General features: G+C 69.8%; 55 protein-coding genes and 2 pseudogenes (2 of these 57 running past the window's edge). 26 read left to right on the top strand and 31 right to left on the bottom strand.

The features are described from left to right. A protein-coding gene (locus AB0O76_RS12310; RefSeq protein WP_365488521.1) for a BTAD domain-containing putative transcriptional regulator crosses the window boundary here: on the top strand, positions 1–770 show its 3' end. Its footprint begins 2,221 nt before the window's first position; the window shows 770 of its 2,991 coding nt (coding positions 2,222–2,991); the start codon falls outside the window, past its left edge; its stop codon occupies positions 768–770. 341 nt (positions 771–1,111) lie between these two features. On the opposite strand, the gene AB0O76_RS12315 is transcribed toward AB0O76_RS12310, so the two are convergent. Beyond that, positions 1,112–2,125, bottom strand: coding sequence for a kinase (locus AB0O76_RS12315; protein ID WP_365488524.1), 1,014 nt, complete (start codon positions 2,123–2,125; stop codon positions 1,112–1,114). An 89-nt stretch (positions 2,126–2,214) separates the two neighbouring features. On the opposite strand from AB0O76_RS12315, the gene AB0O76_RS12320 reads away from it, so the two are divergent. The 6 genes from AB0O76_RS12320 to AB0O76_RS12345 all read left to right on the top strand — a co-directional run bounded on the left by AB0O76_RS12320 (position 2,215) and on the right by AB0O76_RS12345 (position 8,694). Further along, entirely contained in the window at positions 2,215–3,204 is a 990-nt protein-coding gene (locus AB0O76_RS12320) for a pyridoxal-phosphate dependent enzyme (RefSeq protein WP_365488527.1), read from the top strand. Between the two features lie 34 nt (positions 3,205–3,238). After that, positions 3,239–4,066: a DUF364 domain-containing protein gene (locus AB0O76_RS12325; RefSeq protein WP_365488949.1), complete on the top strand. Its 828-nt coding sequence runs from the start codon at positions 3,239–3,241 to the stop codon at positions 4,064–4,066. Then, positions 4,063–5,382 carry an MFS transporter gene (locus tag AB0O76_RS12330; protein ID WP_365488530.1) on the top strand — a complete coding sequence of 440 codons (1,320 nt, stop codon included), beginning with the start codon at positions 4,063–4,065 and terminating at the stop codon, positions 5,380–5,382. Before AB0O76_RS12325 ends, AB0O76_RS12330 begins: the two co-directional genes overlap by 4 nt. 310 nt (positions 5,383–5,692) lie before the next feature. After that, positions 5,693–6,832 (top strand): iron ABC transporter permease, encoded by a 1,140-nt coding sequence (locus AB0O76_RS12335; protein ID WP_365488533.1) that lies wholly within the window; start codon positions 5,693–5,695, stop codon positions 6,830–6,832. A gap of 25 nt (positions 6,833–6,857) precedes the next feature. Continuing rightward, positions 6,858–7,631, top strand: coding sequence for an ABC transporter ATP-binding protein (locus AB0O76_RS12340; protein ID WP_365488952.1), 774 nt, complete (start codon positions 6,858–6,860; stop codon positions 7,629–7,631). Positions 7,632–7,683: 52 nt separating this feature from the next. Beyond that, the gene (locus tag AB0O76_RS12345) at positions 7,684–8,694 is read left to right on the top strand and encodes an ABC transporter substrate-binding protein (RefSeq protein ID WP_365488536.1); all 1,011 of its coding nucleotides are present in this window, start codon (positions 7,684–7,686) and stop codon (positions 8,692–8,694) included. Positions 8,695–8,698: 4 nt separating this feature from the next. Here the strand turns inward: AB0O76_RS12345 and AB0O76_RS12350 are convergent, their stop codons facing one another. Beyond that, positions 8,699–9,169, bottom strand: coding sequence for a MarR family transcriptional regulator (locus AB0O76_RS12350; protein WP_365488539.1), 471 nt, complete (start codon positions 9,167–9,169; stop codon positions 8,699–8,701). Positions 9,170–9,272: 103 nt separating this feature from the next. Between AB0O76_RS12350 and AB0O76_RS12355 the strand changes: the two genes are divergently transcribed. Together AB0O76_RS12355 and AB0O76_RS12360 are read left to right on the top strand one after the other, a co-directional pair. Continuing rightward, on the top strand, positions 9,273–9,683 hold the full coding sequence (locus AB0O76_RS12355; RefSeq protein ID WP_266871568.1) for an organic hydroperoxide resistance protein: 411 nt from the start codon (positions 9,273–9,275) through the stop codon (positions 9,681–9,683). Between the two features lie 105 nt (positions 9,684–9,788). Next, on the top strand, positions 9,789–10,250 hold the full coding sequence (locus tag AB0O76_RS12360; protein ID WP_365488542.1) for a hypothetical protein: 462 nt from the start codon (positions 9,789–9,791) through the stop codon (positions 10,248–10,250). 22 nt (positions 10,251–10,272) lie between these two features. Here AB0O76_RS12360 and AB0O76_RS12365 read toward each other — a convergent pair whose 3' ends face one another. The 5 genes from AB0O76_RS12365 to AB0O76_RS12385 all read right to left on the bottom strand — a co-directional run bounded on the left by AB0O76_RS12365 (position 10,273) and on the right by AB0O76_RS12385 (position 18,235). Further along, on the bottom strand, positions 10,273–13,665 hold the full coding sequence (locus tag AB0O76_RS12365) for an SAV_2336 N-terminal domain-related protein (protein ID WP_365488545.1): 3,393 nt from the start codon (positions 13,663–13,665) through the stop codon (positions 10,273–10,275). A 2-nt stretch (positions 13,666–13,667) separates the two neighbouring features. Further along, positions 13,668–14,618, bottom strand: coding sequence for a MoxR family ATPase (locus tag AB0O76_RS12370; protein WP_365488548.1), 951 nt, complete (start codon positions 14,616–14,618; stop codon positions 13,668–13,670). 31 nt (positions 14,619–14,649) lie between these two features. Continuing rightward, a complete protein-coding gene (locus AB0O76_RS12375) occupies positions 14,650–16,806 on the bottom strand; it encodes a trypsin-like peptidase domain-containing protein (RefSeq protein WP_365488551.1) in 2,157 nt (718 codons plus the stop codon). 3 nt (positions 16,807–16,809) lie between these two features. Continuing rightward, a complete protein-coding gene (locus AB0O76_RS12380; protein WP_365488554.1) occupies positions 16,810–17,196 on the bottom strand; it encodes a CU044_2847 family protein in 387 nt (128 codons plus the stop codon). 91 nt (positions 17,197–17,287) lie between these two features. Beyond that, positions 17,288–18,235 carry a LysR family transcriptional regulator gene (locus AB0O76_RS12385; protein ID WP_365488557.1) on the bottom strand — a complete coding sequence of 316 codons (948 nt, stop codon included), beginning with the start codon at positions 18,233–18,235 and terminating at the stop codon, positions 17,288–17,290. Positions 18,236–18,359: 124 nt separating this feature from the next. On the opposite strand from AB0O76_RS12385, the gene AB0O76_RS12390 reads away from it, so the two are divergent. The 3 genes from AB0O76_RS12390 (at position 18,360) to AB0O76_RS12400 (ending at position 22,510) form a co-directional block, all read left to right on the top strand. Continuing rightward, the gene (locus AB0O76_RS12390; protein WP_365488560.1) at positions 18,360–19,616 is read left to right on the top strand and encodes an MFS transporter; all 1,257 of its coding nucleotides are present in this window, start codon (positions 18,360–18,362) and stop codon (positions 19,614–19,616) included. Continuing rightward, complete coding sequence (locus AB0O76_RS12395; RefSeq protein WP_365488563.1) at positions 19,609–20,961, top strand: hypothetical protein; 1,353 nt, start codon at positions 19,609–19,611, stop codon at positions 20,959–20,961. The genes AB0O76_RS12390 and AB0O76_RS12395 overlap by 8 nt, the downstream gene beginning before the upstream one ends. Positions 20,962–21,169: 208 nt before the next feature. Further along, positions 21,170–22,510, top strand: a complete 1,341-nt coding sequence (locus tag AB0O76_RS12400; RefSeq protein ID WP_365488566.1) for a M28 family metallopeptidase — start codon at positions 21,170–21,172, stop codon at positions 22,508–22,510. 53 nt (positions 22,511–22,563) lie between these two features. Here the strand turns inward: AB0O76_RS12400 and AB0O76_RS12405 are convergent, their stop codons facing one another. The 4 genes and pseudogenes from AB0O76_RS12405 to AB0O76_RS12420 all read right to left on the bottom strand — a co-directional run bounded on the left by AB0O76_RS12405 (position 22,564) and on the right by AB0O76_RS12420 (position 24,312). Next, positions 22,564–23,169 (bottom strand): rhomboid family intramembrane serine protease, encoded by a 606-nt coding sequence (locus AB0O76_RS12405; RefSeq protein WP_365488569.1) that lies wholly within the window; start codon positions 23,167–23,169, stop codon positions 22,564–22,566. 66 nt (positions 23,170–23,235) lie between these two features. Beyond that, a pseudogene (locus AB0O76_RS12410) lies at positions 23,236–23,445 on the bottom strand (peptide-methionine (R)-S-oxide reductase); the annotation flags it as partial. A gap of 58 nt (positions 23,446–23,503) precedes the next feature. Further along, positions 23,504–23,989 carry a hypothetical protein gene (locus AB0O76_RS12415; RefSeq protein ID WP_365488572.1) on the bottom strand — a complete coding sequence of 162 codons (486 nt, stop codon included), beginning with the start codon at positions 23,987–23,989 and terminating at the stop codon, positions 23,504–23,506. Next, positions 23,986–24,312: a hypothetical protein gene (locus AB0O76_RS12420; RefSeq protein ID WP_365488574.1), complete on the bottom strand. Its 327-nt coding sequence runs from the start codon at positions 24,310–24,312 to the stop codon at positions 23,986–23,988. The genes AB0O76_RS12415 and AB0O76_RS12420 overlap by 4 nt, the downstream gene beginning before the upstream one ends. Positions 24,313–24,606: 294 nt before the next feature. Here AB0O76_RS12420 and AB0O76_RS12425 point away from each other — a divergent pair, with 294 nt between their 5' ends. After that, on the top strand, positions 24,607–25,641 hold the full coding sequence (locus AB0O76_RS12425) for a hypothetical protein (protein WP_365488577.1): 1,035 nt from the start codon (positions 24,607–24,609) through the stop codon (positions 25,639–25,641). Between the two features lie 74 nt (positions 25,642–25,715). Here the strand turns inward: AB0O76_RS12425 and msrB are convergent, their stop codons facing one another. The 4 genes from msrB to AB0O76_RS12445 form a co-directional block, all read right to left on the bottom strand. Continuing rightward, positions 25,716–26,123 (bottom strand): peptide-methionine (R)-S-oxide reductase MsrB, encoded by a 408-nt coding sequence (msrB, locus tag AB0O76_RS12430; protein WP_365488580.1) that lies wholly within the window; start codon positions 26,121–26,123, stop codon positions 25,716–25,718. A gap of 22 nt (positions 26,124–26,145) precedes the next feature. Beyond that, positions 26,146–27,543 (bottom strand): UDP-N-acetylmuramate--L-alanine ligase, encoded by a 1,398-nt coding sequence (gene murC, locus AB0O76_RS12435; RefSeq protein WP_365488583.1) that lies wholly within the window; start codon positions 27,541–27,543, stop codon positions 26,146–26,148. A gap of 107 nt (positions 27,544–27,650) precedes the next feature. After that, positions 27,651–28,124, bottom strand: a complete 474-nt coding sequence (locus AB0O76_RS12440; protein WP_365488586.1) for an indole-3-glycerol phosphate synthase — start codon at positions 28,122–28,124, stop codon at positions 27,651–27,653. A gap of 145 nt (positions 28,125–28,269) precedes the next feature. Then, positions 28,270–29,034, bottom strand: coding sequence for a pyrimidine reductase family protein (locus AB0O76_RS12445; RefSeq protein WP_365488588.1), 765 nt, complete (start codon positions 29,032–29,034; stop codon positions 28,270–28,272). Positions 29,035–29,070: 36 nt separating this feature from the next. Here AB0O76_RS12445 and zapE point away from each other — a divergent pair, with 36 nt between their 5' ends. Both zapE and AB0O76_RS12455 read left to right on the top strand, forming a co-directional pair. Beyond that, positions 29,071–30,162: a cell division protein ZapE gene (gene zapE / locus AB0O76_RS12450; RefSeq protein ID WP_365488591.1), complete on the top strand. Its 1,092-nt coding sequence runs from the start codon at positions 29,071–29,073 to the stop codon at positions 30,160–30,162. Positions 30,163–30,264: 102 nt separating this feature from the next. Continuing rightward, the gene (locus AB0O76_RS12455) at positions 30,265–31,623 is read left to right on the top strand and encodes an alkaline phosphatase PhoX (RefSeq protein WP_365488594.1); all 1,359 of its coding nucleotides are present in this window, start codon (positions 30,265–30,267) and stop codon (positions 31,621–31,623) included. Positions 31,624–31,684: 61 nt separating this feature from the next. Here AB0O76_RS12455 and sph read toward each other — a convergent pair whose 3' ends face one another. The 9 genes from sph to AB0O76_RS12500 all read right to left on the bottom strand — a co-directional run bounded on the left by sph (position 31,685) and on the right by AB0O76_RS12500 (position 40,358). Further along, entirely contained in the window at positions 31,685–32,674 is a 990-nt protein-coding gene (gene sph, locus AB0O76_RS12460; RefSeq protein WP_365488597.1) for a sphingomyelin phosphodiesterase, read from the bottom strand. 176 nt (positions 32,675–32,850) lie between these two features. Further along, positions 32,851–33,429: a TetR/AcrR family transcriptional regulator gene (locus AB0O76_RS12465; protein ID WP_365488600.1), complete on the bottom strand. Its 579-nt coding sequence runs from the start codon at positions 33,427–33,429 to the stop codon at positions 32,851–32,853. Between the two features lie 42 nt (positions 33,430–33,471). Further along, on the bottom strand, positions 33,472–33,876 hold the full coding sequence (locus AB0O76_RS12470) for a RidA family protein (RefSeq protein ID WP_365488603.1): 405 nt from the start codon (positions 33,874–33,876) through the stop codon (positions 33,472–33,474). A gap of 26 nt (positions 33,877–33,902) precedes the next feature. Next, entirely contained in the window at positions 33,903–35,090 is a 1,188-nt protein-coding gene (locus AB0O76_RS12475) for a Cmx/CmrA family chloramphenicol efflux MFS transporter (RefSeq protein WP_365488606.1), read from the bottom strand. A gap of 154 nt (positions 35,091–35,244) precedes the next feature. Beyond that, positions 35,245–36,789: an ATP-binding cassette domain-containing protein gene (locus AB0O76_RS12480; RefSeq protein WP_365488609.1), complete on the bottom strand. Its 1,545-nt coding sequence runs from the start codon at positions 36,787–36,789 to the stop codon at positions 35,245–35,247. Continuing rightward, positions 36,786–37,634: an ABC transporter permease subunit gene (locus AB0O76_RS12485; RefSeq protein WP_365488612.1), complete on the bottom strand. Its 849-nt coding sequence runs from the start codon at positions 37,632–37,634 to the stop codon at positions 36,786–36,788. Before AB0O76_RS12485 ends, AB0O76_RS12480 begins: the two co-directional genes overlap by 4 nt. After that, complete coding sequence (locus AB0O76_RS12490) at positions 37,631–37,753, bottom strand: hypothetical protein (RefSeq protein WP_365488615.1); 123 nt, start codon at positions 37,751–37,753, stop codon at positions 37,631–37,633. Before AB0O76_RS12490 ends, AB0O76_RS12485 begins: the two co-directional genes overlap by 4 nt. Next, a complete protein-coding gene (locus AB0O76_RS12495; RefSeq protein WP_365488955.1) occupies positions 37,750–38,688 on the bottom strand; it encodes an ABC transporter permease in 939 nt (312 codons plus the stop codon). The genes AB0O76_RS12490 and AB0O76_RS12495 overlap by 4 nt, the downstream gene beginning before the upstream one ends. Positions 38,689–38,807: 119 nt before the next feature. Then, on the bottom strand, positions 38,808–40,358 hold the full coding sequence (locus AB0O76_RS12500) for an ABC transporter substrate-binding protein (RefSeq protein WP_365488618.1): 1,551 nt from the start codon (positions 40,356–40,358) through the stop codon (positions 38,808–38,810). Between the two features lie 269 nt (positions 40,359–40,627). Between AB0O76_RS12500 and AB0O76_RS12505 the strand changes: the two genes are divergently transcribed. The 6 genes from AB0O76_RS12505 to AB0O76_RS12530 all read left to right on the top strand — a co-directional run bounded on the left by AB0O76_RS12505 (position 40,628) and on the right by AB0O76_RS12530 (position 47,265). Further along, on the top strand, positions 40,628–41,623 hold the full coding sequence (locus AB0O76_RS12505; protein WP_365488621.1) for a TauD/TfdA family dioxygenase: 996 nt from the start codon (positions 40,628–40,630) through the stop codon (positions 41,621–41,623). A 74-nt stretch (positions 41,624–41,697) separates the two neighbouring features. Next, on the top strand, positions 41,698–42,744 hold the full coding sequence (locus tag AB0O76_RS12510) for an ornithine cyclodeaminase family protein (RefSeq protein WP_365488624.1): 1,047 nt from the start codon (positions 41,698–41,700) through the stop codon (positions 42,742–42,744). After that, positions 42,735–44,183, top strand: a complete 1,449-nt coding sequence (locus tag AB0O76_RS12515) for a Y4yA family PLP-dependent enzyme (RefSeq protein ID WP_365488627.1) — start codon at positions 42,735–42,737, stop codon at positions 44,181–44,183. The genes AB0O76_RS12510 and AB0O76_RS12515 overlap by 10 nt, the downstream gene beginning before the upstream one ends. A 38-nt stretch (positions 44,184–44,221) precedes the next feature. Then, entirely contained in the window at positions 44,222–45,250 is a 1,029-nt protein-coding gene (locus AB0O76_RS12520; protein WP_365488630.1) for a cysteine synthase family protein, read from the top strand. Positions 45,251–45,255: 5 nt separating this feature from the next. Beyond that, complete coding sequence (locus AB0O76_RS12525; RefSeq protein ID WP_365488633.1) at positions 45,256–46,695, top strand: MATE family efflux transporter; 1,440 nt, start codon at positions 45,256–45,258, stop codon at positions 46,693–46,695. Positions 46,696–47,049: 354 nt separating this feature from the next. Beyond that, positions 47,050–47,265 carry an HNH endonuclease signature motif containing protein gene (locus AB0O76_RS12530; RefSeq protein WP_365488636.1) on the top strand — a complete coding sequence of 72 codons (216 nt, stop codon included), beginning with the start codon at positions 47,050–47,052 and terminating at the stop codon, positions 47,263–47,265. A gap of 17 nt (positions 47,266–47,282) precedes the next feature. Here AB0O76_RS12530 and AB0O76_RS12535 read toward each other — a convergent pair whose 3' ends face one another. The 3 genes from AB0O76_RS12535 to AB0O76_RS12545 form a co-directional block, all read right to left on the bottom strand. Then, a complete protein-coding gene (locus tag AB0O76_RS12535; RefSeq protein WP_365488639.1) occupies positions 47,283–48,056 on the bottom strand; it encodes a hypothetical protein in 774 nt (257 codons plus the stop codon). Positions 48,057–48,692: 636 nt separating this feature from the next. Further along, positions 48,693–49,163, bottom strand: coding sequence for an NUDIX domain-containing protein (locus tag AB0O76_RS12540; protein WP_365488642.1), 471 nt, complete (start codon positions 49,161–49,163; stop codon positions 48,693–48,695). 3 nt (positions 49,164–49,166) lie between these two features. Beyond that, a complete protein-coding gene (locus AB0O76_RS12545) occupies positions 49,167–49,910 on the bottom strand; it encodes a helix-turn-helix transcriptional regulator (protein ID WP_365488645.1) in 744 nt (247 codons plus the stop codon). 346 nt (positions 49,911–50,256) lie between these two features. Between AB0O76_RS12545 and AB0O76_RS12550 the strand changes: the two genes are divergently transcribed. From AB0O76_RS12550 to AB0O76_RS12560, 3 genes are all read left to right on the top strand, one after another. Then, positions 50,257–50,511 carry a hypothetical protein gene (locus AB0O76_RS12550; protein ID WP_365488647.1) on the top strand — a complete coding sequence of 85 codons (255 nt, stop codon included), beginning with the start codon at positions 50,257–50,259 and terminating at the stop codon, positions 50,509–50,511. 153 nt (positions 50,512–50,664) lie between these two features. Next, positions 50,665–50,808 carry a hypothetical protein gene (locus AB0O76_RS12555; RefSeq protein ID WP_365488650.1) on the top strand — a complete coding sequence of 48 codons (144 nt, stop codon included), beginning with the start codon at positions 50,665–50,667 and terminating at the stop codon, positions 50,806–50,808. 200 nt (positions 50,809–51,008) lie between these two features. Continuing rightward, positions 51,009–52,262 carry an IS256 family transposase gene (locus AB0O76_RS12560; protein ID WP_365488653.1) on the top strand — a complete coding sequence of 418 codons (1,254 nt, stop codon included), beginning with the start codon at positions 51,009–51,011 and terminating at the stop codon, positions 52,260–52,262. A gap of 20 nt (positions 52,263–52,282) precedes the next feature. On the opposite strand, the gene AB0O76_RS12565 is transcribed toward AB0O76_RS12560, so the two are convergent. Next, the gene (locus AB0O76_RS12565; RefSeq protein WP_365488656.1) at positions 52,283–52,984 is read right to left on the bottom strand and encodes an SDR family NAD(P)-dependent oxidoreductase; all 702 of its coding nucleotides are present in this window, start codon (positions 52,982–52,984) and stop codon (positions 52,283–52,285) included. A gap of 153 nt (positions 52,985–53,137) precedes the next feature. Between AB0O76_RS12565 and AB0O76_RS12570 the strand changes: the two genes are divergently transcribed. Then, positions 53,138–53,545, top strand: coding sequence for a helix-turn-helix domain-containing protein (locus AB0O76_RS12570; RefSeq protein WP_365488659.1), 408 nt, complete (start codon positions 53,138–53,140; stop codon positions 53,543–53,545). Positions 53,546–53,588: 43 nt separating this feature from the next. On the opposite strand, the gene AB0O76_RS12575 is transcribed toward AB0O76_RS12570, so the two are convergent. Both AB0O76_RS12575 and AB0O76_RS12580 read right to left on the bottom strand, forming a co-directional pair. After that, positions 53,589–54,533 carry a pentapeptide repeat-containing protein gene (locus AB0O76_RS12575; RefSeq protein WP_365488662.1) on the bottom strand — a complete coding sequence of 315 codons (945 nt, stop codon included), beginning with the start codon at positions 54,531–54,533 and terminating at the stop codon, positions 53,589–53,591. Between the two features lie 119 nt (positions 54,534–54,652). Continuing rightward, positions 54,653–55,064: pseudogene (locus tag AB0O76_RS12580) on the bottom strand (VOC family protein). 114 nt (positions 55,065–55,178) lie between these two features. Between AB0O76_RS12580 and AB0O76_RS12585 the strand changes: the two are divergent. Then, complete coding sequence (locus tag AB0O76_RS12585) at positions 55,179–55,640, top strand: hypothetical protein (RefSeq protein WP_365488665.1); 462 nt, start codon at positions 55,179–55,181, stop codon at positions 55,638–55,640. 52 nt (positions 55,641–55,692) lie between these two features. On the opposite strand, the gene AB0O76_RS12590 is transcribed toward AB0O76_RS12585, so the two are convergent. Beyond that, positions 55,693–56,391, bottom strand: partial view of a LacI family DNA-binding transcriptional regulator gene (locus tag AB0O76_RS12590; RefSeq protein ID WP_365488668.1) — the 3' portion only. Its footprint extends 402 nt past the window's final position; 699 of the gene's 1,101 nt are visible here — the last part of the coding sequence; its start codon lies off the right edge, out of view; its stop codon occupies positions 55,693–55,695.

The raw sequence follows: 56,391 nt of genomic DNA on the forward strand, positions 1-56,391 counted from the left end.
TGCATCTGCTCGGCGTACTGCACTGGAACCTGGGCGACCTCGCCGAGGCACTCGCCCACCAGAACGAGACCCTCGGCCTGCGCCTCGGTTCCGGTGACCTGTGGCAGATCGCCCGGTCCCAGAACAATCTGGGCATCACCCATCTCTATCTCGGGAATTCCGGGAGCGCCGACGAGAACTTCAACGCCGCGCTGATGGGATTCCGTGCGACGAGAGACGCTCGCGAAGAAGCCCGGGTACTGAACAATCTCTCCGATCTGCGTTCCAGGAACGGCGACCTCGAATCGGCACGGAACCATCTGCATGAGGCTCTCGCCATCCTCAGTGAATCCGGCAGCCAAGCAGAGCGGGCCATCACTCAGGTGAATATGGCGAACACCATGAATTCGCCGGACGAGTTGACCGCGATGCTGGATCTCTACCGGGATTCACTCACCACGTTCCGCCGGCTCGGGGACCGCCGCAACGCCTCGAACACCCTGCAGGTGATGGGCAGCGCCCTGCACGCGGCGGGCAGGTTCCGCGAGGCCGGCACCCATCACCGGCGGGCCCTGGACCTGGCAAGGAGCATCGGTTCGGCCCACGAGGAGACCCAGGCGCTGCACGGCCTCGGCCTCGCCGAGCACGGGCTCGGACATGCCTCGGCCGCGGCCGAACATCTCAACTCCGCGATCGCGACCGCCGACCGGATCGGGGCGGCGGAGGAGGCGGCGCGAGCGCGGGAGAGCCTGGCGGCTGTCGCCGGGACTACAGCGGAACGTTTCTCTTGACGCTTTATCCAACGCCGGATCTCCAGTACCAGATCAGCGGCAAGCCGTGCGGATGTTTGCGCGATTTGATCTACGTGCGATACAACTCGCGCCGGGGCAGCGATTACGCTTCCCGCATCCCTCGATATCTCCTGGAGAAATCGCAACGATGAAAGATGGCACCATCAAGCGAGCCGTCAGAAACGGACTGCTCGTCGCCGCGGCAGTGGGGATGGCTATCTGCATCCCTTCAATGGTTCCGTCCTCAACGGAATCAATGGCCCTGAATGACCACTCTCCCACGGTGACTCATTCGACCACGACCGCCCGTACCTGACACGCACCTCCGGCCGGCGGCGGGATCAACCCGCCGTCGCCGACTCCTCCGGCACTCCCGTCCGGGGGAACTTTCGGGGAAAGCTCAACGTCCGGTACACCGAGACCCCACCCCCCAACTCCCCGCACGCCCGCGCGGCCTCGCTGACCCGCTGGGTGTAGGACGGGTCCCGGGTGTCCAGCAGGATGCCCAGTGTCGTACCGCTGTGGCCGACGGCCACGCCCAGGCCGCCGACCTCCCGGCAGATCTCCCGCATCGGCTCCAACGACCACTTGTGGCGCAGAAGTTGGTTCATCTGGGCGCTGCGCGTGGCAATTCTGCCGACCTCCGCGAGGTCGCGGCGGCGGACCGCGCAGGCCAGACGGTCGAGGAGACGGGCGTACTCGTGGCGGTCGGCCAGGGTGAACGGCTTGGGGATGCGGTTGAAGTCCACCGTGTCGACCGAGCCGCCCTCGTCGATGCCCACCACGGTCATGACGGGGAGCGAGCCCAGGATCGCACGCAGCCGGACGCTGCGGTGATGGAAGGCCACGATCGCCGGGTAGAGCACCCCGTCCGTGGGCTCGATGCGCGCCAGGAGCCGTTCGATGCGGGACGGCGGCATGTCCACCTTCAGCGCCTGACCCACCGCCCGCGCCGTCGCGACCAGGTCGGCCGATGAACTGGCCAGGCCCTTGCCCTCCGGGATCACGCTGTTGATGGTCAGGGTGCCACCGACGGGGGCACCGGTTCGGTCCGCCGCCAACTCGCTGATGGTGCGGGCCAGTTGGAGTGCCTTCGTCTTGCGGGGCGGCCAGACCGTCAGCTCGGCCGACCTGCCGGACTCCTGGCGGAACGTCGCCATCGTCCAGCGCGCCACCGGCAGCGTCACCAGGAAGTCCCCGTCCGCTTCCGGCAGCACGCCCTGAAGCAGCTCGCCGAAGGTGCCGAACGCGGTGCCGACTCCGATTCCGGCCGCGCCCCCGCCCGACGAGCGAGGCCGCGGCGCGATCTTCAGGGACGGATTCACAGGCTCCCTCTCGACTTCACGGGTCTCCACGCCCACAGGCTGCCACAGCCCTAACCGTCTTGACAATCATTTTCATCTAGTGTGATGCTCTCGGCTCGACGACCGACAGGGGGCAGGCCTTGCACGACCACATAGCCGAAGCCGTGAAGAAGCCCGATCTCATATCCCTGCGACCGGACTTGGTCTGCCTCCGGTTCGAGACGATGAAGATCTATTCGGCGCTCGGAGCGGTCCGGCACCTTCTTGATTCGGGTGCCGTGAAACCCGGCGACACCCTCATCGACAGTTCCAGCGGAATCTACGCACAAGCCCTTGCACTCGCCTGCCACCGCTATGGAATGAAGTGCCACATCGTCGGTTCCACCACCGTGGACCGCACCATGCGGGTGCAGCTCGAAATACTCGGCGCCACCCTGGAACAGGTGAAGCCGTCCCAGAATCTCCGGCTCGACCAGGAGTTGCGGGTACGGCGCATCGCCGAGATCCTCGAGGCGAATCCGACGTACCACTGGATGCGGCAGTACCACGACGACATCCATTACTACGGCTACCGCGACGTGGCCGAGACCATCGACGCCGAGGTCCCCGCAGGGCCGCTCGCCCTGGTGGGCGGCGTCGGCTCGGGGGCCTCCACCGGCGCCATCGCCGGCTATCTGCGCGAAGCGGGCCGGGACGTCTCGCTCGTCGGAGTGCAGCCCTTCGGCAGTGTCACCTTCGGCTCGGAGCAGGTGTCCGACCCGGACATGATCATTGCCGGTATCGGCAGTGCCATCGAATTCAAGAACGTCCGGCACGACGCGTACGACCGCATTCACTGGGTGAACTTCGACAGCGCCCTGTCCGGTGCCGTATCGCTGCTCAGAAACAGCGGGATCTTCGCCGGCCTTTCCACCGGTGCCGCCTATCTGTCCACCCTCTGGGAACAGCGCCGCGACGGCTCCCGTACGTACGTGTTCATCGCCGCGGACACCGGCCACCGCTATGTCGACAGCGCGTACGCGAAACACGCGGACGCCCAGGACATCGACACCCTGAAACCCCATGAGATCACCTCACTCGACGAGTTGAGGCACCCCTGGTCGACCACTTCCTGGCGCGATCTCTCCTGACCGTATCCACCATCTGAAATTGAGAGAACCCCCTATGTCACGCCCCGAGCCGCGCACCCCCCGCAGCGTCGCGGAACTCACCGAAGCCGTCCTGGCCGGCGCCTACGGACCCGACCCCGAGGACCTCTCCGTCACCAGCGCGTTCTGGCTGTACAACACCACCCGCCTCGCGGGCGGCGACGTCACGTACCACAACCACTATCTGCTGCTCCGGGTCGGCACCGCCTTCGGCGCCTGTTCCTTCGAGGCCGGTGAACTCGCCCCGGACTTCTGCGAGAACGCCTCGGGGCACACGCTCGGCAAGCTGCTGCGCGCCGAGTCCGCGCCCGTCCGCATCGCCGCGCTCGACGCCTATCTCGCGCAGGTGAACCCGCACCGGGACGACGCACGCGCCGAGCGCGTCATGCTGCCCACCGGCACCCCGGAAGTCCGGGCGAAGGCGCGGGACGCGTCCATCGCCGGGCTCCTCGACATCACGCCGGGCGCGAAGGTCGCACTGATCGGCGTGGTCAATCCGCTGGTGGCGGCGATACGGGAACGGGGCGGCGTGTGCCTCCCCTGCGATCTGAATCTCCGTACGACCCAATGGGGCGACGAGATCACGGACGACATGACGGAGGTGCTCAAGGAGGCCGACGCCGTGGTCGCCACCGGCATGACGCTGAGCAACGGCACCTTCGACCTGATCCTCGCGCACTGCCGCGAGCACGAGGTGCCGCTGGTGGTGTACGCGCAGAGCGGCAGCGCCGTGGCCCGCGCGTTCCTGCCCGGCGGGGTCACCGGGCTCAACGCAGAGCCCTTCACGTTCTCGCAGTTCAGCGCCGACGAGACGCCCATGTACCGCTACCGGGAGTCGGCGTGAGTGTCGACTCGGTCAACTCCAAGGGCTCCGCGGTCAATTCCCGGACCGACAAGGCCGACAAGGCCGATGCGGCCGATGAGGCGCTGCCCGGCGATCTGCGGATGGCCCGCACGCTGTGGCCCGTCCTGGTCGCGTCCGCGGTCGGACTGCTGCCGTTCACCGTCTTCAGTACGTATCTGGTTCCGATGGCCGAGGACGCCGAAAGCAGCGTCGCCACCCTCGGCGGTCTTCGCGGACTCGGCGGTCTCGCGGCCCTGTTGGTGGGCACCGCGCTCGCGCCGCTGATCGACCGGGTGCGCAAGGAGTGGGCCGCCGCGGGCGGGCTCGCCGCGCTCGGCCTGTCGGCGGCGCTCGGCGCGAGCGGGGACTTCATCCTGCTCGCCGTGTTCTGCCTGCTCGTCGGCGCCAGTACGTCGGTGCTCAACCCGGCGCTGACAGCCGCGGCCGCGGACCGGTTCGGTTCCGGAAAGGCGGCGGGGCGCGCGGCGACGCTCGTCACGGCGACGCAGTCGATGACGGCCATGCTGGCGGCGCCCGTCATCGCGCTGCCCGCGGTGTTCTGGGGCTGGCAGGGCGACCTGTTCGCCGTGACAGGTGTGTCGCTGCTGCTCGCCGCGGTCTTCTTCGTACGCGGCAGGAACAAGCCGGTCGAGGAGCGGGGGGATGCCCAACGCATGGGCTATATCGCCTCGTTCAAGGCGCTCGGGGCGATCCCCGGTGTCGTACCGCTCCTCCTCATCGCTCTCCTGCGCACGGCCGTCTTCATGGGCTACCTCTCCTATCTGGCGGCCTACTACGACGACCGCTTCGAACTCGACCCCGGGCTCTTCGCGTTCGTCTGGACGCTCAGCGGCGCGTCGTTCTTCGTGAGCAACCTCCTCACGGGGCGGCTCACGAACTCCGCCGAGCCGCGCATCGGCACCGAGCGTCTCCTCGCCGTCGGCCTGGTCGCCGCGCTCGTCTCGGTCGTGGGCTTCTACTTCACGCACTGGCTGCCGCTGGCGCTCGCGATGACGTCCGTGCACGCGGCCAGCCACGCCGTCGTGGCAGCGTGCGTGGTCAGCCTGCTCGTCCGCCGCTGCGGCACGCAACGCGGCGCCGCCCTGAGCGTCAACTCCGCGGGTATGAGCCTCGGCGTCTTCGTGGGCGCTGCCCTGGGCGGCCTCGGCCTTGGTCTCGCCGGCTATCCGGGTATCGCGGCGGCGTTCGGGGCGCTGGTCGTCGTGGCACTGGGCGCCGCGGCCTTGGTGCTGCGGGCGGGCCCCGCGGAGGAGGGGGAGCCGGAGGAGACGGAGGAGACGGAAGCCGCCACTTAGCTCCGCGCCCGGGCCGTCCATCCCTCCTCTCCGCTGCCGGGGTCCGTCCACCCTGGCCGCGGGTGGACGGCCCGGACGCGGTCCCACCGCCCGGACACCACCCGACTCCCCCACCCCGGGGACCCGTCCGCACCGCCGCGGGCGGGCGGCAAGAAGGGCGATCCCGCCGCCGAACACCACCCGACTCACTCCCGCACCCCAGAACCCATCCACGCCACCCACAGGCCGACGCCCCCGGCACAGTCCACCGCTCGGACATCGATCGCCCAACTCCCCTGTATCCGCACCCACCTGAGAGGCCCGACCGCCCATGTCACCGCCCGCTACCTCTCCTACGGCAGCCGCCGTCCCGGCGGACGGAGTGCCGCCTCCCGAGCCGTCGGGCAGGGGCGGTGTCAAAGCCCGGCTCGCGACCCGCGCGGGTCTGGCGGTGGCCTGTGTCGTGCTCTTCGGCGTTCTCCTGGTCTCTGTCGTCGTAGCCATCGGCATGGGCTCTGCCGTGGTCTCGCCGGGGGACACCGCCCGGCTGCTGTGGGCCGCGCTGAGCGGTGGCGAGATCGATGCCGGGGAGGTGACGACGTATCAGATCATCTGGCAGATCCGCACACCCCGCGTACTCCTGGCGGCACTTGTGGGCGCCGGGCTGAGCGCGGTCGGCGTCGCCATCCAGGCGCTGGTGCGCAACGCCCTCGCCGATCCCTTCGTGCTCGGCGTCTCCTCCGGGGCCTCGGTGGGCGCCGTCGCCGTGACTGTCACGGGCGGGCTCGCCGCGCTCGGCATCTACGCCGTGTCCGTGGGGGCGTTCATCGGCGCGCTCGTCGCATCGCTTCTGGTGTACGCCGCCTCCGCGACCCGCGGCGGCGGGCTCGCCCCGCTGCGTCTCGTACTGACCGGCGTCGCCATGGCGCTCGGCTTCCAGGCCGTGATGAGCGTGATCATCTACTTCGCGCCGGACAGCGAGGCGACCAGCATGGTCCTGTACTGGACGATGGGCAGCTTCGGCGCCGCCACCTGGGGTGCGCTGCCCGTCGTGGCCGTCGCCGTGCTGCTCGGCACGGCCGCGCTGCACCGGTACAGCCGGGCGCTCGACGTCCTTGCGCTCGGCGACGAGACCGCGACGAGCCTCGGCGTCAGCCCCGACCGGCACCGCAAAGGCCTGCTCGTGCTCGCCTCGCTGATCACCGGCGTGATGGTCGCCGTGAGCGGTGCGATCAGCTTCGTCGGCCTGGTCATGCCGCATCTCGTACGCATGGTGGTCGGCGCCACGCATGCGCGGGTGCTCGCCGTCGCACCGCTGGTCGGTGCGGTGTTCATGGTCTGGGTCGACCTCGTGTCGCGGACCCTGGTGGCGCCGCGCGAGCTGCCGCTCGGCGTCATCACGGCACTGGTCGGCGTACCCGTGTTCATCGCACTGATGCGGCGCAAGGGCTATGTCTTCGGGGGGCGTTGAGATGGAACCAGCAATGGAACCCGTAATGGGACTCGCGCTCGACGGACTTTCGGTGACCATCGACGGGAAGCGACTCGTCCGGGAGCTCTCCCTGGACGTCGGCGCCGGCCGGATCGTGGGCCTGGTCGGCCCGAACGGCAGCGGCAAGTCCACGGCGCTCAAATGCGTCTACCGCGCGCTGCGCCCGACCTCCGGCGTGGTCCGGGTCGGCGACGACGACCTCTCCCGCCTGTCCCTGCGCCACAGCGCGCGGATCGTCGCCGCGATGGCCCAGGACAGCGCGGTGGACCTCGACTTCACGGTGGAGGAGGTCGTCGCCCTGGGCCGCGCCCCCCATCTGCGCGGCAACCAGGCACTCAGCGGCCGCGAACTGGAGCTGTGCGCACGGACGATGGACCGCCTCGACCTCACACGGCTTGCCCAGCGCGGCGTACTCACTCTGTCCGGCGGCGAACGTCAACGCGTGCTCCTTGCAAGGGCGTTGGTCCAGGAGCCACAGATCCTGGTCCTCGACGAACCGACCAATCACCTCGACGTACGCCACCAGATCGAGCTGCTCTCGCTCCTGCGCGGCTCGGGCCTGACGGTCCTGGTCGTGCTGCACGACCTCAACCTCGCGGCGGCCGCGTGCGACCGCATCGGGGTGCTGTCCCAGGGCGAGTTGGTGGCCACGGGCACGCCGGATGAAGTGCTCACCACGGAGCTGATCGACGAGGTCTTCGGAGTGAAGGCGACGGTCGTCAGCCACCCCCTCACGGGCGATCCGCAACTCCTGTACGCACTCACGCCCACGTTCTGAACTCCCCCCTCCCCCCTCCCCTCTCCCTTCCCCCCTGAAAGGCATCACACCCATGCGCAGAAGCACCCGGCAGCGCGCCGCACTCGGATCCGCGCTGGCAGCCACCCTGCTGCTCAGCGCCTGCGGAGCCGAGGTCGACTCGGACTCCAAGGCTTCGGATGCGTCGGCGTCCAAGAAGGTCACCGTCAAGCGTTGCGCCGAACCGGTGGAGTACACGACGCCGAAGCGCGCGGTGGCGTACGAAGGCGGCAGCGCGGACAAGATGTTCAGCCTCGGCCTGACGAAGCACGTCCACGGATACGTGATGCCTCCGGCCAACCCGCCGGTGAGCGAGTCCCCTTGGGCGTCGGAGTACGCCAAGGTGAAGATGCTCAGCGACGACCTCCTCAACAAGGAACTCGTCGTGGAGGCCAAGTCCGACTTCGTCGTTGCGGGCTGGAACTCCGGCTTCAGCGACCAGCGCGGCATCACACCCGCGATCCTGGACAAGCTCGGCATCCAGAGCTTCATGCACACGGAGAGCTGCTTCAACTACCCCAAGTACCCGGAGAAAGTGACGCCGTTCAAGGCCCTTTACTCGGACCTGGAGCGCCTCGGCAAGATCTTCAAGGTCGAGAAGAAGGCCGACGACGTCGTGGCCGGGCTCAAGAAGCGCGTCACCGCGGTGGAGTCCAAGGCTCCCAAGGGCGACCGGGTCCCGGTCTTCCTCTACGACTCCGGCACGGACCAGCCCTTCACGGCCGGCAGCCAGGTCCCGCCCAACGACATCATCAAGAGCGCGGGCGGCAAGAACATCTTCGACGGCCTGGACGAGCGGTGGACCCAGGTGAACTGGGAGGCCGTCACCAAGGCCGAGCCCGAGGTCGTCATCATCTTCGACTACGGCGACATGCCCGCCAAGAAGAAGATCGACTTCCTGAAGAAGTCCCCGCACACCAAGGAACTCCCGGCCGTGAAGAAGAACAACTTCTTCGTCCTCGACTACAACGAGGGCATCAGCGGGCCGCGCAACATCGACGGCCTGGAGAAGTTCGGAAAGTACCTGCGGGAACTGAAGCGGTGAGGCGTCACTGAGCCTCGTCCAGCGAACCCGTCAGACGGCCGAGGAGTCCCTGCAGCGCAAGGACCTCCTCGACCGTCAGACCGGTCGAGGCGAGGATCCGGCGCGGGACGGGCAGAGCCCGCTCGCGCAGCTCGGCTCCGGCATCGGTCAGCTGGACGGTCACGGAGCGCTCGTCGGCGGCGCTGCGCTCGCGCCGGACAAGACCTGACGTCTCCAGCCGCTTGAGGAGCGGCGAGAGCGTGCCGGAGTCGAGGCGCAGCCGCTCGCCGATCGCCTTGACGGGCTGCGGGCCGTGTTCCCAGAGCACCAGCATGACCAGGTACTGGGGATAGGTGAGGCCCAGGTCCTTGAGGGCATCGCGGTAGACGCCGCCGAAGGCGCGCGAGGCGGCGTGCAGCGAGAAGCAGACCTGGTGGTCGAGGCGGAGCAGCTCGGCGTCGGGCACGTTGAGCGCGTCGGGCAGCGATGACGTCATGGGTCCAGGGTACCTGGCATGCGCCATTCAGTTGTGCACAATTAAATTGTGTGCAATCATTAGATCGGAGCCACCGAGCGACAACCAACGGAAGAGGACACTCATGAACGCGCTGTACACCGCCGTCGCCACCGCCAACGGCCGCGAGGGCCGCGCCGTCAGCACCGACGGCCAGATCGACCTCGCGCTCGCGATGCCTCCGGCCCTGGGCGGCAATGGACAGGGCACCAACCCCGAGCAGCTCTTCGCCGCCGGGTACGCGGCCTGCTTCGCCAGTGCGATGGGCGCGGTCGGCCGCGAGATGAAGGTCGACACCAAGGACGTCTCGGTGACCGCCGAGGTCTCCATCGGCAAGGACGACGCGGGCTTCGGCCTCGCGGTCGTGATGCGCGTGGAGCTGCCGGAGGCGCTGGCGGGCGAGACGGGTCAGCAGCTGGTCGAGGCGACGCACGCGTACTGCCCGTACTCCAAGGCGACCCGCGGCAACATCGAGGTCGAGCTCGTCATCGAGTAGCGGACAGGGACGACGAGGGAGCGGGACCCGGCGGGCAGGTACCGTAGAGGGACCGATCTCATGGGCCTCCTGGTGGGCTGCGTGAACCCCAGGAGGACCGAGAAGATGACGACGAACCGCGGACGCAAGGACGTGATCCGGGACCGGATGACGGCGACCGGCGAGTCGTACAACGTGGCAGCCCGCAACCTGAAGTCGATGAAGGACATGGGCGCCACGGCCGAGGCCGTCCGCACCCAGCGCTGGCGCCCCGCGGCCACCCTGGACGTCCCGTGCCCCTGCGGCGGCACGTGCGAGCCCGGCGAGAAGTGCGACCACTGCCACGCCCGCCACCGCCACGTGGCCCGCTTCCCCGGCAGCCGCACCGAGGTCGAGACCTGGGCCGACCGCTACGACTGCATGGGCTGCGCGTCCTCGTACACCATCCCCGTCGTCCTGCGCGGACGCCCCTGGGGCATCGCCGAAACGGTGGTCCAGGGCGCGTCCGCGGAGCCGGTGGTCCGGGCCCGGGTGTTCCCCGGGGTGAAGCATCCGCTGCTGCGGCCGGAGACACCGGAAGCGGCCTAGGGCCCGACCCGTCGGACAGGCCCTAGGCCCCCGCCTCCCGCGGATCCACGACCACTCGCGCCGCCAGATCCAGGAACGCCTCCGCCGTCCGTGCCCTGAGGCGCCCGAGTTCCTTCGCCCGGTGTTCGGAGAGGTGCAGGTCGAACGGGACGAGTACGGTGCCGGCGCAGTCGGCGGCGAAACGGTCCTCGATCTCGGAGTCCTGGAGGGGCTTGTCGATGCCGCCGAGGCGGGACGCGACGATCACCGCCCGGCTCGCCGCCTCCTGCCGGCCGCGCACGCGCAGGTCGGCCAGGAGCTCGGTGGCGGCGGCCACGGAGAAGGTCGATGTCGTGCAGCAGATGATCAGGCGGTCGGCCGTGTCCAGGGCCACGTCGAGCGCGGGGTCCCGGGTGGGGGCCGCCCAGTCCGTCAGCGTCACCGGGTAGTGGCGGGCCGTCATCGTGAGGATGCGGCGGTACTCCTCCGCGTAGGCCGGGCTGCGTGTGGCGTAGCTGGCACGGTGCGCGAGGATCTCAAGGCCCGTGGGAGCGAGGCTGGTCAGACGGCGGATGTCCGCGTATCCGGCGTCCAGCGGCAGCCTTGTGAGGTCGCGTGGAGTCGCGGCCTTCTGGTGGACCAGATAGTCGTTCAGGTCACCGCTGGCCGGTGCGCCGTCCATGGCGAGGACCGGCTCCCCGCGCACCGCCACGAAGAGCGAGCCCAGCATGAAGGTGGTGGTCGAGCGGCCGCAGCTCGGGTGGGCGCCGACCACAGTGATGCGTCTGTTGTACGTGAGCGGGCGCCGGACCAGCTCAAGACGGCGCTCGCGCGCGGCGCGGGCGCCGCCCAGGCCCAGGTCGATGCGGAGACTGCGACGGCCGATACGGGAAGGGGTCGGTGTGCCGCCCCCGTCCGGCCGTGCCGCCAGGAGCGGGCGCTCGGCCGGTCGGCCGGGAGAAGCCGGAACCTGTCCGGAGGACGGCTGCCGGTCGCCTCGCATGGCCTGGGCGATCGCGACGTAGCGGGCCAGCTGGTCGGCGACCGACCCCGCGGTCGGCCGCCGCCGCGGATCCGGGTCGAGGCACTGCTTGACCATGTCACGCAGGGGCTCCCAGGTGGTTCCCTGCCAGAGGTGCATGCCGTCCGGCAGGCCGGGCAACGAGGCCTGCCGTTTGCTGCTGATCAGCCGCAGCAGTTCGCCCAGTGACCTGATGTTGTCCTCGCGTGTCGGCGCGGCGCCCGCGCCGGAGTACTCACCGTCCACGACGCAGTCCGACAGGCCGACGAGCACCACGGACCGCTCAAGGACGATCACCGAGTCGGGAGAGAGACCGGCCGGCACAAGACTGTTGAGATGGCAGATGCTCACCGCGCTGGCCAGATGCCAGGCCAGCAGCAGGCTGGTGAGAATGTCGAACGCGGCGGTGCCCTCCGGGGTTTCGTACGCCAGGAGTTCATTGAGCCGGGGCGGCTGCAGATCCGTGTTCCCCGGCGCCGAGAGCAGCCGCATGGCGAGCCAGGGAGGGCGTCCTTCGAGACCGGAGGCGAGGAGTTCAGGGGCGTACCGTCCGTTCATCCGGCGCAGCGCCTCGGCCTCGGTGATCAGCAACTGCTCGGTGGCCACGGGCAGTTCGGGGCGGGCCACCCGCAGTGCCGCCTCGGCGCCGCCGTCGTTCCTGCCCAGGTAGACAAGGGTGCGGGTGCCCGCGCGGCGGCCCAGCAGCCGGTAGGGGCCCAGGCGTTGGGGGTCCTGCGGCGTCAGGGGCGACCACGGCTCCGCGCGAGCCCTGGTCGGCGCATCGAAGGCGGGGACGCGAGGCTGCATCGCCACACCGAACCGCGCGAGCAGCCTGCGCTCGACGGCGGTGAACGAATGGAAGGCGGCGGGCACGGTGTCCGCACCCTCCGGGTGGGTGAGCCAGACGGGGAAGTCGGGTGAGCGGCCCGCGAGTTGCTCCAGGCGGCGACCGATCGCGCGGCCGGTGCGCATCAGTTCGGAGCTTGGCACCGCGTCGAGCAGCGCCGTCTTGCTCTCCTCGGTGAAGTCGAAGATGCGGTGCTTGGCGGGGAGCGGTCCGGGCACGGGGGCCGGGAACGGATGCATGAGGCCGCCGAGGAAGACCTCCGCCAGCTGTGCGACCGGGGCCCGCCAGGGGACGGCGGACTGCACGAGCCGCATCACGGGCACGGAGAGCGGGGAGACGGCGGCCAGATGCGCGGCAAGGCGGTACGCCTCCGGGGAGGCCGCGTCACGGAAGTGCTGGATGCCACGTACCTCACGCCCCGGAGTGATCGGTGCGTGCCGCTGAGGCCGGGCGAGGAGCGGCAGTTCGACGGTGGTACCCGGCGATGTGAGCAGCAGCGACCAGTCCCGCAGCGAATCCGCCGCCGGTTCGAGTACGGGGATGGGTACGCCGGAGAAGTCGGCCACACCCGCGGGCAGTACGCGGTCGGTGATCTCCCACGAGGTGTTGGCGCCGCCCGGTCTGCGGGTGGTGGCCTGCCAGCGGTCGGCCTGGATCCCGGAACCGTCCCAGAGCGCGGGCGGCAGGGTGTGCAGGACCGCCACGGGACCGCTGGTGGCCAAGCCGAGCAGGACGTCGTGCATGGTGCCGCGCCGCCAGGCGCTGCCGAGGCCGTCGCTGACGACCAGGACCAGTGTCTGCCCGGTCGGGTCGAGCAGCACGGTCGGCGACATGGTGGAGGCACCGGTCTCGAAGGGCCGCCCGTGCAGCACCGGGGCGTCGGGGCCACGGGTGTCGAGACCGAGGACACGGATCGAGCGGAAGGCGGCGAGGCGTTGCAGCGCCGTGCGCAGGTCGGCGGCGAGCCGGTGCCACAGCAGCATCGAAAGGCCGCCGTCGACGACGAGCGCCAGATGCAGCCAGCGTTCGCGCGCCGGGCGCATGACCACATCGGGCAGCCGCGTCTCGGCAAGGGCCGCCGCGGTCGCCGCCTCGTCCAGTTCCTGACGCCATCTGCTGGGCCGTTTCCGCTTCAGCGGGCGCAGGGCACGCCCGATGAGCAGTTCCTGGCGGAGCGCCTTGTCCTCGGGAACGCGCAGCGGAAGCGCAGGCTGCTCGTCGTCCGGGGGCAGGGGCACCGGGCGGTCGGGGATGAGTGGGGGCAGGGACGCGGCGTGCAGTTCCGGCGTGGTGAGATCGGGCAGATCGGCGTCGGGCGTGCCGGGTTCGGGGGCGTCGCCGTCGTCCTCGCCGGGCGGGGCGGGCTCGGCGGCGGACACGTCCGGACGCCCTTGCCCGTGGCGGCCCGCCCGTGCCAGGGGCAGCTCTTCGGGACCGTCGGCGAGGCGCTTGGCCAGCCACAGCACATCCAGGACCTCTTGCGCGTCGAGGTCCTGCCCCGCCGCCTTGAGGACCTGCAGGGCGGCGCCCAGGCTGTCGTCCCGGCGGCTGTCGTCCCGGCGGTCCACGGTCAGAGGCTTCCGGTCAGCTGGTGGAGCACGGCGTCAAGGAGGCCTTCGGCGTCCAGGTCCACTCCCCCTGCCCTCAGGAACACCGCGTTGAGCAGCTGGTCCGTGGCGAGTTCGCCGGGCGCCCTGCGGCGCAGGAACGCCTGCAGCAGATCGTCGACCTCCAGGAGCGCGCCGTCCCCGAGGTGTGCCGAGACGATGGCCCGCAGCCGGTCCTCGTCCGGCACCGGCAGATCGAGCCGGATGCAGCGGCGCAGGAAGGCGGGCGGGAAGTCCCGCTCCCCGTTGCTGGTGATGACGACGACGGGGAACTCGACGCACTGCACCCGGCCCTGTGCCACGGCGACCGAGCCGTGATGGTCGGCCGTCAGGACGTCTACCGTCGCCATCTCCTCCGGCAGCCGGGCCAGTTCGGGTATCTCGAAGACGCCCTCCTCGAAGACGGTAAGGAGATCGTTGGGCAGATCGACGTCGCCCTTGTCCATCTCGTCGACGAGCAGCGCCCGGGGCGTACCGGTCGGCGCCAGGGCCGTACCGAGCGGGCCGAGACGGATGAAGGTGCCGATGGAGGGCTCGGTGTCACCGCGGTCGCGGCTGAGGGTGGTCTCCCGGAGGCGTCCGATGGCGTCGTACTGATAGAGCGCGTCCTGCACGCTGGAGCGGCTGTTGACGGGCCAGCGCAGCAGCTCGCCGAGGCTCAGTTCATGGGCGACGGCCCGCGCGAGCGAGGACTTGCCGGTGCCCGCGGGCCCGGTCACCAGGAGCGGCCTGCGCAGATGCAGCGCCGCGTTGACCACGTCGGCGTGCTCCTGGGCGATCAGATAGGGCAGCGGTGCCGCGGCACCGTCCTGTGGGGTGAACCGGCGCCAGGGCGGTGCGGGCGGCATGGTGACGGGACGTACGACACCGTCGCCGCGGAAGATCCGCCAGCTGCCGTTCGATGCCGTGCTCATATCCCCTCCCGGCTGCCGTTCATGGCCGTGCTCATATCCCCTCCTGGGGCTCGGACAGATGCAGTTGCGGAACCGTGCGGTCGGGGTCGGCCCAGGCGAGGACCGGGCGTCCGGGGAAGGCGCGGGGCTGGTGCACGGTCTTGGCGCGGTACGACCGCACACCTTCGGGAAGTTCACGGGTGGTCACACCGCTCATCCGCTCCACGGCATGCGACTCGCGCCCGAGCCCCCGGTCCCACACCACGACCGGGACGCCGACCGCCAGACACACCTGTACGACCTCGTCGCGCAGCCGCGGTGGCACGTCCACGGCCACCCGCACGGCGTCCACGCGGTCCATCAGCGTGCCGTAGATCTCGCGCAGCCCCAGCGCCTCGTCGGCGAACAGGAGTGAGATGCCCGTGTCGAGCTGACGCCACCGGCGGCGCCAGTCAGGAAGGAAACGCTCGTTGCGGCGCAGGAGTTCCGGACAGTTGACGACCAGCGGGTACTCGGCGCCGAGCACGCCCGGCACCAGGTCGTCGGGCCCGGAGCTCTCCCACTCGTCTATGGGGAGATTCAGCCCCGCCCGGTCGACCAGCGCCTCGACGAGCGGTCTTCGGTCGCTCGGGGACGCCTGGTGCAGCGATTCGAGGACCCGAAGCAGCTCCCGCGCGGCCTTCGCGGCACTGAAGGTGACCTCGCCGTCCGTCGACACCTGGCGGGGCCCGGCGCCCTCGTCGCACCAGACGCGCAGCCGGTAGCGGTCCTCGCCGCTGCGGCTCACCTGCACCAACACCCGCAGTGGCGCGTCCTGTTCGGCTTGTGTCCTGGCCCAGTCCACCGCGTCGGAGCGGCGCTCGGCGAGGGCCGAGCGCGGGATGCCGAGCCGCTTGGCGACCCCGTCCGACCACAGCCGCAGCCGTGCGCACTGCGCGGGCAGGCAGAGGGCCGCCATGTACTCCATCACCCGCACCAGCGCCGGCACCCGCGGTCCTTCCCCCTCCGTACGGCTGTCGCCGCCGAGCCGCTCGAGGTGATCGAGGTAGCCGTCGGGCGATTCCTCGCCGGGGAAGGCGGCGGCCAGCGGCAGCGCGGCCCGCACCGCTTCCGGCAGCCGGGCCAGGGTCGCCGCGGGGATCGCCTTCAGCGTCTGGTGGAGCCTGCGGTGCTCGTCGGGCGAGAGCAGGCGCGGCACCGGGGAGAACTGACCGGCGTTCAGCAACGGGCGGACGGCCGCGGGCTCCGGGCGCCGCAGCACCTCGGTGAGCGCCGCGAGCGCACGCGGATCGGTGACCAGGAGCCGGGCGAACTCCTCGGGCGTGGGGGCCGATTCGCCGCCCGGGTGCCCGTGTCCGCACCGGCGCGCGACGGCCCTCGCGTGATCCCCGCGCAGCACGGGAGAGGGCATGATGCCCTCGATGAGTTCGGTGAGCACGGGCAGCGCGGGATCGTCCGGATCGGCCTCGGGGCTCTCCAGAAGCTCCCCCGCGCCGGCACCGCGCAGCTCGGCCTCGATGCGCTGCCAGGGAATGCCCCAGCTGCGGCGCGATACGTGCTGGGAGCTGAACGGCCGGGCCGCACCGGTGGCGGGGTCGGCGGGCGGCATGACGTGGGCGACCACCAGGCCGACGGCGGCGTTGTCGGTGACCGACCAGAGCGGTCCACCGCTGAAGGCGGGGCCGATGGCCATGCCGGTGGGTTCCCCGTCGACGTACCCGATCGTCTCGTCGCACATCTTGACCCGTACGTCCGCGAAGGAGCTGCTCATTCCGCTGCCGTGCCAGGCCCGCAGCGACTGCCCCGCCACCATGGGCTGCCACATCGGCGAGGGAACGGACTCGTGGGGCACCGAGTCGAGGCGAAGCACCGCGAGGTCGCCGAGCCACTCGTGATCGTCCTTCTCGCGCACCTCGGCCGTACCGTCACGCCGGCGCGGCGGTATCCAATGGGCCACCCTCGCCTCGTAGTTGACGGAGGCGGAAGGACCGCGAAGCGTCACGTTGACCGTCTCGCGGCCGGGGTGCCGGATGTCGAACAGATTCCGCCCCAAGGCGTCATTGACGACATGGGCACAGGTCAGCAGCCGGGCCGGGGTCAACAGCACCCCGGCTCCCGCGGTCTTGACGTCGCGGGTGCGAAGGACCGAGACGACGCAGTGCCGGGGGTCGGCCGAGGGGGAGCGCGCCTCGGTCAGGAACCAGCCCATCCGTCAGCCCGCTTGCGAGGGCCGCTGCCACGTCGCCGAGACGGTGAGGTGGGCCTGCCCGCTGCCGCCGACGATGCCGAGCCTGAGGTCCTGCCCGACCTGCACGCCGAACGTCACATTCGCTTCCTGCGGGGGCCGTTCGGAGTCCATGACCGCGTCGTGCACCTCGCGGAGCAGCGGCCCCAGCGGGCGCAGGGTCGTCCGCAGCGCCTCGACGGCGAACGCGGCCACCGCGTCCCCGCCGCGCGCCACCGGAACGCTGTGCCCCATCCCGTCGGGCAGATCACCGTCCGCCTCCGATGCGGGCTCCGGCGGCCGCGTCTGCGCGGGGAACACCTCGAAGCGGATGGCGGTACCGTCGGCCAACTCGAGCTCAGTGAAATTCGGCACCTTCACATTGTGCCGATCAATGCGGACGACGTACCGGGTTCGACCGAAGCGAGCCGCACCGAAGCAAGCCGCACCGAAGCAAGCCTCTGCGTCACGCGTCGCCGCTGCCCGGTGCCGTTGCCCAGGACGGCCGCCAGACTGTCTCGGCGAGCGGTGCCAGGCTTCCGAAGTGGTCGATGATCGCCCGGAGTCCTGGGTGCGGATTCGCTCGGGGGAGGATGAGCGAGAGCGGGTACGCGAGCGTCGGGTTCACGATCGGGATGCGGCGCAGGTCGTGGTTGGTCGGCCAGATGTAGCGGTCGCGGGAGCCCACGAGGGTCGCCACGTCCGCGGACTCCGCGAGGACGTCGAGGAGTACCTCGTCGCCGAAGTGCGGGCCCGCGGCGTCGATGCGCAGGTCGAAGCCGGTGGCGAGCTGATCGTAGAAGTCCGCCCATTCGCTGCGCGGCGCGATGCCCGGCACCCAGATCCGGTGCTTGCGCAAGTGGGCCGGTGTCAGTGTGCGTGCGGCGGCGAGCGGGTGCCTCGGGCCGACGAGGAGTTCCAGCGGGGAGTCGAAGGCGTGGATGATCCGCACGTCGCGCGGCAGTGTGGCCGGGTCGGTGACCGAGCGGAACGAGGCGTCGATGTCGCCTGCCTGAACGGCGGCGACCGCCGTGCGCGGGTCGTTGACCCTGAGGGTCACCACGTCGAGGTCGGTCTCGGGATGTGCCCGCCAGTAGTCGTGGAGGATGACGGCCTGCGCGGATCGCAGGCCGAGAACGTCGATCCGAAGGGCCCGCGAGCCCGGCCTGATCGCGGTGACGGCGCGGTCGACACCCATGACGATGTTCCGGGCGTGCGGGAGGAAGGCCTGGCCGTCGAGTGTCAGCTCGACCCCGCGGGCGGTGCGGGTGAACAGCCGGACGTCGAGTTCGCGCTCCAGGGTCGCGATCCGCTTCGACACGGCCTGCTGCGTCACGCCGAGCTCGTCGGCCGCGTGCTGCAGCTGGCCGAGCTCGGCCGCGCGGACGAACGATCGCACGGCCTCGGTATCCATGGAGCCAGCGTATGCGCGTCCAACCAATGGTTGTGGCTCACCGGGGAGCCGGTTGTTTGATCCCGTGGTGGTGCGGCTGGTGTGATGCGGGGATCCAAACACCGGTTGTCGCGAGGGGGGTCGCATGCGCATGCGCTTGGGGCGCGGTTTCGGCTGGCTGTGGTCGGCCTACGCCGTCAGTACGTACGGCACGTGGATCGCCTTCGGCGCGTTCCCGCTGATCGCGGTTCAAGTGCTGGACGCGCCGGCCTTCGCCGTGTCGCTCCTGGAGGCGGCCGGGCTCGCCGTCGCGGCGGTTGTCGCGTTCTCGCTGGGGCCGTGGGTCGAGCACCGGGCCAAGCGTCCGGTGATGATCGCGATGGACCTGATCCGGTTCGCCGCGATGGCGAGTGTCCCGATCGCGTACGCCATCGACTTGCTCTCGTACGGCCAACTACTGGTCGTCTCGGTGGTCTCCGGGACCGCGGGCATCGCCTTCGGCGCCGCATCCGGCGCGTACCTGAAGCATCTCGTCCGGGGCGATCAACTCCTGGTGGCGAACGGGAGGTTCGAGGGCACGAGCTGGGTGGCGACCGCGGCGGGCCCGCCCCTCGGTGGCGCGCTCGTGGGGTTGCTCGGCCCGGTCGTCACGGTCATGGCCGACTCCCTCAGCTACCTGCTGTCCGCGCTCGGGGTCCTCCGCATCCGCGGCGACGACGTCGCGGCACCCCGTGACCGGGCCACCAGGCTGCGCGGAGCCGACCTTCTCGGCGGCTTGCGGTTCATCCTCCGCGACCGCGTACTGAGGCGCCTGTTCGCCAATCAAATCCTGGTCGGCGGCCTGATCATGGCCACCGCCCCGCTCCTGGCCGTACTCCTCCTCGGCCAGTACCACTTCCCGGCCTGGCAGTACGGTCTCGCCTTCGGCATCCCGGCGCTCGGCGGCTTCGTGGGCGCCCGCCTCTCCGCACGCCTTGTGACCCGCTACGGACGGCACCGGGTCATGATCGTCTCCGGTTGGCTGCGCTCGCTCTTCCCCCTCGGTCTCGCGTTCGTCCGCCCCGGCATCCCCGGACTCCTCACCGTGATCGTCGTCGAGGGCCTGCTGATCACCTGCATGGGCATCTTCAACCCGATCTACGCGACAGAACGCCTGCAGCGGACTCCCGTGGATCTCACCGCCCAGATCCTCAGTACGTGGAGTGCCTGCGGCAAGCTCCTGCAAGCTGCCCTGATGGTGATCTGGGGCGTCCTCGCCACACTCACAAGCCCGCTCGCCGCTATCACTTTCTCCGGCGTCCTCCTGCTGGCCACACCGCTCCTGCTGCCCAGACGGATACATGTGTCCGCCCCTGGACCCATCGAGCGGCAGTCCACCGTCCATACTCACGGTCATGCGTAAGGACATCGAGGAGTGCGAGGACAGCGAGGACAGCTGGGACGGCGCGGCGGCAGCGGTGCGGCTCGCGGAGGGAGCGCCGCTGCGGAGTGTGGTGGCGGCCGTCGCCGACCCCGACAGCTGGCTCTCGCTCGATGCCGGAGTGCGGGAGGTGTCCTGGTACCGGGGGGTGCCCCTGTCCGACTGGGAGCGCGCGGCCCCGCTGCCCGCCGACCTGGCGCGGCTCGGCGAATCCGGGCTCGCACTCGCCCTCTGCCACCGCGACGGCAGGATCCGCCAGGCCGCGCTGCGCCGGGCGGGACGGCACCCCGGCCTCCTGCCGCTGATCGCGATCCGCTGCGCCGACTGGGCAGCCCCCGTGCGCGAGCGCGCCCGCAAGCTCCTCCACGAGGCAATGGACCCGCGGACCGCCGTCGCCCTCGCCCCGCTGATCCTGCGAGTGGGCCGCCGTGAACGGGGCGGCTTCGGCGTCGAGCTGCTCGGTGACGCGCTGCGCCGGGCGGATCTCGATCAACTCGCCGCTCTCTTCGCCCACCCCGACCGCAGCACCCGGCGCTTCACCTACCGCCTTGCCGTCGAGCACCGGCGCCTGGGCCCCGCCGAGCTGGCCCGCGCGGCGGCGCGCGACGAGGACGCCGTCGTCCAGGACCTGTGCGCGACAGCGGCGCTCACGACCGTGCAGGAGGCGGAAGTTGATGTCGAAGACCTGCTCCAACCGCTGCTGACAGCGCGTGCCCCGCGCGTCCGGTCGGCCGGTGTCACCGCGCTGCGCCGGGCGGGGCAGCCGGAGCGAGCCGAGCCGTTCCTCGGCGACCGGTCCGCGGTGGTGCGCGCCTGCGCCCGGTACGTCGTACGACAGTACGGAGGCAGCCCCACCGCCTGGTACCGGCAGCGGTGCGCGGCACCGGACGATCCCGCCCTCGCGCCCGGCGCGGTCATCGGCCTCGCCGAGTGCGGGGACCGCGCGGACGGCGCGCTGCTGTGGCGGCTGCTCGTCCACCCGGCGGGTGGAGTGCGGGCACAGGCCGTCGCGGGACTGCGGACCTTGGACCTGGCGGACGCGCGACGGCTGACCCAGCTGCTCGACGACCCCGCCCCCGGTGTCGTACGCGAGACAGCCGTCGCCCTGCTGCCATCGGCGAGGCAACTCCCCGCCGACTGGCTCCTGGAACGCACCGAGCCCGAGCGCCCCCGGCACACCCGCGTGGCCGCGTTCCGGCTGCTCCACGCGCGCGGCGGGGTGGCGGCGCGGCGGGCGGCGGCCGCGCTCCTGGAGGACCCCGACCTGAAACTGCGCACCTGGGCAGCCCAGTCCCTGCGGCGACGTCCGATAACCGAACTCGCCTGACCGACTTCTGACCGGTTTCCTCCCTTGACGGCGAGTCACCCCACCCCCACCATCAGGCAACGCACTTCGCACCTCAAGGCACGCCCGGCACTTCGCACCTCAAGGCACGCCCGCGCACCTCGGTACAGCTCCAACGCCCTGCGGCACCCGCTCCGCAGGGCGTCTCGTACGTTCCGTCCCCTTCGCCGTTCGGAATACGGAGCCCCACATGAGACTCTCCAGACACTCCAGACCCGTCCTGCCCCGCGCCCTGAGACGCACCACGGTCGCCACGCTGGCGGCAGCAGGGCTGCTCGCCGTCGCCGCGCCGACGGCCCTCGCGGCACCCGCCGCCCCTCCCTCGACACTCGCGGCCCCCGACATCCCCCTCGCCAACGTCAAGGCGCACCTCACCCAGTTCCAGTCCATCGCCACGGCCAACGGCGGCAACCGCGCGCACGGCCGGCCCGGCTACAAGGCCTCCATCGACTACGCGAAGGCCAAGCTGGACGCGGCCGGATTCACCACCACCGTCCAGCAGTTCACGTCGAGCGGTGCCACCGGCTACAACCTGATAGCCGACTGGCCGGGCGGCGACCCGAACAAGGTCCTGATGGCGGGCGCCCACCTCGACAGCGTCACATCGGGCCCCGGCATCAACGACAACGGCTCGGGCTCGGCAGGCGTCCTGGAGACCGCACTCGCCGTGTCCCGCGCACAGTTGGAGCCGACGCGGCATCTGCGGTTCGCCTGGTGGGGCGCGGAGGAGCTCGGCCTGATCGGGTCGAAGTACTACGTCAACAACCTTCCCGCCACGGAGCGTTCAAAGGTCTCCGGCTACCTCAACTTCGACATGATCGGCTCCCCGAACCCGGGTTACTTCGTCTACGACGACGACCCCGCGATCGAGAAGACCTTCAAGGACTACTACGCGGGTCTGAACGTCCCCACGGAGATCGAGACCGAGGGCGACGGCCGCTCCGACCACGCCAGCTTCAAGAACGTCGGCATCCCGGTCGGCGGCCTCTTCACCGGCGCCAGCCGTACGAAGACCAGCGCCCAGGCCCAGAAGTGGGGCGGCACGGCGGGCCAGGCCTTCGACCGCTGCTACCACTCGTCCTGCGACACGACGTCGAACATCAACGACACCGCCCTCGACCGCAACAGCGACGCCATCGCCCACGCGATCTGGACCCTCGGCACGGACACCCCCGTCCCGCCGGGCGACACGTACGAGAACACCACGGACGTCGCGATCCCCGACAACGGCGCCGCCGTGACCTCGACGGTGAACGTGACCGGCCGCACCGGCAACGCCCCCGCCACTCTCAAGGCGGACGTCGACATCCGGCACACCTGGCGCGGCGACGTGGTCGTCGACCTGCTGGCCCCGGACGGCACGGCGTACCGCCTGAAGAACTCCAGCAGCAACGACTCGGCGGACAACATCATCGCGACCTACACGGTCGACGCGTCGAGCGAGGCGGCGAACGGCGCGTGGAAGCTGCGCGTGCAGGATGTGGCGGCGCAGGACACGGGTTACATCAACAGCTGGAAGCTGACGTTCTAGGCCGCTGGGCAGGGCTGGGCGGGGCCGGGCAAGCCTGCCTGGCCCTGCCTTCTTCAAGCGCCGCCGGCGCCCCGCCGCCGTCGGAACGCGAAGGCCGCGGCCACCCCGGCAAGGAGCCCGAAGAGATGACCCTGCCAGCTGACGCCTGTGGTCGTCGGCAGTACGCCCCACAGGATCGAGCCGTAGACCGCGCCGACGATAAGACCCACGATCACGTCGCCTGCGCGCCGGTCGACGAAACCGCGGATCAGCAGATAGCCGAAGAGGCCGAAGACGACTCCGGACGCGCCCGCGGTGACGGAGTGTCCCGGTGCGGTGAGCCAGACGCCCGCACCGCTGACGAGGATGATCACCGTGACGACGGCGAGGAACCTGCGGATGCCGGACACCGCGGCGAGGAAGCCGAGCAACAGCAGCGGCACGCTGTTCGCCATGAGGTGCCCGAAGCCGAAGTGCACGAAGGCGGCGGGCACGATGTCCCGCAGCTCACCGACCTCGCGCGGGGTGATGCCGAAGGTGTCCAGCGCGTGGCCGCTCGCGGCATCGACGGCCTCGAGCAGCCACAGCAGAAGCAGCAAGGACCCCATCAGGACGGCTGCGCCTTTGACCCGCTCGCCGCGCGATGCCGCCGGTACGGGGAGATTCGCGCCGTACGCCATGGGAACCTCCTGGCTTCCCTTGTGTACGGCTCAACGCCCAGCGGCCCCGCCCGGTTCCCGCCCTGCTCAGCCCTCTTCGGGGGCCAGCGTCAGCGCGATCGAGTTGATGCAGTACCGCTGGTCCGTCGGGGTCGTATACCCCTCACCCTCGAACACATGCCCAAGGTGCGAACCGCACCGCGCGCACCGCACCTCCGTGCGGACCATGCCGTGCGAGGAGTCCTGGAGGAGCTCCACCGCGTCGGTGTCCTTGGGGTCGAAGAAGCTCGGCCAGCCGCGCATCTGTCACCCCTTCCGCCCCAACAGCCGCTTAAGCCCCTTGGGTTGCGCCCGTTCAGATCGCGACCACGTGCACGTCCGACGGGGCCAGCACGGCCAAGTAGGCGTTGATGTCGTCCGGATCGCTCGTGAAGATCACCGCGCTGCCGTGCCGAGCCGCGGCGAGCGCCACCCAGGCGTCCACCGCGTCCGGGCGCTTCTTGGCCGGCAGTGCCGCCTGCCCGAGCGCGGTGGCGATGCGGCGCCAGTCGGCCAGGTCCGGGCCCGTCGCACAGGCCAGGCAATCAGGCCGTCCGGCCTTGGTCTCCCGCATCGGAGGCTCGGCAGAACGGGCCTGCGGCACCGTACAGTCGCCGAGCACGCCGGACAACGCGTGCACCAGCGCTGGGTGGGGCCGCCAGACCTGGGCCAGGACCGGGCCGAGCACCAACGCCCGATGCGGGGCAGACCGTAGGCCGTCGTGCAAAGCCACCGCCTTGGCCTTGCGATCGGCCAGCGCGATCAGCATGCCGGAGTCGTAGACCGGCACCCGTGCACTCACGCGGCATGCCCCGGACGACTGGCCTGCCTATCCGCACCGTGCACGAGCCCGAGAGCCTCCTCGACCTCGCGGCGTTCCTGCTCCGTCAGCTCCGCACCGGGTTCAACGGGATCACCGGGGAATGCCCCGGCCTCCGTCTCGGCACGGGCGATCACTGCATCGACCCCGGCGAACTGCTCCTCTATGGCATCCGTCTCCGCCATCTGCCGCGTCGCCGCATGCACCAAATACGCCGACACATCCATACCGGCCCGCTCGGCATGCTCCTTGATCCGCTCGGCCTGCGACCCATCCAGGCTGATACTGATCCGCGTCTTCGCCATGCCACCAGTGTATGACGCGTATTACGGTCAGGCCAGGCGACACCCAGCCGAGGCGCCTGCAAGGCGAAGCCGGCACTAGCGTGCCCCAGCTCCGGGTGAAGCCGGTTCTCCGACTTGATGGACCCCCGACACTCCGACACCTGCTCGTCACCGCACTCCGGGCACGCCGGGCAGCGGACTCCAGCCTGGCAGCACTCATGGGGCGCAATGCCCGGAACGCGAGTCTAGGTCCGCAAGGAGGCGCAGTGGACGCAATCTGCCGGACAAGACACCACTCCGACCGAAGGAGAGACCATGTCCAACACGACCGTCCTGCCTCTTCAGCCTGCCGACCACGACTGCCCCGCCTGGTGCGCCCGGGAGCCACAGGCCGAGGCGACCGGCAGCCACATCAGTACGCCCGTCGCACTCGCCGCACCCGGCGGCCTGGAGCCGACACTCGAAGTGCCACTCCTCTCCGTCCAGCTCGCGCTGGGCCACGACGAGCAATCCCGCGGTGAGCTTCCGAGGCTCTGGCTCACGGGCGTCGACGATGCCGCCGAGCTCGGCATTCTCGCCCTCAGCGAGCTGATCGACGGGCTGGAGCGTTTCGCCCTGCGCCTGCGCGGCCTGCGTCACCGGTACGCCACTGTCATCACAGGCGGCGCCGCCGAGTCCGTCGATGCCCGCACGTCACCGACCCATCCCCTCGAACTCGTCGCCCCCTGCCCACCCTGGTGCCAGTTCCGGTCGTCCGGCGACGACCACACACCTACGCGCCTGCTCGCCGATCACTTCCACGCCACGGAGGAAGACAGCATCAACCTCGGACTGCATCGCAAGGAACGCACCCAGTACGGGGACGAGCCCAAAACCGTCGACGTGGTGATGGAGCACATGCCGTACGCCCAGTGGCCGCAGATCGGCCTCACACTCGGCACGAGTAAGCGGCACCAGCACGTATCCCTGACGTTCGACGAGGCCGGACGGCTCCGCTCCATGCTGGCCGAGTACCTGGCACAGGGCCACGAGTACGCGCAGCCGCAGGCCGTGCCCTCAGTGCAGGAGCTGGTCGACTACTGCGGAGCTCGCATCGTCGAACACGAGGTCCACGACCCGGATTTCCGTGGCCATGCCGTCGGGGACACCCGCAACGGCGGACCGGTCTGGATCACTCTCCCGCGCGGAGCCAGTGGCCCGTACCGCGACGAGGAGGTGGCCCATCTACTCGCCGAGGTCCACGAGAGCCAGCACGAACTGACCGCGCAGGACCGCACCGAGGCCCACCGGGCCGGCGGCATCCCGCCGCGCGGGCCCTGGCCCTGGACCGTCACGCAGAACGCGGCCTGACGATCCGGCACGTACGAGACAGAGGTGCCCCGCACGCATTCCGCGTGTGGGGCACCTCTCCGTGAACAGCCGTCTCAGCCCGCCTCGGGCGCCAGCCTGAGCGAGATCGAGTTGATGCAGTAACGCTGATCCGTCGGCGTTGGATAACCCTCGCCCTCGAAGACGTGCCCCAGGTGCGAACCGCACCGCGCGCACCGCACCTCCGTGCGGACCATGCCGTGCGAGGAGTCCTGGAGGAGCTCCACCGCGTCGGTGTCCTTGGGGTCGAAGAAGCTCGGCCAGCCGCAGTGCGACTCGAACTTCTCCGCCGAGGTGAACAGCTCCGCGCCGCACGCACGGCAGGAGTAGACGCCCTTCGTCTTGGTGTCGGTGTATTCACCGACGAAGGCCGGTTCCGTGCCGGCCTGGCGAAGGACCGCGTACTCCGAAGGGGTCAGCTCCGCGCGCCATTGCTCGTCCGGCTTCTCGACGTCGTACGACATGACACTGAACCCCTTACTTCGACTACTTCGACAGCTCGGCCAGGATCTGCGGGCCGATGTCCGTGACGTCGCCCGCTCCCATGGTGAGAACGAGGTCGCCGGGCCTCGTCATTCCCGCGATGACCGCCGGGGCCTCCGCCTTGTCGTGCACGGCCCGGACGTCCGCGCCCGCCGCTCGGGCGGCGTCGATGATCAGGTCGCTGGTGATGCCGGGGATCGGGTCCTCGCGGGCCGGGTAGATGTCGAGGACCACGGAGGCGTCGGCGAGGGACAGGGCCTGGCCCATCTCCGTGCCCAGCTCCTGGGTGCGGGAGAAGAGGTGGGGCTGGAAGAGGACCAGGAGGCGCGAGTCGCCCGCGGAGGAGCGCATCGCCTCCAGGTCCGCGGTCATCTCCGTGGGGTGGTGCGCGTACGAGTCGATGACCTGGACGCCCGCCGCCTCGCCCTTGAGCTGGAGGCGGCGCTTGACGCCGGTGTAGGAGGCGATGGCCGATGCCAGGTTGTGTGCCGGGATGCCGAGGGCGATGCCCGCGGCGAGCGCGGCCACCGCGTTGTGCGCGTAGTGGCGGCCGGGGACCGAGACCGTGAAGGTCAGGAACTTGCCGCCGAGGACGACCGTGACCTCGCTGGTCAGGCCGCGTGCGGTGACCTTGTGGATGCGCAGGTCGGCGGTCTCGGACTCGCCGTACGTGACGATCTTGAGGTCCGAGTGGTCGCGTCGCAGGCGTGCGGTCAGCTCCACCGCGCCGGGCTGGTCCGCGTTGATCACCAGGGTGCCGCCGGGGACGATCTTGCCCGCGAAGGTCTCGAAGGATTCGTAGATCTCGTCCATCGACGCGTAGTTCGCGTGGTGGTCGAGCTCCACGTTCAGGACGATGGCGACCTCGGGCGCGTACTTGTGGAAGCTGCGGTCGCTCTCGTCCGCCTCGGCGACGAAGATCTCGCCCTCGCCGTGCAGCGCGTTGGACCCGGGGGTGTCCAGGTCTCCGCCGATCGCGTAGGAGGGGTTCAGGCCGAGGGTGGAGAGGGTGACCGCCAGCATCGAGGTCGTGGTCGTCTTGCCGTGCGTGCCCGCCACCGCGATCGGGCGCAGGCCCTCCATCAGGGACGCGAGGGCGTCCGAGCGGTGGACGACCGGAATGCCGAGCTCTGTCGCGCGGGCCAGCTCCGGGTTGTCGGCGCGGATCGCGGAGGAGACGACCACGCAGGTGGCATCGGCGGCGAGGTGCGCGGCGTCGTGGCCGATGTGGACCGTGGCCCCCAGGGTCCGCAGGGACTCGGCCGTGGCGGACTCCCGCGCGTCACTGCCCGCGACCTTGGCGCCGCGCTGGGCGAGGATCTTGGCGATGCCCGACATTCCGGCGCCGCCGATGCCGATGAAGTGCGGTCGGTCCATGGCGGTGGGCAGGCCGGGTGCCATACGTGTGTCTCCCCAAGAGTCTGAGTTACGGCAGATGAGCAGGGCCCAGACTACGTGCCCCGTAAGGGGCGCGGGACTGCGACATATGCGGCTCCGCCGCGGAGCGCTCAGCCCGCCGCGTGCGAGAACAGCTTCAGGACCGGCACGCCGACCTTGTGCCGGGCCCGCGATGCCCAGTCCCGGTGGAAGAACTCCTCCACGTAGTGCGGGTCCGTCAGGACGATGACCTCGTCGGCGTCCGCGTCGTCGACCAGCTCCCTGAGCGCGTCGAGGGGGTGGTCCTTGATGAGCTGCCCGGTCGCCTCGCAGCCCGCTGCGTGCAGCGCCGCGAGCGAGACCTGAAGAGCCTGCTCCGCCGGGCCCGTCGCATCCTGCCCCTCGGGTACGTCCCGTTCCTTCGCCGCTTCGTCGAGCTCCCCGAGTGCCACGTCGTCGATGGCCCGCAGCAAGCGGTCCGCCTGATCGCCGCGGGGCTGGAGCAGCACGTGGAAAGTGACCGGCTCGTCGCCGTGCAAGGTGGTGACGAACTCCACGTCGGCGGAGGTCAGGGCCTTCTCGATCATCAGTACGCTTGTGAACACGACAGGCGCCCTTCTCATCCGTGGGCTGCCGAGAGTCTGTCTCGACAGGCCCCTGCGGAAACCATCCTGCCCCGTGGCCGCACGGGGTCTGCGACTTTTAGTGTGCCCAACGGAAGCGAAACGGAACGGCATATTCCACTGATTGTCAGGTTCGACGGTATCGGGTGAAGAGGAACCCGGCCTCCTCCAGTACCGACGCCAGCTCGAAGCGCTCCGGCACCGCCATCGATGGGCCCCCCGCGATGCGCTGGGCATCCCCCGCGGCGACCATCGGGGACACCGTCAGACAGAGCTCGTCGAGCACCCCCGCCGCCACGAACTGGCCGAGCAGCCTGGGCCCGCCCTCGGTGAGCAGTCGGGTGAGGCCGCGCTCGGCCAGGGCGCGTACGACCCGCCGGGGCTCGGCCCCCGCGCCATCGCCCGCGGTCACCACCACGGCGCCCGCCTTCTCGGCCGCCGCGATCCGCTCGGCGGGTGCCGCGGCGCCGGTCACCACGAGCGTGGGCACCAGCGGCTCGGCGAAAAGCGGAAGGCTGAAATCCAGGTCGAGGCTCGCGGTGACGATCGCGATCGCGGGCGCCACCGCCTGTCCGGCCGCCGCCCTGCGCTCGGCGAAGGCCTCACGCGCGCGCGGCGGCCGGTAACCCTCCTGGCGGACCGTTTCGGCACCGACGACCACGGCGTCCGCGATCCCGCGCAGGGTGCCGAAGACCCGCATGTCGGTGGCGCTGGAGATGGGCTGCGAACGGCCGTCGTGCTGGGCGGCCCCGTCGAGCGTGGACACCATGTTGGCGCGCAGCCAGGCGCCCTTTCCGGTGGGGTACGCGTAGGCGTCGGCCAGCTCCCCCAGCCCCCACTCTCGTACTGCTGTTTCGTCTGTCTGGTCGGTCACAGGGAACAGGCGTCGCATGTCCGCAGTCTTGCACGGCCCTTAGAGTTAGGAACCGTGTCGTCCTCCACCGCAGCCCCCGGGCAGAGCCCCATAGCCGAAGCGGCTCCTCTGTCCCTGTGCGCCCGCGAACCCCATGTCCCCGCCGACCGTCTGGTCGCCGAGATGGTGCCGCCGCCGCGCTTCGACTCCGTCCGCTTCGATACGTACATCCCGGACCCGAACCAGCCGAGCCAGATCGAGGCCGTGAAGGTCCTCGGCGGCTTCGCGGCAGGGCTCGGCGGGGCGCACGCCTCCGGAGCGGGCAAAAAGCGCTGGTTCCAGAAGAAGGCACCGGCGCCCACGGGCCCGCGCGGCGTCTACCTCGACGGCGGCTACGGCGTCGGCAAGACCCACCTCCTCGCCTCCCTCTGGCACGCGACGCCCGCGGCGCCCGAGCAGAAGGCGTTCGGCACCTTCGTCGAGCTGACGAACCTGGTGGGCGCGCTCGGCTTCCAGCAGACGGTGCGCACGCTCAGCGGGCACCGGCTGCTCTGCATCGACGAGTTCGAACTCGACGATCCGGGTGACACGGTTCTGGTGTCCTCGCTGCTCGCCAAGCTCGTCGAGCAGGGCGTCGCGCTCGCCGCGACCTCGAACACGCTGCCGGGCAAGCTCGGCGAGGGCCGGTTCGCGGCGGCCGACTTCCTGCGCGAGATCCAGGGCCTGTCCGCCCACTTCAAGGCGCTGCGTATCGACGGCGACGACTACCGCCACCGGGGCCTGCCCGAGGCGCCGGCGCCGTACTCCGACGAGCAGGTCACCAAGGCCGCGTACGCGACCGACGGCGCGAGCCTCGACGACTTCCCGCACCTCCTCGACCATCTGGCCCGCGTGCACCCCAGCCGCTACGGCGCGCTCACCGACGGCCTCAAGACGGTCTGCCTGACCGATGTGACGCCCGTCCCCGACCAGTCGACCGCGCTGCGCCTTGTGGTGCTCGCCGACCGGCTGTACGACAGGGAGGTGCCCGTGCTGGCGTCCGGTGTCCCCTTCGACAAGCTCTTCGGCGAGGACATGCTGAACGGCGGCTACCGGAAGAAGTACTTCCGGGCCATCTCGCGGCTCACGGCGCTCGCGCGTGACGCGAAGGGACTCGTGGAGTCCTAGCGACACGCGAAGACTCGTAGCTACGCGCGTGGTTCCCGCGCCCCAGGGCGCGTGGTACACACATCCGGTCATGTTCCTGTCCGCCAGCAGGAGGTCGACCTAATGTCCACGACACGACGTGAAGTGCTTGCCCGTACCGGTGCGGTGGGTGCGGGGATCGCCTTCACCGGCGCGCTCTCGGAACTCTTCGCGGGGAGCGCGGCCGCCCAGGGCAAGGGCGGGTACGGGCCACTGGTGCCCGACCCCGCCGGTCTGCTCGATCTGCCCGAGGGGTTCCGCTACAAGGTCCTCTCCCGCGAGGGCGGCGAACTGCCGTCAGGCGAGGGCAAGGTGCCCAGCAACTTCGACGGCATGGACGCGTTCCGCGGCAAACGCGGCGGCGTCCACCTCGTCCGCAATCACGAGAACCGCCACAACGGCAAGATCCCCGTGCCCACGGTCGAGGGGCTCACCTACGACCCGATGGGCAAGGGCGGCTGTACGGTGCTCTCGCTCGACGCCCGGAACAACGTGATCGGCGAACGCGTCGGGATCGCGGGGACCGCCGTCAACTGCGCGGGCGGGCCCACGCCTTGGGGCACCTGGCTGACCTGCGAGGAGACCGAGGACAAGGCCGGCACGAACGGCTACACCAAGGACCACGGCTTCATCTTCGAGGTCGACCCCGTCGACCCGCGCCGCACCGGGGCCGTGCCGCTCACCGCGATGGGCCGCTTCCAGCACGAGGCGATCGCGGTCGACCCGAAGCGCGGCATCGTCTACGAGACCGAGGACGCCTTCCAGAAGCCCTTCGGCCTCTTCTATCGCTTCCTGCCCAACAAGCCGGAGGGCGGCCGGGGTTCACTGCGCGCGGGCGGCAAGCTGCAGGCCATGCGGGTGCCCGGCGTCCCGGATCTGTCCGCCGTCCAGGAGACCGGCGCGAGCTTCGACGGCATCGAGTGGGTCGACGTCCCTGACCCACTGGCCGCCCAAACCCCCATCCGCCTCCAGGACTTCGGCCCCAAGGGCATCACACACGCCCAGAAACTGGAGGGCTGCTACTGGGGCGGTTCGTGCGTCTACTTCGTCTCTTCCTTCGCGCACAGCGCGGAGGGTTCGGCGGCCGACCACTTCGGTCAGGTCTGGCGCTACGACCCGTCCAAGCGCCGCCTCACCCTGGTGATCGTCTTCGGCCCGGACACCGACATCCAGCTGCCCGGCGAGTCCCCCGACAACATCTGCCTCGCGCCGAGCGGCGGCCTGATGGTGTGCGAGGACGGCGGTGGCGTCCAGCACGTGTACGGCCTCACGCGGCACGGCGAGGTCTACGCGATGGCCCGCGGCCGCCAGAACATCGGCACGCCCGAGGAGCCGGAGTGGGGCGAGTTCGCGGGCGTCTCGTTCTCACCTGACCACGACACGATGTACGTCAACTGCTACAACCCCGGCACGACGTTCGCCGTGACGGGGCCCTGGCACTAGCCCCGGCACAGGTCCGGCCCGCCCCATTCGCGCAAGGGGACGGGCCGGACCCATTGGGTGGCTAGGAGCCGATCACCGGGTAGTGGTCGGACAGGTTGGTGTACGTGTACTCCTTGCCCCAGCTGGAGACCGTCCAGGGGGCGCTCTGCTCCTTGATCACCTCGTTGTGCCAGGTGGCGGGGCGGGCGTTGCCCTTGCGGTGCAGGATGTAGTCGAGGTCCTCGCGCGGGTCGTCCGGGTAGCGCTCGGCGGCGATCGAGTTGTCCTGGGTGTCGAAGGAGTACGGGTGGCCGGTGCGGCCGTCGGCCGGCGCGAAGCCGCCGTCGGCGAGCATCGAGGCGTACTCGTCGCTGTGCGAGTCGACGTTGAAGTCGCCCGCCACGACGACCTGTTCGTCCGCCGGGATGTTCTTGCCGTCCAGGAAGGCGTCCATCTCCTTGAACTGCAGCGAGCGGGTCGCCGCGGCCTCGCCGGAGCCGCAGCCCGGGTCGGTGGACTGCGCGTGCGTGCCCACGACGTGCACCTTCGTGCCGTTGACGTCCAACTGGGCATAGACGAAGCCCTTGTTGGAGTACGAGTCGGCGCCGCAGGCGTCCTTGTAGACGTACTGCTCCTTGCGCACGATCGGCCACTTGCTCAGGATCGTCACCCCGCCGTCCTCCGGGGTCACCGAGGAGTAGGCGCCGCCGGTGGCGTCCCAGCCGTCCTTGCTCCGGCCCATCACCGGGGTCTGGTGCGGGTATTGGGCCGCGGCGTTCGACTTCAGCGCGTCGGAGGAGGAATTGTCGAAGGCCTCCTGGAGTACGACGACGTCCTGGCCCTTGAAGAAGTCCGCGGCCGGGATCGCCTTGGCCCGGTGGTCCTGGCCCCAGTTGGGGTAGAGCGTCTTACTGAAGAGGAAGGCGTTGTACGAAAGCACCTTCAGCTCGGGAGTGGCGGCCGGGGCAGCGGGGGCGGCGGTCGCGGACGGGGCGACGGCGGCGAGTGTCGCGGCGGCGAGCACGGTCGTGATCGCGGCGGCCTGAGTCCTGCGCAGCGCTGGGTGCGGCACGGAATCTCCTGTGAGTGGTGGGGGGTTGCTGTGGCGCCCGTCATCCAATCAGCCGCAGTTACTTCTGGGTAGCCTTCGGGTGAACAGAGCTGCCGCCGCGCGGGAACGACGAACGCAGGCGCCCCGACATGCCGAGAGTGGCTGCGGGAGTACGGCAGTACGGCGTTGCGGGCCGCTCAGAGTTCGGCGAGCGCGCTCTCCACCGTGTCGAGCAGCGCCTGCCGGTCGTCCTGGACGCGGGCGAGGACGCGCAGCCCGTAGTACGTGCTCTGCACCCGACGGGCGACGGTCAGCGCGTCACCGGTGGACCGGAGCTCGCCGCTGCGCCGCCCCGTCTCCACGACCGTACGCAGCTCCTCCTCCACGCGGTCGAAGGAGCGCCGCACCGCGTCCTTGACCTCCGGGTCGAGCCCGCCGATCTCGACGGCCGCGTTGATCGCGAAGCACCCGCGCCCGTCCGCCTCGTCGAGATCGGCGTCGACGGCGTGGATCATCATGTCCCGCAGCCGCTCCTTGGCAGGACCAGCACCCCGCAGGATCTCGATCTGCTCGGCGGTGCTCGTCTCGTAGTAGCACCGGAGCGCGCGCAGATAGAGCTGCCGCTTGCCGCCGAAGGTGTTGTAGAGGCTGGAAGGGCCGAGGCCCGTGCTGTCGCACAGCGCGCGCGTCGATGTGCCCTCGTAACCGTGGCGCCAGAACGTCTCCATGGCGGCGGTGACGACGCGGTCCTCGTCGAACTCTCGTGGCCTGGCCATGCCTCCACACTACGGGTTTTGGAACATGCGTACAGAACAGGGCTACCCGACCGCGCCCACCGCCTCGATCTCGATCAGCCATGCGGGGTCGGCGAGCGCGGCGACCTGGACGAACGACTCCGCGGGGAACGGCGGTACGTAGAACCGCGCCCGGAGAGCGGCGAAGACGTCCTGGTGGGCGATGTCGGTGACGAAGACCGTGAGCTTCACCGCCTTGTCCAGGCCGGACCCGGCGTTGGTGAGGACGGTCGCCACATTGGCGAGCGCCTGCCGTGCCTGGGCCTCGAAGTCCCCGGCACCGACCGTCGCCCCGTCCGCGTCGACCGGCGCCTGTCCCGAGGTGAAGACGAGGTCTCCGACGCGGATGCCGAGCGAGATTCCGGCGGACTCATACCAGTCGCGGTCGGCGGTGATGCGGGTGCGGGTCGTGGAGGTGTCGTGCTGCATGTCGCTTCTCTCTTCTCTCGTGTCTCTCATACGGCTGCTTCGCTGGTCCGTCTCACCGGGGTCTCGCATACGCCCCGCTGAAGCCGCGCCGCCCACAGCACCGCCCCGGCCCCCGCGGCGGCGAGCGCGGCGCCGACCCAGGCCACGGATGCGTAGCCGAGCCCGGCGTCGATGGTCAGGCCGCCGAGGAGCGGGGCCAGGGTGTTGCCGACGTTGAACGCGGCCGTGTTGGTGGCGCCGACCAGCGTCGGGGCGGCGGGCGCGAGGGTGAACACCCGGGACTGCAGGGCGGGATTGGTCACGTATCCGGCCACGCCGAGCAGAAACACCAGGGCGATGACCACGACGGCGGACCCGGCCGTCAGCGCGAGCAGCGCGGAGAACAGCGCGAGCGCGCCGAGACCCAGGCCGAGGGTGGCGAGCGGGCGGGCTTCGGCGGTTCGGCCGCCGATGAAGAGGCCCGCCATGCCGCCGACGCCGAACAGCGCGAGGACCGCGGGCACCCAGCCTTCGGGTACCCCGCTCACCTCGGTCAGCAGGGACGCCAGATAGCTGAAGGTGACGATGACCGCGCCGAAGGCGAAGGCCGTGATGGCGTACGAGAGCCAGAGCTGGGGACGTGCCATGCCCCGCAGCTCGGCCTTCACCGACGTACGCGGCTGCTCGCCCCGCCCGCCGGGTACGACGAGCAGCGTGCACACCAGGCTCACCAGCGTGGCCGCGGCCACCGCCCAGAACGCGGCGCGCCAGCTGGAGTGCTGGCTCAGCAGGGTGCCTGCGGGTACGCCGACGACCGTGGCCAGGGTAAGACCGCCCGCCACGACGGCGACCGCACGCCCCTTGGCCGCCGCCGGGACGAGCGCCACCGCGGTGGCCACGGCCACACCCCAATACCCGGCGTACGCAAGGGCGCTGACCACCCGCGTGACGAACAGAACCCCGTAGCCGGGCGCGAGCGCGCCGATCACATGGGCCACGACGAAGGCCACCTGCAGCGACACGAGCGCCGTCCGTCGAGGCCAGCTCAGGGTGGCCACCGCGAGCAGCGGAGCGCCGACGACCATGCCGATCGCGAAGGCGGAGATCAGCAGTCCGGCCTCGGGGATCGACACCCCCAGGTCGGCGGCCATGCCCGGAAGCAGCCCGGACAGCATGAACTCCGAGGTCCCCTGGGTGAAGATCCCCAGAGCGACTATGTACACCGCAGGCGGCATCGCGGCCCCATCCTTCTCGCGCACGACTTCTGGAGCACTCGCTCCATAACTGGCGATCGAGACGCTAGCACATTCTGAAACGCTCGCTTCAGAATGGACCTGGGAGTGGGTGAAGGCGGACGTCAGAACAGGTTGGGACGGATCAGAGGACGGATCAGACGGGCAGCTCCGGACCCGCCACGGCCCCCGCCGCCGCCACCAGCGAGGCGGTGACCGGGTGGGACGGGGAGGCGAAGAGATCGCGGGTCGTGCCCGATTCGACCGCATCGCCCTCTGAGAGGACCAGGAGGGAGTCGGTGCGGCTCGCGATGAGGCGGAGGTCGTGGCTGATGAGGACCAGGGCGAGCCCCCGGCCGTCCCGCAGCTCCTCGAGGAGGTCCATGATCGCGGCGGCGGTCCCGTCGTCCAGGGCGGAGGTCACCTCGTCGCAGACGAGTACGTCCGGGTCGGCCGCCAACGCCCTTGCGATGGAGGCGCGTTGGCGCTGCCCGCCGGAGAGTTCATGTGGGTACCGATCCGCGAAGTTCGCGGGGAGCCCGACCTGTTCGAGGAGTTCGAGGACACGGGACGGGGCATCGGCGCGTCCCGCCCGCCGGTGCAGGCGCAGTGGGCGACCCAGCGTCTGACCCACCGTACGGCTCGGGTTGAGGGTGCCCAGGGGGTCCTGCGGGACCAGTTGGAGGCGGCGGCGCTGTTCGCGGGTGCGGCGCTGGGCTGCGGGGGCCAGGCGTACGCCGTCGAGGGTGACCGTGCCGTCGGTGGGCCGGTGCAGGCCGACGACCGCGCGGACCAGGGTCGTCTTACCGGAGCCCGACGCCCCGACGATGCCCGTGCTCGATCCGGGGGCAACGACGAGGTCGACGCCGTGCAGGACGGGGACGCGGCGGCCACGGCACGCGAAGGCCGCGTGCAGGCCGGAGACGGAGAGGGTCGGGGGGCCGTCGGGCAGCGCACGCCGCGTCGCGCGCGGTGCGGGCAGAGCCGCTGCCCTGCCCCGGGAGAGGTCCACGACATCGTCGGCGAGCCGGGCGACCAGGTCCGTGTCATGGCAGGACAGCGCGACGGCGAGCTGGTGGTGGCCCGCCAGGTGCCGCAGGAGTTCGGCGATCTCGTCGCGCAGGGCGGGGTCGAGCCCCGCGGTCGGCTCGTCGAGGAGCAGCACGGCGGGGCGGCGGGCGAGGGCCCTGGCCAAAGCCACGCGGCGCTGCTGACCGCCGGAGAGTTCGCCGGAGCGACGGCCCAATATCCCCTGATCCGTGGGGAGTTGGACCTCGGAGAGCAGGGCGGAGAGGGCCGCGGGGCTCCGGTCGACCGCCACTTCGGCGAGCAGGCCGCGCACCTTCATCCGGGGGTTGAGGCCGGTGCCGGGGTCCTGGCCGAGGTAGGCGAGCCGGCGCCTGCGCAGGGAGCGCAGCTCGGCGGCGCCCAGCGTCAGAACATCCTGGCCGAGCACCTCGACTTGACCTTCCGTACGCCAAGACCCCGGCGGCAGAGCTCCGGCAACGGCCCGCAGGAGGGTGGTCTTGCCACAGCCGGAGGGGCCGACGAGCGCGGTGACGCGGCCGGGGCGCACCTCCAGGCTGCCGCCGTCGAGCAGAAGACGACCGTCGGCGGCGGCGACGGTCAGACCCGTGACGCTCACCGCCACGTCGGAGGCGGGAACTTGACCCTCCGAATACCAGTCGGGCAAATGATTCACAGGGCGGTCCCTACCTTCCGGCCCGTCTGCGGGACGAGCGCCGACGCGGCCAGGTTGACGCTCATGGCGAGCAGGCCGATGGCGATGCTGGGGGCCAGGACCGCCCAGGGGTTGAGGACGATGCCGCCCGAGTTCTCCCGGATCATCAACGCCCAGTCGGCGGCGGGCGGTTGGGGCCCGACCTGGAGGAACCCCGCGGTGGCGACGATGTAGACGGCGGCGACGAAGCGCAGCCCGAAGAGAGCGAGCAGCGTGGCGCGCAGATTGGGCAGGACCTCGCGTACGACGAGATGCCACAGCCGTTCCCCGCCAACGGCCGCCGCCTCGATGTACCCGGCGGCCGCGACCGGCGCCGCGGCGCCCGCGACAAGACGTACGGCATAGGGAACCCCCATCACGACCGCGGCCGCGATCACGGCGAAACGGCCGCCACCCGGCCAGGACAGCGCGATGAGCAGGATGCCGAGCACGGCGGGCAGCAGCATCAGCACGTCGGCGGCGCGCTCAACGACGCGGCCGACGGTCGGCCGCAGGGCGCCGAGCACACCGAGCAGCGCGGCCGTCACGGTGACCAGGGCGGCCACGAGGAGCGATGTGGCGATGAGTTCGCGCCCTCCGGCGAGCAGCCGACTGAGCACGTCGCGGCCCAGCTGGTCGCCGCCGAGCACGGCCTTGCCGCCCGGTTCGGCGTAGGGCGCGGTGACCGGGGTGTCGATGGCGTGCGGGGCGAGCCAGGGCCCCGCGACGGCGACCGCGATGAGCACGAGCGCGGGCAGGACCCGCAGCACGAGGCCCCGCCGGGGTCGGCGCCGCAGGGCCTGCGGCGCGGCTTGCAGGGCGGTCATACGCGGCCTCCAAAGACCCAGGCACGAACCCCGCCCGGCTCGGCGCCGCGCGCGGCAACCGGAGTGTCCATGGCGTGGCGGCGCCGCACGGTCTGCGGCAGGACTGACGGGGCGGTCATACGCGGCCTCCCGAGGCCCGGGCGCGTACCAGGTCGGCGAGCAGGAGCACTCCTGTGATGACGGCGCCGGTGACGGCGACCACCCCTGCGACGACCGGGCTGTCCCGGTCGGCGACGGCGCCGGCCAGCACCGAGCCGATGCCCGGGTAGTTGAAGATGGTCTCCACCACGACGGCGCCGCCGAGCAGCATGCCCGTCGAGGTGGCGATGCCCGCCGCGATGGTCGGCAGCGCGCCGGGCAGCAGATGGTGGGTGAGGATCCGATGGCGCGGAAGGCCGTCGATCACGGCGCTCTCCACGTGCGGGGCCTTCGCCTCGTCGGCGAGGGCGGCGCGCACGATGCGGGTGTTCCAGCCGATCTGCGGGATGGCCAGGGCCAGTACGGGCAGGATCAGCATCTTCCAGGAGGCCGGCGAGCCGTCGGCATCGGTCAGCGTGACGGCGGGCAGCCAGTCGGTCCACAGCGCGAAGACGAGCACGAGGGCCACCGCGACGACGAACTCGGGCAGCGCGAGGATCCCGGTGGCCGTGGCGGAGACGGCCCGGTCGGCGGTGCCGCCGGGCTTGAGCGCCGCCCAGCAGCCGAGGCCGACGGAGACGGCGAGCGTCACGAGCAGCGCGAGACCGCCCAGGAGCAGGGTGTTGGGGAAGGGCCGGGACAGCAACTCCGCGATGGACTCGCCGCGGGCGGACGTGCCGAGGTCACCGGACGGCAGGCCGGTCATCCAGTCCGTGAAGCGCGTGAGGACCGGCTGGTCGAGGCCGAGCAGGTGGCGCCGCCGCTCCAGGTCGGCGGCGGTCTCGCCGCGCTCCGACGTCGCGTTGGCGGCGTCGCCCGGCAGCAGTTCGATGGCGGCGAAGACGACGGCGAGCAGTACGGCGAGCAGCAGCGCGCGGCGGGCGAACAGCACGCCGAGCCGGAGGGCGCCGGACAGCGCCGCCCGGCCGGCCCGGCGCGCCTTCGCGGCGCCGGAGCCGAAGCCGAAGCCGAAGCCGGGGCCCGGTCCGGGGCCCTTGCCGCCTTGACCGGCCCCGGACGCCGTCGCCGTACCGCTCAGCGGGCCAGCCACGCCGACTCGAGCTGCACGCGTCCGTAGCCGGGCAGTTCGGGCAGGCCGTGCACGGGCGCGGCGGCCAGGTCGATGCCTTCGGCGACGCCCCACAGGAGATAGCCGGACGCGTCGTGCTCGATCTTCTGGAGTTCGCCGAGCGCATCGGCGCGCGCCGCCGCGTCCTTGCCGCCGATGGCCTCGCGGTAGGCCGCGTCGAACTCCTTGCTCTTCCAACCCGCCTCGTTCTGGCCGGACTCGGAGACCATCGTCTTGCTCGCCAGGAAGATCACCGAGTCGTTGGTGCCCCAGTAGCTGGTGTAGAGGTCGCCCTTGAGCCAGGTCTTGTCCCAGAACGTCGCGGACTCCTGCTTGACCACCTCCACCTTCACCCCGGCCTCGCGGACCTGACTGGCGAAGAGCGTCGCGGACTCGGCGAGGCCCGGGATGTCCTCGGTGGTCAGCAGCCGGTACGTCTTGGAGGTGTCGAAGTCCGCTTCCTTCAGGAGTGACTTGGCCTTGGCGAGATCGCGGCCGCGCTGCGGGATCTTCTTGTCGTACGCGGGGTCGCCGGTGCCGAGAATGTCGTTGCCGACGCTCCCGTACCCGGAGAGGACCTGGTCGACCATGGCCTTGCGGTCCACGGCGAGGCGCAGCGCCTCACGCACCTTCGGGTCCGCGAACGGGCCGTCGGCGGTGCGCATGACGATGGGCATCGCCATGTCGTCGGGGCGGCGCACGATCTGGATGTCCTTGCGCTTCTTCGCCGTACGGGCGGCGACCGAGCCGACGTTGGAGGCGAGGTCGATCTGCCCGGCGATCAGGGCGTTGGACATCGCCTGCGGCGACTCGAAGATCTTGACCTCGATGGCGTCGAGGAACACCTCGCCGCCGTGCCAGTCCGCATTGCGTACGAGGCGGGCGTTGCCGGAGCGGAACCAGTCGAGCTTGAAAGGACCGGTGCCGGGCGCCTTCCCGAGCTCCTTCTCCTTGGTGCCCTTCTTGAGCACGAAGGTCGTCAGACGCGTGAGCAGGGGCAGTTCGGCGTTGGCGTAGTCGGAGACGAGGACGACGGTGTCGTCGCCCTCCGCCTTGATGTTCTCGGCCTTGATGCCGGGCAGCCGCGAAGCGCCGGACGGCGTGCCGCGCAGGCGGCGCAGCGACCAGACGACGTCGTCGGCGGTGACCGGTGTGCCGTCGTGGAACTTGGCGCCCTTGGCGAGGGTGAAGCGCCAGGTCTTCAGGTCCTCGGAGGACTTCCAACTGGCCGCCAGGCGCGGGGCGGTGTTCTCCTTGGCGCCGGGCGCGGTGAGCGTGTCGTACAGGAGGGCGATGATGAGGTAGTCGCTCTCGTTGGCCTGGGTGCCGTGCGGGTCCCGGGTGATGGCCGATGCCCGGCCCAGGGCGCCGACCCGGAGCGTGCCGCCCTTGCGGGGCTTGCCGCCACCGTTGGCCGCGTCGGACGAGGATTCACCGTCCCCCGAGCACCCGCTGAGCAGAGCCGCTGTACTCAATGCCCCGCCGGCCCACAGCACTTGGCGCCTGGAGATGTCCACGTACGTCCTCGTTCCAGTTCGGACCGGTTCACAGCCGGTTCGGGGTCAATCACGATGGCTTTAGGTTTGCCTACCCTAAGAACGACGGGCCCCGCAACCCGCACCCCCCGTGAAGTGCGCCCATGCGCCCCCTAGTTGCGAAATCCGCCCGATCCCCGGCATGATCCATCACTAAGGTTTGCCTTACCTTAGTTTACTGCTAGCGTTCAAAGCGTCACCGGTGACACGGACCGATTCCCCCCACCCAACGGAAACGGACTTACTTCGCCATGAGCCCGGCAGCCGCACCTGTCCGCACGCTCGACCCCCATTCCGCACACCAACTCCGCGAAACCGCCGAGAAGATACTCGCCGAATTCGGCACATCCGCCACGTCTCCCCGGCTTCTGAAGCGCATAGCGCAAGCCGCCACCGGTTTCGACTCCCGTCTGCTCCACCACTGCCGGCCCGTGGACACCGCAGACGGCCTCTTCGTCCTGCGCGGCCTCGACGTCGACGACCAAGCCGTCGGGCCGACACCCGCGAGCTGGGCCGACGCCGGAGACAGCGGGGCCGTGCACGACATCACCCTGCTGCTGCTCGCCTGCGTGATGGGCAACCCCCTTGCCTGGGAGGGCCAGCAGGAGGGCCGGTTCGTGCACAACATCGTCCCCTCGCCCGGCCACGAGGCCGAGCAGACCGGCGCGAGCAGCGCGGTGCTCCTCAGCCCCCACACCGAGGACGCCTTCCATCCCGGCCGTGCACATCTCCTGATGCTCGGCTGCGTACGCAACCACGACCGCGTCGCCACCACCGCGGCCAGCGTCCGCAAGGTCCAACTCTCCGACCAAGACCTTGAGTTGCTCGCCCGCCCCGTCCTGCCGATCCTCCCCGACGACGCGTACGCCACTGCCCAGGGTTACGCCGACCAGCCGCCGCCCGCTGTGCCCGCCCTGTTCGCGGCCGATGACGGCCTGACGCTGCGCTTCGACCCGGCGTACACCCCGGTCGAGCGTGCGGTGGCGCCCTACCGCGCCGCCTACCGGCGCCTGGAGGCCGAACTCGCCCGCGCCTCGGTCGCGGTGAGCCTCGAGCCCGGCGAGATCCTCGTCGTCGACAACGACCTCGTCGTGCACGGCCGGGTGCCGTTCCAGGCCCGCTACGACGGCACCGACCGCTGGCTCAAGCGCGCCTCCGTACGCGTCCCCGGGCGGCGCACACGGCCGCCCGCCGAAGCCGCCGAGCACGGCTACGGGCAGAGCGCGCTCGAAGCACACGTGCGCTGACCTGCCCGGCGCATGCGGGCCATGCCCGGCGCATGCGGCCCGAACTCCCGCCCACGGACCGGAGGTACACCCCCATGACCCGAATATCGACGAGCCCCGCGGACGAGACGAGCTCCTCGGACGACCGGACAGCCGGCGGCTCCGACAAACACCTGCGCGTCCTGTCCACCACGGACCTGGCCGGCATCGACATCTCCCTCGCCGACGTCATCGCCACCGTCGAGGACGCCTACCGCACCCTCCACGCGGGACGCTCCGACAACCCCCGCAAGCTGACCGTCAAACCACGGGACGAGCACTCGGTCGCCTACGCGATGCTCGGCCGTGACGGCTCCCGCGACGTCGTCGCGATCAAGACCTCGTACAAGCACGGCCTGGACAAGGGCCGCGAGGAGCAGCACTACTACACCTCGCTCACGCTGTACGACGATGTCACGGGTCTTCCGGTGGCGATGATGGACTGCTCCCGCATCGGCTCCCTGCGCACCCCGGCCGTCTCCGCGCTCCTGGCCCGCGAGTGCGCCGCACCGGGCGCCCGCAGCGCGCTGGTCATCGGCACCGGGACCCAGGGCAGGCTCGCCCTGCCGTTCCTGCTCACCGCGCTGCCCGACCTCGACCGCCTGATGCTGTCCGGCACCCACCCCGAAGGCATCGCGGCCGTCCGTGCCGAGCTCAACTCCCACTTCCCGGAGCGGGAGTTGGAGATCGTGACCGATCTGCGGGCCGCCGCCGCGGACGCGGACATCATCGTCGCCACGGCGGGCGGGCACACCTCCGCCGCGGTCGAGGCCGACTGGCTCAAGCGCGGCGCGCTCTGCGTCCTGGTCGGACACGGGCTCGCCCCCTCGACGCTCCACGAGGCCGACCGCCTCATCGCCACGAGTGAGGCGCAGATGAACGTCACCGGAACCGACATGGCCGACGCGAAAGGCGAACTCCCGCCGGTGGACACGGAGTTCCCGCCCGTGCTGGCCGGCGCCACCGTCGGGCGCCGGTCGGCCGATGAGCGGATCTTCGCGTACAACAGCGGCCTGGTCGTCACGGACATCGCACTCGGCCACCGTTTCGCCCAACTCGCCATCGCCCAGGGCCTGGGCACCGAGGTGGCCCTGTGGCAGTGAACCGATCCGCCGGGGGCGGGGCCACCTGGCCGAGCCTGCCCGCCCTGCCCGACCCCGCCACCGAGACGGTCCTGGCGAGCGGGCTGCTCGAAGAACTTTCGTACGCACTCGGCGGCCCGTTCCACTTCCTCCTGCCGGACGCCTTCGACGCCAACTTGCGGTCGATGCAGGCGACTTTGGAGGATGCCGGGGTGGACGGCTTCGTGTACTTCGCGAAGAAGTCCAACAAGGCCGCCGTGTGGGTCGAACGCTGCGCGGCGCACGGCGCGGGCGTCGACGTCGCATCGCTCGGTGAACTGCGCGAGGCCCTTGGCCACGGCGTACGCGGCGAGGACGTCGTCGTCACTGGTCCTGCCAAGGGGCCCGACCTGCTCGAACTCGCTGTGCGGCAGGGCGCGTTGATCGCCGTAGACGCACTCGACGAACTCGACGCACTGCTCGCGACGGCGACCGCACCCGCCGGGGCCCACCCGAGACGCCCGGCACGGCTGCTGCTGCGCTGTCTGCCGCCCACGCAGCCACACAGCCGCTTCGGCATGACCGACGCCGAGCTGACCGCCGCGCTCGACCGCTGCGTCGGGGCGGGCGACGCCGTACGGATGGAGGGGTTCAGCTTCCATCTCTCCGGATACGAGGTGGGGCCGCGCGCCGATCTGGCGGCTCGGCTCGTCGAGCGGTGCCTGAAGGCGCGCGCGCTCGGCCTTGAGGCGAGCCGGATCAGCGTCGGCGGCGGCCTGCCGGTCAGCTACACCGATGCCGAGAGGTGGCGCGCCTTCCTCGCCGAGCAGCACGGTGGGCACTATCACGCGGGGAAGTCGTTCGGCTCCGCGGACTTCTACCCGTACCACTCGCCGGTCGCCGGGGCCGGGGCGCTCGCGGCCCTCCTTTCGTCCCGGCCGCAAGGGGCCGGGCAGCCGCTCGCCGGTCTTTTGAAGGAGTGCGGCGTCGCACTCCTCGTCGAGCCGGGGCGTGCGCTTCTGGACCGGGCGGGCGGGAGCGTGTTCCGGGTCCAGGGGGTCAAGGAACGTGACGGCTATCGGATCCTGACCGTCGACGGGAGCAGCCTGAGCCTGTCGGAGCAGTGGTTCAACAGCGAGTATCTGCCGGAGCCTTGTCTGCTGCCCCGGTCCTCCGAAGAGTCCGACGACTCCGCAGAGCCCGGCGACTCCCCGGGGGTCTTCCCCGCGAGTGTCGGCGCGGCGACATGTCTGGAGTCGGACCTGCTCACCTGGCGGAAGGTCCCGTTCCGGCAGCGGCCTCGGGTGGGGGATCTGCTCGTGTATCCGAATACGGCCGGGTACCAGATGGACTCCAACGAGTCGCCGTTCCATGAATTGCCGCTGCCGCCGAAGGTGGTCATCGACCGCGTCGATCGTCCAGCGGAGGGCCAAGGCGGGCGTCCGCGCTGGCGGTTCGACCGTCACTTCCTCCGAGCCTGATCGTGACCGACCCGACCCGACTCACCCCTGGAGCTGTGATGCCCGGATCCTTTCAGCGCCCCGCCGTGGTCTCCCGCGTGTCCGACCTCATCGGCCACACCCCCCTCCTCGAACTCGCCGCCACCGAGACCGGCAGCCGCCTGCTGCTCAAACTGGAGATGTTCAACCCCACCGGCACCGCCAAGATCCGGATGGCCCGCCAGATGATCACCGACGCCGAGGCCCGCGGCGAACTGCGCCCCGGCGGCCGGATCATCGAGTCCACATCGGGCAACACCGGGCTCGGCCTCGCCGTCATCGCAGCCGAACGCGGCTACACCTTCACCGCCGTCGTCGACCACCACGCCTGCGCCGACAAACTGCGCGGGATGAAGGCGCTGGGCACCGAACTCGTCTACGTGGTCGACGATGGGACCGATGAACTCGCCACCGCCGCCCGCGAGGAGCTCGCCGAGGACATGGCGCGCGGCCAGGACAACACCATCTTCACCGAGCAGCACAACAACCCCAGCAACGGCGTCGGATACTTCCCCGTCGCCCATGAACTCCACGAGGCCCTCGACGGACGTATCGACGTGCTCGTCGGCGCGGTCGGCACGGGCGGCGCCCTCTGCGGCACGGCACGTGAACTGCGTACGCTCATGACCGACTTCACCACCGTCGGCGTGGAACCCAAGGGGTCCATCGCGTTCGGCGGCCCCGCCCACGACTACTACCAGTCGGGCACCGGCACACCCGAGGGCGCCGAGATAGGCGCCCTCGTCGACTTCGGCCTCATCGACGAGGGCGTGAAGGTCGGCGACATCGAGGCGTTCGCCACCTGCCGGGCCGTCGCCCGCACCGGACTGCTCATCGGCGGTTCCGCGGGCGGTGTCGTCCATGAGGCGCTGACCCGACTGCCCGCCCTGCCGCCCGGCACGACTATGGTCGCGCTCGTCAACGACGGCGGCGAGAAATACCTGGACACCGTCTTCAACGACACCTGGATGCAGGCCCGCGGCCTCCTCGATCCCGCAGCGGAGCGGGAGATCGAGGAGCTCCTCAGCAAACTCCGCAGGAACCGATGACACCGATGCCGACCACCCTCCTGCGCGACAGCCGCGCGCTCGCCACCCTGGCCGTCCCGCTCGTCCTCACCCAGCTCGCACAGGTCGCCCTGACCACCACCGACACGGTGATGATGGGCCTCCTCGGCACCCAGGAGCTGGCCGCGGGCGGCCTGGCGATCGTCATCTTCAACCAGCTGCGCACCATGGGTGTCGGCCTTGTCACCTCCGTCGGCAACCAGATCGCGGCCGCGGCGGCCCGGGCCGAACAGGCGGAATCCGTACGGAAATCGGGGCCGCAGAAGGCAAAGGGGACAAAGGAGGCAGCGGGCGGCGGGGATCACGAAGAGGTCCGCGGGATCGTCCGCGCCAGCCTCGCCGTGGCCACCCTCGCCGGCATCGCCGGGGCCGTCCTGATGATCCTCATCGGCCAGGCCCTGCCCCTGCTCGGCCAGGACGCGGACGTCGTCGACCGCGCCCAGAGCATGCTGTTCGCGCTGGCTCCCGGACTCCTTCCGTGCCTGTGGTTCCAGGCCATCCGCCAGTTCACCGTCGGCATGCGGCGACCGCAGGCCCTGCTCCAGATCACGGTCGCGTCCATCGCCGTCAACGCGGGCCTCAACTGGGTGCTCGTACACGGCACTTGGGGCCTGCCCCGGCTCGGCCTGACCGGCATCGGCATCGCCACATCCACCGTCTATCTGCTCTCCTTCCTCGCCTTGTACGTATCGGCCAAGCGGGACGGCGAACTGTCGCCGCTGCTCACGCTGAGCGTGATGAAGGCAGACCCGGCCACCGTCAGGCGCCTTGTCGGCCTCGGGGTGCCGATCGCGGCGACGTACGGCTCGGAAGCGGGATTCTTCTCCCTGACCGCACTGATGGCGGGATCCTTCGGGCCCGCCGCACTCGCCGCGCACACCGCCGTCAACCAGCTCGTCTACATCGTCTTCCAGGTCGCCGTCGGCCTCTCCCACGCCGCGTCGATCAACGTGAGCCGCGAACTGGCCCTCGGCCGCGTCGACGACGCGCGGCGCATCAAGAACACCGCGCTCGCGTGCGCGGCGGCCGTCATGACGGTCGTCGGCATCGCCTATCTCACCGTGCCCCGCCTGATCCTGGCCCCGTTCATGGACTCGGGGTCCGACCGCGCGCTGACGATCGCCACGCATCTGCTCGTCGTGACCGCGTTCCTGCAGTTCTTCGACTGCGCGCAGAACATCGGAGTGGGGCTGCTGCGCGGCCTCGACGACACCAAGAGCGGCTTCCGCATCACACTCATCGGCTACTGGGCGGTCGGACTCCCCGCCGCCTGGCTCCTGGCCTACCCGCTCGCCCTGGACACCATCGGCATCTGGCTCGGCCTCCTCACGGGCCTCGCGACTACGGCGATCCTGCTGCTGCGCAGGTACTCGGCGTCGCTGGCGAGGCGGGGGGATGCGGTGGCCGCGGAGGCGGTCAGCGGGTAGGCGTAGGCATCAACTGGCCTGCCCCGGCGGATAGTTGAAGCGGTCGGAGTCACCCTACAGCTCGGTTGTCGCAGGCGGCCGATTCGCCCGCCGCGCGTTCGGCGGCACTGCGCAGCACGCAGAATTCGTTGCCCTCCGGGTCTCCCAACACTCCGTTCTAGCGGTTCTGGGGTGTAGCCGTGATGGCATCGGTGCTGGTCAAAGGCGAGACGAGCGGGAACGGGCTGGTCCCTATAGCGGACATGGCGACTACCCGAAACCCCCTAGCCGGGTCGGGCCAGTGTCCGCACCCGACGAGCACGAAGCCGACGACGGGCCAACCGCCGTGACGCTGCGGCTCGGCTCCGCCGGCGAGTGCAGGAACGGGGCTCGGCCTGGTGTGACTGGTGTCTGGGTGACTTCCCCGCGGGCGGGGTGGACGTGGACCATGTGCGCCCGCTGTCCCTCGGAGGCGAGGACATAGACAGCAATGTGCAAGTGCTCTGTCACGGGTGCCACGGGCTCAGACCGGGACGGAGTTCGGGGCCAATCACACTTCTACGTGACGCCAGCATGAACGAGAAGATCTAATTCAAGCCCCTGCCCCGTCAGCACCCTCGATCGATTATTCCGAATACCCAGGGACTGATGAGGGCGATCGCCGGCCAAACCCAAACGCAAGCACTCCACCAGAAGCAGGCAACAATGCCGAAGATTCCAACTCCGATGATACTAGCGATCAGTACGTACTTCCACCAAGGCAGCGGTGAGTGTTCCCGGGTTCCCCGGTCTGGGTCCCCCCGTAGCTCGATGAACCTGTCGACATGCCCCGCCATTTCGCGGAAACCCTGCCCAATCCCCCCCTCGGAAACGACCTGCGTCGTCTCGCTCCAAACGCCGAGCACTTCCTCAAGGGCGGGAGTGGACATATTGTATTTGACGAGGTGATCAATCAGCCCCTCCCTCCCTTCTTCAAGCGCCTGCCGGAATCCATCTTCACGGTGCACTCCCTGCAGTTCCCTCAGTGGCGTTTGCTCCAACGCATTCAGGACACTGGAAGTATGCAAGCGAGCCTTTCGAGCCGAGCTAATCGCTTGCGCGTTGTAAGGGACGCTCGGGCCCTTAAGTAACTGCTCTTCAGGGAAGCGCCCCACAGTAACTAGACGATGGGATTCTCGCACCTTCAGTTCAGCAGCCACGGCAAACTTTCCGGCGTCAAGAAGGCCGGCGAACAGCGGGTCGAGCAGAGGGGAGGCAGGCCGCCACGCCTGAGCTAACGACTCCCGCAGTTTCGCATTTAAGCCGTCTTGATACTCGAAGTACCCTCGAACTCCGGTTTCCGAACGAATGATGACGTCGGTCTCACGCGTATCGATGGCCATGACCCCTCCTACGGCTGGTTGATCTCGAAGTCGAATCGAATACCCGAGCGAATCCAATAAATGGGATTCACGGGCTAGGCGTCGAACATGCTCCGCCGATGACTAGGTGTCAACGCTCGACATGTGACTGGCGGAAACTGGACCGCGGGGCGGTCTACTGAGCGAGATCCTGTACCCCTTCGTGCTTCAGAAACCCCATCACCACTCATCCTTCACCTCTGAGGCCCAAGCCCCACCACGAAATGATGGATCACTAACATCGGAGTTTCCCAGTACCTCGCAAGCCCCGTACCCCCTGCACTATCCCCGGATGCCCCGAGCTGACGCACGGCGGACGCTGCGAGAGGCACGAGCGCGAGGCAGAACAGCAGCGAGGCACCAGCGCATCAGGCGCCGCTACCGGTACGCCCCATCCCTGGTGCGTGTTGTGCAGCCGTACGGCGGCGGTGGCCGACCACCGACCTGGGCGAGTCCCATGAAAAGCCCGTTTACCGCACGCGCATCGACTTCTACTGCGGTCTCGCTCTGTTCGGCGGAAAGGCCGCCGCACGGCTGTCCAACGTCCTTGCCGGCTGACCTACACCACATTGTCCCCGTGCTCTTTGCCTACCAGGCATCGAGTGCGGGGGCTTCGCGCTACCCGAGGTACGGCGTCGAACGATCTTCTAGGTAATGCTGTAGCCGCAATTGTTGGGTGTGGTGCATGGGCAGCGAGTTCAGCTCGTCTGGGTCTACAAAACGCACTTCCGTGCTCTCTTTGGAAATCGCCAGAGTGCCACCGACGATGCGCGCCCGAAAGCACACGTTGAACTGTCGGCGTACCTCCCCATCGCTGTACGCGATGATGTGAAGCGGGTCGGTGTACGTGCCGACAAGTCCCGTGATTTCTACGTCGTACCCGGTCTCTTCCTTGACCTCGCGTACGGCTGCTCCTGGTAGGGAGTCAGTCATTTCCATTCCGCCGCCCGGCAGCGCCCATAGGTCGTTGTCCCGGCGTCGCTGTAGCAGAATGCGCCCACCGCCGTCTGTCACGACCGCTGACGCTGCTACAACCATGCTGTTGGGTTTCGGTGCTTTTGGGTCGTCATAATACTCGGTGCGTGTCAATTGCTAACCTTCCGCGACTGGGGTTGCCGTATCCCACACGGCATTGAAACTCTCCGCGTAGCTGTCGAACATTCTGCCCGCACTGTGTTGCCGCAGGTGCCACACAGGGGCTCCGTAGGCGTTCAGGCCCCATACGTGCGCGTTGACCAACATTTGATCATCGGCCCGGTACAGGCTGTTATAGAGAGTTGTTCCGTGCGTTCGCAGCTCGATCCCGGGCGCTCCGAGCAGAGGTCGGTAATGCATGAGTGCGATCCGGCAGCGCGATTCGATGCCGTCCCCGAAGCGCTCTTCGACCCCTCGCTGTCTAGCGTTCTCACTTTCGGCATCTCCAATGGCGATCCGCACCGTACATCCCTCCGCGACTCGCTCCTGCAAGAGATCATTCAGGCGAGGGTATGCCTCATGCAGAAACACCGCCGCATAGACCAGAACGTCGATGTGCTCCCGCGCCTGGGAGAACAAGTCCACGTATACGGAAACGGGCACGTCCGCCCTCTGGTCGTACAGCGCAACGAGTTCCAGGCTGACGGCCCGTGCGGCACGCGCTTGCCTCAGTGACGGCCAGAGAGCGTGCACGTCTTCCCCTAGAGTCTCGGCAGCTTTGAGCGCTGTTGCCCGCCGGGGTGTCCGGCCGAGATTGACCCACCGTTCCACGGACTTGGGATCGACTCCCGCTGCTTCGGCCAAGCTCCCGTGTGTCCATCCGCCGGACGCCATAACAGCCCGCAGGCGCTCATTCGACATCGCCAGTCTCTCCCCCAACTCGCGGACGTTGCTAGGGACGTTCCACCCGGCATGGGACGTCCCAAAGTGGGAAACGTGCGAGGTTCCGTCGTCCTGGCGACCAACGCGAGGATCACCGAACCAAGACGCGAGGGGACGGCAACGATGACGACTGCGACTGACACGGACGCGACCAGAGACGAGTACGGGACCTTTGCCCCGGCAGGTGAGACGTGCCCCGCATGCATGAAGCAGATCAAGCTCTTGGATCCGGTGCGGCGGGGCTCGCTGGACAGGAAGTCGGGGCCGCCCGTGGTCGTCTATCGGCATATGGCCTGCGTTCGCAAGGTGGAGCGGTGAGGGCGGCATGATCCCCATGGACCAATACAAGAGCGCGCGTGCGGAAGCCGACCACGTGGCCGGACTGTTGCGGACAGCCCTTATGCGCGCAGGCGTTCCCGAACTGGAAGCCTCGCGGGTTCGTGGCCTGGTGACGGGATCGGGGCGCGCGTACATCGAGCTTGGCGCGCTGCGCCTTGGGTCCGCAGTGAAGTTGTGCGAAGCACTCCCGCTCGCACGGATCAGCGCGACCCCCGCACTGCCCGCCGACTCATTTGGCTGACCAAGACGCCCGTACTCCCGTGATCGCGGCGGCGCGACACGGCAAGCATCGGGTGCTCGCCGGCTCACCATCGGCGGGCTGTGGCCCCGTCCGTGCGCTGCCCCCGTGGCGTGCGGACGGGTTCTGCTGGAGATGTTGACGTGCGCGGAACGTGTGCTCGGACATCAAGGCCAGAAGGATGACGCCACGGTCCAGAAGAACGCCAAGCTCCGTTACGAGGGGGGCACCGTGCCGAGCCTCACGGACGACCAGGCCGCAGACATTGTGACCGCCGTGAAGTCGGCGTTCTGCTCGTAACCCGCCCACAGGCAAGCCCCGTTCGGACCACTCCGGGCGGGGCTTACTGCTGCCTCTCAGCGGGCGACGGTCAAGGAGCAATGCTCAGGACCTGTGGATCGGGCTCGGGAGGGCGCGCAACGGACGTACCTTCCCGGGTGATTGATCGGTAGGTCACCGAGTAGACCGACGTTCGCCGCGTCGGCCAGGAAGGCACGCCCGTGCTCAGCGTAGTCAACGAAGAAGGCGTCACACCGAACGGTTCCCTGATCGATGAGATCGTCCGGGAGGGCGCGAGGCGGATGCTGGCCGCCGCGCTGGAGGTCGAAGTCAACTCCTATATCGCTGAGTTGGCCGGTCAGTGCGATGACGGCGGCCGTCGTCTGGTCGTGCGCAACGGCTACCACCAGCTGCGGAAGGTCACCACCGCCGCCGGAACGGTCGAGGTCAAGGCCCCTCGGGTGAACGACAAGCGGGTTGATGAGAGCACGGGTGAGCGCAAGCGGTTCTCCTCGGCGATCCTGCCGCCCTGGTGCCGCAAGTCTCCGAAGATCAGTGAGGTGCTGCCCTTGCTCTATTTGCACGGCCTGTCCTCCGGCGACTTCGCGCCCGCGCTCAATCAGTTCCTCGGCTCCACGGCCGGCCTCTCACCCGCGACGGTCACACGGTTGACCGCGCAGTGGCAGGCCGATCATCAGGCATTCATGGACCGCGACCTGTCGGCCACCGACTACGTGTACGTCTGGGCCGATGGCGTCCACCTGCGCATCCGCCTGGAGGAAGCCAAGGCCGCCGTCCTGGTACTGATGGGCGTGCGCGCCGACGGCACGAAGAAGCTGATCGCGATGACGGACGGATACCGCGAATCGTCCGAGGCATGGGCGGGCCTGCTGCGGGACTGTGCCCGCCGGGGCATGCGGGCCCCGGTCCTGGCCGTCGGCGACGGTGCGCTCGGCTTCTGGAACGCGCTGAACGAGGTCTTCCCCGAAACCCGCCATCAGCGGTGTTGGGTTCACAAGACTGCCAATACCCTCGACGCTCTCCCGAAGTCGGCCCAGCCCGCGGCCAAGCGCGCGATCCAGGAGATCTACAACGCCGAGGACAAGGACCACGCGGTCAGTGCCATCCGGGACTTCGAGCGTGCCTACCAGGCGAAATACCCCAAGGTCGTCAAGCGGATCACAGACGATCAGGACGAGCTGCTGGCGTTCTTCGACTTCCCCGCCGAGCACTGGATCCACCTGCGGACCACGAACCCGATCGAATCGGCCTTCGCCACCGTGCGTCTGCGGACCAAGGTCACCAAGGGCGCCGGCTCCCGCGCTGCCGCCCTGGCCATGGTCTTCAAACTTATCGAGTCCGCCCAGGCCCGCTGGCGCGCCGTGAACGCACCCCACCTCGTCGCCCTCGTCCGGGCCGGGGCCCGCTTCGAACGCGGTCACCTCGTCGAACGACTCGACCAGTATGCCGCCTAACCTGTCGCCGACGGCGCCGGTCAGCGGCGCCCGTCGACCCGCTCGGCGACGAGGGCGCGGAATGCCTCCGGGTCACCGATGACCTCTTCCACACGGTCCCGCTGCCGGTACAGGTCGTAGTAGCGGGCGCCGATGACATCAGGGTCCATCACCTTGTCGCCGGTGACGATGCCGGAGGCGATCGTCACTGTCGCCGCGTGGATCCCCTGCGGGCGCAGTTCGGCGTGCAGGGCGTGTGCCCAGTTGCGCACGCCCGCCATCGCCAGCCCCACGTTGGCCAGGAACGGTGCGGGGACGGTGGAGGACACACCGGTGGTCAGCAGCAGGGTCCCCTCGCCACGGGCGCGCATCTGCGGCAGCACCTGCCCCACTGCCGTCACCGCACCCAGTACGTGCAGATCGAACTGCGCGGCGGCGGACGCGACCGTGGTCTGCGCGGCGCCGGTGATCTGCCCGGTCGGGCTGGGACTGTACTCCAGGACGTCGACCGGCCCCATCTCTCCCGCCCTGGTGATCGCGGAGGCCAGCGCGTCACGGTCAAGGATGTCCGCTGGAAACGCCGCAGCCTTGATGCCCAGCTCGGTCAGCTCGCCCACCAAGGCGTCCAGGGTGTCCTTGCTTCGGGCAATCAGCCCCACTTGGAAGCCGTGACGGCCGAACGCCCTGGCCACGCCCATCCCCAGTCCCGGGCCTGCACCGACAACAACGAGAGTCTTCGCCACCACGACGTCCCTTCCGGCCAACAGCGGCCGCGCCGCGCACGATCGCGACGCGCCGACAGGCAGTTACTGTTTGTGCGTAGCAGCATGATTTGTCACTGGACTGGTGGTGGCAAGACGGCACATTCATGTCGGTGACGCACATGGAGGTAACCCTTGACGACCCGCAGGAACACCTCGCCGACCGGCCGACGAGAGCCGGATGGAGAGGTATGCCGACAGGTGCTGCAGATCCTCGCCCTGATCGGCGACAAGTGGAGCATCCTGGTCATCGGCCAGCTCCAAGACCAAACCCTGCGCTTCAGCCAACTCCACCGCGCGGTCACGGGCATCTCACAACGCATGCTCACCCTGACCCTGCGGCAGCTCGAACGCGACGGACTCCTCACCCGCACCGTGCACCCCAGCGTTCCCCCGCGCGTCGACTACGCGCTCACATCGCTCGGCTCAACACTGCTGGACTCCATGGTGGCCATGGGCGAATGGGCCACCACGCACCGACAGGAGATCAACGACAACCGCCGCCGCTACGACACGACCCGCTCACCGCGAACACAGCCCTGATCGCCCAACCAAGCCGTCCACAGAATTTGACAATTCCTCACGGTCAAGCGGCCGACTCGCGAGAGCCTTCGACTTCTTCGATCCGTGCGATCACGCGCAGGTCCGCAGCTATGTCGGGCGGTAGCTGGATGGTCTTGGTCGGCTTCGCAGACACCACTTGCGAGACAGTCAACTGATCCGCTGATCGCAGGTCTGCCCTATCGAGCTGGGCGTCCGTGAAGTTCACCCTACTGAGCTGGGCGCCCGTGAAGTTCGCCCCACCGAGCCGGGCAAAGGTGAGGTTCGCCCCACCGAGCCGGGCGTTGGAGAGGTTCGCTCCATCGAGGTAGGCGCCGGTGAGGTGCAAGCTCGGGTCAATGACTTCGGTTGAGGCAACGTGGCTCCGCAGAGAAGGGCGAGTGAGCATGGTGAGGGCTCGTTGCACATCGGCGTCAGGCTCTTGGGGCAACGCCAGTTTGGGTTCCACTCGGGTAGTGGCGTGATGGCGTGCCGCGCGGCGCGCTGCGGTCACACGCTGACGAGTGATGGGCTCGGACACGGGCCGGCGAGGGGCGCGGTCACGAATGAAGGCGTTAAGGACCTGGGCCGCATGGGTGGCCTGCCCCGGGGCATCTTCAACGATTTGGTCCATGGCCAGAACACCGCCGATCCGCACGTAGCGCTCGTGGGAGCCGAGACGTTCGAGAGCTTTGGCGAACCGGTCGGTCTCCTGCCCTCGGCGGGTCAAGCGGTAGTTGCGGGCCGTGAACCACAGTACGAACACCGCGCCCACGGCCGCTGAAGCCTGGATGATCGCCAACCGGAACAGTGCCTCAGCCGGAGCCGTGATACCCGGGTCAAGGGTGGCCCAATCAGGCCGCGCCATCGGTACGAGTGCCCGCAACACCGGACCGCCCCACCAGCAGACAGCCGAGACAACCAGCAGCGAGCCGCCGACCGCTATCAACATCAACACCAGCACGCGACGGCGCCATGTACGGATACTCATGGTTCATAACAGCGCCAATCCCGCAGTGGCCGATAGCTTTTGAGCGAAACGGGAGCTCTCGGGCCGCCCCACTTCCACAGCGGATACACGGGCCCCAGACGACCAGGCCGCGCACACGGTTACCTCCGCGAAGGCGTCGTTCTGCAACTGACCAGCCCCCAGACAGCAAAACGCCCCACTCGGCTCAACTGGTAGTTAGATGTGTTGGGGTCGGTGAAGACGACCCAGCCGGTGCCGTCGGGATTGCGGGGTCCGCCGCCACGGTCGCACCGGCGGCGCGGAGCCGCTCGACTTCCTCGTCGCGCGGGCCGTCGGGCTGAAGGCCCAGATGGACCCGGTTCTTGTGGGCCGCCTTCGGCTCCGGGACCTGGGCGAAGTAGAGGTGGAGTCCGGCGGGGAGGGCGATGGCCGCCGTCGACTCCCCGGGAAAGTCGTCGTCGTTGAGCGGATGGCCGACCACTTGCTCCAGAACTGGGCCAGTTCGTAGGCGTCGATGCAGTCGAAGGCGACGTTGTAGAGGGTCGAGCGCATGGGTGGGGGCCCTTCGTCGGTGCGGGTCGGTGCGGTCTGCCAGGGGTGGGTGGAAGCCGGTCGGTGCGGGGCATCCGTCCGGCATTGTCAGTGGCGGATGCGATGGTGGCCATCATGATTCCGCCGACGAACGAACTCCCGCCGACCGCGACTCCGCTGACGCTGACCGGCATCGACGCCGCGCTGCGCGCCGCGTGGTCCGCCGACACATGCTCCCCCGACGATCTCGAGCGCGCACCGTGGAGCCCCGAGAATCCGGCCTGGGGGCACTGCGACATCACCACACTCCTGGTCCACGACCTGTTCGGCGGAGAGCTGCTGTGCGGGGAGGTGCGGTCCGCGGCAGGGGAACAGCAGGGCCATCACTGGTGGAACCGCCTGCCCAGCAGGCTCGAACTCGACCTGACCCGCGAGCAGTTCCTCCTGGGACAGGAGATCTCGACGCCCCGCACGGTGATCCGCCCACCGGGGCCGCTGCGCCGCCAGGCGGAGTACGAACTGCTGCGGCGGCGGTTCGGCGCGGCAGCGGGGCTTGTCCTGTCCGATGACGACGGGGAGGCGGGCAGCGCAGGGTAGTTCTTCCCGGCACAGGGCAGCGGCGGCGACCGCCCCTGCCCCTCACCCCCCCTCACCCCGCCGGGCGGCTGGATTCCCTCGCCTCGATGCGCACCGTCGACCGCCGGTGCACGGCAGGCGGCGTCTCCGGCTCCCGGATGAGCCGGTCGACCAGAGCGGCGACCTCGGCGGCAGCGGGGAGTTCGATGCGTACGCTGGTCAGCCTCGGGCGCAGCAGCCTGCCGAGCAGCAGATCATCGGCACCGACCACGGCGACGTCCCGGGGGATGTCGAACCCGGCGTCCTGCAGGGCCCGCATCAGGAGCATCGCGTACTCGTCGTTGTAGGCGAAGACGGCGTCCAGGTCCAACTCCCGCCAGCGCGCGGCGAGTTCCGCCGCCGACTCTTCGGTGTACGCGAGCTCGACCGGCTCGACCCGCGCGCCGGGGCTCGCGGCGGCCGCGGCCCGCACTCCTCGGAGGCGAGGCGCGCTGAACATCTCGAGCCCGTGCTCGACCGGCACGACGACGCCGATACGCCGCCGCCCACCCGCCAGGAGATGCGCACCGGCCACGGCGCCGACCTCCTCCTGGTCCATGGTCATGCCGTGCGCGCCGGGCGCGGGCGGCGGCCCGTAGGAGACGACGGCGGCGGTGCCTGACCGCTTGAGGAGCTCGACGGACGCCTCGTCGAGCGGGGCACCGAGCGTCGCGATGACGGCGGCAGGACGCAACTCGGCCCAGGCACGGGCGGCGGCCTGCGGACTGTCCCC

It is taken from the genome of Streptomyces sp. NPDC086554 (genome assembly GCF_040686095.1).
Lineage (GTDB): Bacteria > Actinomycetota > Actinomycetes > Streptomycetales > Streptomycetaceae > Streptomyces.

Coding starts and splice junctions, on each gene's coding strand:
- AB0O76_RS12405 (WP_365488569.1), bottom strand. CDS start 23,169: ATGGCGTACGGCGCGAATCTCCCCGTACCGGCGGCATCGCGCGGCGAG.
- AB0O76_RS12510 (WP_365488624.1), top strand. CDS start 41,698: ATGACCCGAATATCGACGAGCCCCGCGGACGAGACGAGCTCCTCGGAC.
- AB0O76_RS12535 (WP_365488639.1), bottom strand. CDS start 48,056: ATGGCCATCGATACGCGTGAGACCGACGTCATCATTCGTTCGGAAACC.
- AB0O76_RS12545 (WP_365488645.1), bottom strand. CDS start 49,910: ATGTCGAATGAGCGCCTGCGGGCTGTTATGGCGTCCGGCGGATGGACA.
- AB0O76_RS12340 (WP_365488952.1), top strand. CDS start 6,858: ATGGGACTCGCGCTCGACGGACTTTCGGTGACCATCGACGGGAAGCGA.
- AB0O76_RS12470 (WP_365488603.1), bottom strand. CDS start 33,876: ATGCAGCACGACACCTCCACGACCCGCACCCGCATCACCGCCGACCGC.
- AB0O76_RS12455 (WP_365488594.1), top strand. CDS start 30,265: ATGTCCACGACACGACGTGAAGTGCTTGCCCGTACCGGTGCGGTGGGT.
- AB0O76_RS12505 (WP_365488621.1), top strand. CDS start 40,628: ATGAGCCCGGCAGCCGCACCTGTCCGCACGCTCGACCCCCATTCCGCA.
- AB0O76_RS12385 (WP_365488557.1), bottom strand. CDS start 18,235: ATGGATACCGAGGCCGTGCGATCGTTCGTCCGCGCGGCCGAGCTCGGC.
- AB0O76_RS12445 (WP_365488588.1), bottom strand. CDS start 29,034: ATGCGACGCCTGTTCCCTGTGACCGACCAGACAGACGAAACAGCAGTA.
- AB0O76_RS12335 (WP_365488533.1), top strand. CDS start 5,693: ATGTCACCGCCCGCTACCTCTCCTACGGCAGCCGCCGTCCCGGCGGAC.
- murC (WP_365488583.1), bottom strand. CDS start 27,543: ATGGCACCCGGCCTGCCCACCGCCATGGACCGACCGCACTTCATCGGC.
- AB0O76_RS12475 (WP_365488606.1), bottom strand. CDS start 35,090: ATGCCGCCTGCGGTGTACATAGTCGCTCTGGGGATCTTCACCCAGGGG.
- AB0O76_RS12465 (WP_365488600.1), bottom strand. CDS start 33,429: ATGGCCAGGCCACGAGAGTTCGACGAGGACCGCGTCGTCACCGCCGCC.
- AB0O76_RS12355 (WP_266871568.1), top strand. CDS start 9,273: ATGAACGCGCTGTACACCGCCGTCGCCACCGCCAACGGCCGCGAGGGC.
- AB0O76_RS12520 (WP_365488630.1), top strand. CDS start 44,222: ATGCCCGGATCCTTTCAGCGCCCCGCCGTGGTCTCCCGCGTGTCCGAC.
- AB0O76_RS12370 (WP_365488548.1), bottom strand. CDS start 14,618: ATGAGCACGGCATCGAACGGCAGCTGGCGGATCTTCCGCGGCGACGGT.
- AB0O76_RS12345 (WP_365488536.1), top strand. CDS start 7,684: ATGCGCAGAAGCACCCGGCAGCGCGCCGCACTCGGATCCGCGCTGGCA.
- AB0O76_RS12485 (WP_365488612.1), bottom strand. CDS start 37,634: ATGACCGCCCTGCAAGCCGCGCCGCAGGCCCTGCGGCGCCGACCCCGG.
- AB0O76_RS12400 (WP_365488566.1), top strand. CDS start 21,170: ATGAGACTCTCCAGACACTCCAGACCCGTCCTGCCCCGCGCCCTGAGA.
- AB0O76_RS12425 (WP_365488577.1), top strand. CDS start 24,607: ATGTCCAACACGACCGTCCTGCCTCTTCAGCCTGCCGACCACGACTGC.
- AB0O76_RS12585 (WP_365488665.1), top strand. CDS start 55,179: ATGATTCCGCCGACGAACGAACTCCCGCCGACCGCGACTCCGCTGACG.
- AB0O76_RS12325 (WP_365488949.1), top strand. CDS start 3,239: ATGTCACGCCCCGAGCCGCGCACCCCCCGCAGCGTCGCGGAACTCACC.
- msrB (WP_365488580.1), bottom strand. CDS start 26,123: ATGTCGTACGACGTCGAGAAGCCGGACGAGCAATGGCGCGCGGAGCTG.
- AB0O76_RS12420 (WP_365488574.1), bottom strand. CDS start 24,312: ATGGCGAAGACGCGGATCAGTATCAGCCTGGATGGGTCGCAGGCCGAG.
- AB0O76_RS12490 (WP_365488615.1), bottom strand. CDS start 37,753: ATGACCGCCCCGTCAGTCCTGCCGCAGACCGTGCGGCGCCGCCACGCC.
- AB0O76_RS12575 (WP_365488662.1), bottom strand. CDS start 54,533: ATGAGTATCCGTACATGGCGCCGTCGCGTGCTGGTGTTGATGTTGATA.
- AB0O76_RS12390 (WP_365488560.1), top strand. CDS start 18,360: ATGCGCATGCGCTTGGGGCGCGGTTTCGGCTGGCTGTGGTCGGCCTAC.
- AB0O76_RS12395 (WP_365488563.1), top strand. CDS start 19,609: ATGCGTAAGGACATCGAGGAGTGCGAGGACAGCGAGGACAGCTGGGAC.
- AB0O76_RS12360 (WP_365488542.1), top strand. CDS start 9,789: ATGACGACGAACCGCGGACGCAAGGACGTGATCCGGGACCGGATGACG.
- AB0O76_RS12550 (WP_365488647.1), top strand. CDS start 50,257: ATGATCCCCATGGACCAATACAAGAGCGCGCGTGCGGAAGCCGACCAC.
- AB0O76_RS12350 (WP_365488539.1), bottom strand. CDS start 9,169: ATGACGTCATCGCTGCCCGACGCGCTCAACGTGCCCGACGCCGAGCTG.
- AB0O76_RS12375 (WP_365488551.1), bottom strand. CDS start 16,806: ATGGGCTGGTTCCTGACCGAGGCGCGCTCCCCCTCGGCCGACCCCCGG.
- AB0O76_RS12525 (WP_365488633.1), top strand. CDS start 45,256: ATGCCGACCACCCTCCTGCGCGACAGCCGCGCGCTCGCCACCCTGGCC.